This window comes from Shewanella sp. VK101 (genome assembly GCF_056497865.1).
Genome location: NZ_CM151402.1, coordinates 1 through 57671, shown reverse-complemented (window position 1 = coordinate 57671; position 57671 = coordinate 1). Strand labels below are relative to the sequence as shown.

The 57671-nt window shown below is 51.8% G+C and carries 48 protein-coding genes, 1 tRNA gene and 3 rRNA genes (1 of these 52 running past the window's edge); 22 read left to right on the top strand and 30 right to left on the bottom strand.

The genetic code is table 11. The features are described from left to right. Positions 1-1187 carry the 3' portion of an efflux RND transporter permease subunit gene (locus tag ACSHSR_RS00260; protein WP_479631155.1) on the top strand. 1957 nt of this gene lie to the left of the window's left edge, so the window shows 1187 of its 3144 coding nt (coding positions 1958-3144); its start codon lies off the left edge, out of view; the stop codon is at positions 1185-1187. A 67-nt stretch (positions 1188-1254) separates the two neighbouring features. Here the strand turns inward: ACSHSR_RS00260 and ACSHSR_RS00255 are convergent, their stop codons facing one another. From ACSHSR_RS00255 to ACSHSR_RS00240, 4 genes are all read right to left on the bottom strand, one after another. Beyond that, positions 1255-2445, bottom strand: coding sequence for a BaiN/RdsA family NAD(P)/FAD-dependent oxidoreductase (locus ACSHSR_RS00255; protein WP_107111771.1), 1191 nt, complete (start codon positions 2443-2445; stop codon positions 1255-1257). A 78-nt stretch (positions 2446-2523) separates the two neighbouring features. Continuing rightward, positions 2524-3540, bottom strand: coding sequence for an NAD(P)H-dependent glycerol-3-phosphate dehydrogenase (gene gpsA / locus ACSHSR_RS00250; RefSeq protein ID WP_071237641.1), 1017 nt, complete (start codon positions 3538-3540; stop codon positions 2524-2526). Between the two features lie 7 nt (positions 3541-3547). Further along, on the bottom strand, positions 3548-4033 hold the full coding sequence (gene secB, locus ACSHSR_RS00245; protein ID WP_025010842.1) for a protein-export chaperone SecB: 486 nt from the start codon (positions 4031-4033) through the stop codon (positions 3548-3550). A 206-nt stretch (positions 4034-4239) separates the two neighbouring features. Further along, positions 4240-4674, bottom strand: a complete 435-nt coding sequence (locus tag ACSHSR_RS00240) for a rhodanese-like domain-containing protein (protein ID WP_025888165.1) — start codon at positions 4672-4674, stop codon at positions 4240-4242. A gap of 228 nt (positions 4675-4902) precedes the next feature. Between ACSHSR_RS00240 and gpmM the strand changes: the two genes are divergently transcribed. From gpmM to ACSHSR_RS00220, 4 genes are read left to right on the top strand one after another with little or no spacing between them, the layout of a single operon-like run. Beyond that, the gene (gene gpmM / locus ACSHSR_RS00235) at positions 4903-6444 is read left to right on the top strand and encodes a 2,3-bisphosphoglycerate-independent phosphoglycerate mutase (protein ID WP_101058651.1); all 1542 of its coding nucleotides are present in this window, start codon (positions 4903-4905) and stop codon (positions 6442-6444) included. Positions 6445-6454: 10 nt separating this feature from the next. Next, positions 6455-7591 (top strand): murein hydrolase activator EnvC family protein, encoded by a 1137-nt coding sequence (locus ACSHSR_RS00230; protein WP_028780822.1) that lies wholly within the window; start codon positions 6455-6457, stop codon positions 7589-7591. Between the two features lie 32 nt (positions 7592-7623). Continuing rightward, positions 7624-8829, top strand: coding sequence for a S41 family peptidase (locus ACSHSR_RS00225; protein ID WP_144225346.1), 1206 nt, complete (start codon positions 7624-7626; stop codon positions 8827-8829). 14 nt (positions 8830-8843) lie between these two features. Further along, entirely contained in the window at positions 8844-9593 is a 750-nt protein-coding gene (locus ACSHSR_RS00220) for a divergent polysaccharide deacetylase family protein (protein WP_144225345.1), read from the top strand. Here the strand turns inward: ACSHSR_RS00220 and ACSHSR_RS00215 are convergent, their stop codons facing one another. The 6 genes from ACSHSR_RS00215 to ACSHSR_RS00190 all read right to left on the bottom strand — a co-directional run bounded on the left by ACSHSR_RS00215 (position 9594) and on the right by ACSHSR_RS00190 (position 15882). Then, the gene (locus tag ACSHSR_RS00215; RefSeq protein WP_025010845.1) at positions 9594-10046 is read right to left on the bottom strand and encodes an Rrf2 family transcriptional regulator; all 453 of its coding nucleotides are present in this window, start codon (positions 10044-10046) and stop codon (positions 9594-9596) included. 9 nt (positions 10047-10055) lie between these two features. Beyond that, positions 10056-10310, bottom strand: coding sequence for a YkgJ family cysteine cluster protein (locus tag ACSHSR_RS00210; protein ID WP_025010846.1), 255 nt, complete (start codon positions 10308-10310; stop codon positions 10056-10058). Between the two features lie 241 nt (positions 10311-10551). Continuing rightward, positions 10552-10628 (bottom strand) — tRNA-Asp (locus tag ACSHSR_RS00205). A 37-nt stretch (positions 10629-10665) separates the two neighbouring features. Next, positions 10666-10781 (bottom strand): 5S ribosomal RNA (gene rrf / locus ACSHSR_RS00200). Positions 10782-11011: 230 nt separating this feature from the next. After that, a 23S ribosomal RNA gene (locus tag ACSHSR_RS00195) occupies positions 11012-13904 on the bottom strand. Between the two features lie 433 nt (positions 13905-14337). Beyond that, positions 14338-15882, bottom strand: a 16S ribosomal RNA gene (locus tag ACSHSR_RS00190). The 16S, 23S and 5S rRNA genes sit together here with 1 tRNA gene alongside, the layout of an rRNA operon. A 452-nt stretch (positions 15883-16334) precedes the next feature. Between ACSHSR_RS00190 and ACSHSR_RS00185 the strand changes: the two genes are divergently transcribed. Then, positions 16335-16886, top strand: coding sequence for a gamma carbonic anhydrase family protein (locus tag ACSHSR_RS00185; RefSeq protein WP_025011812.1), 552 nt, complete (start codon positions 16335-16337; stop codon positions 16884-16886). Here the strand turns inward: ACSHSR_RS00185 and ACSHSR_RS00180 are convergent. Beyond that, on the bottom strand, positions 16883-17146 hold the full coding sequence (locus ACSHSR_RS00180; protein ID WP_208184311.1) for a DUF1488 family protein: 264 nt from the start codon (positions 17144-17146) through the stop codon (positions 16883-16885). The genes ACSHSR_RS00185 and ACSHSR_RS00180 overlap by 4 nt on opposite strands. Further along, the gene (gene aroE, locus ACSHSR_RS00175) at positions 17143-17964 is read right to left on the bottom strand and encodes a shikimate dehydrogenase (RefSeq protein WP_208184310.1); all 822 of its coding nucleotides are present in this window, start codon (positions 17962-17964) and stop codon (positions 17143-17145) included. Before aroE ends, ACSHSR_RS00180 begins: the two co-directional genes overlap by 4 nt. Positions 17965-18089: 125 nt before the next feature. On the opposite strand from aroE, the gene ACSHSR_RS00170 reads away from it, so the two are divergent. Continuing rightward, positions 18090-18521, top strand: a complete 432-nt coding sequence (locus tag ACSHSR_RS00170; RefSeq protein WP_025011814.1) for a group II truncated hemoglobin — start codon at positions 18090-18092, stop codon at positions 18519-18521. 33 nt (positions 18522-18554) lie between these two features. Here ACSHSR_RS00170 and hemF read toward each other — a convergent pair whose 3' ends face one another. The 3 genes from hemF to ACSHSR_RS00155 form a co-directional block, all read right to left on the bottom strand. Next, complete coding sequence (gene hemF / locus ACSHSR_RS00165; RefSeq protein ID WP_107006258.1) at positions 18555-19469, bottom strand: oxygen-dependent coproporphyrinogen oxidase; 915 nt, start codon at positions 19467-19469, stop codon at positions 18555-18557. Positions 19470-19494: 25 nt separating this feature from the next. Beyond that, complete coding sequence (gene tsaC, locus ACSHSR_RS00160; RefSeq protein WP_107006259.1) at positions 19495-20058, bottom strand: L-threonylcarbamoyladenylate synthase type 1 TsaC; 564 nt, start codon at positions 20056-20058, stop codon at positions 19495-19497. Positions 20059-20140: 82 nt separating this feature from the next. Then, on the bottom strand, positions 20141-20704 hold the full coding sequence (locus tag ACSHSR_RS00155; RefSeq protein ID WP_025889805.1) for a DNA topoisomerase family protein: 564 nt from the start codon (positions 20702-20704) through the stop codon (positions 20141-20143). Between the two features lie 162 nt (positions 20705-20866). On the opposite strand from ACSHSR_RS00155, the gene ACSHSR_RS00150 reads away from it, so the two are divergent. Next, the gene (locus ACSHSR_RS00150; protein WP_208184309.1) at positions 20867-22624 is read left to right on the top strand and encodes a collagenase; all 1758 of its coding nucleotides are present in this window, start codon (positions 20867-20869) and stop codon (positions 22622-22624) included. 205 nt (positions 22625-22829) lie between these two features. Here ACSHSR_RS00150 and ACSHSR_RS00145 read toward each other — a convergent pair whose 3' ends face one another. From ACSHSR_RS00145 to ACSHSR_RS00135, 3 genes are all read right to left on the bottom strand, one after another. Then, positions 22830-23306 carry a DUF494 family protein gene (locus tag ACSHSR_RS00145; RefSeq protein WP_208184308.1) on the bottom strand — a complete coding sequence of 159 codons (477 nt, stop codon included), beginning with the start codon at positions 23304-23306 and terminating at the stop codon, positions 22830-22832. Positions 23307-23308: 2 nt separating this feature from the next. Next, complete coding sequence (gene dprA, locus ACSHSR_RS00140; RefSeq protein ID WP_025889801.1) at positions 23309-24325, bottom strand: DNA-processing protein DprA; 1017 nt, start codon at positions 24323-24325, stop codon at positions 23309-23311. 83 nt (positions 24326-24408) lie between these two features. Next, positions 24409-25509: a LysM peptidoglycan-binding domain-containing protein gene (locus ACSHSR_RS00135; protein ID WP_025889800.1), complete on the bottom strand. Its 1101-nt coding sequence runs from the start codon at positions 25507-25509 to the stop codon at positions 24409-24411. 126 nt (positions 25510-25635) lie between these two features. Between ACSHSR_RS00135 and def the strand changes: the two genes are divergently transcribed. From def to ACSHSR_RS00110, 5 genes are read left to right on the top strand one after another with little or no spacing between them, the layout of a single operon-like run. After that, positions 25636-26145, top strand: coding sequence for a peptide deformylase (def, locus tag ACSHSR_RS00130; RefSeq protein WP_025011820.1), 510 nt, complete (start codon positions 25636-25638; stop codon positions 26143-26145). Between the two features lie 27 nt (positions 26146-26172). Then, entirely contained in the window at positions 26173-27126 is a 954-nt protein-coding gene (fmt, locus tag ACSHSR_RS00125) for a methionyl-tRNA formyltransferase (protein WP_107353448.1), read from the top strand. Further along, complete coding sequence (gene rsmB / locus ACSHSR_RS00120) at positions 27123-28421, top strand: 16S rRNA (cytosine(967)-C(5))-methyltransferase RsmB (protein ID WP_479631154.1); 1299 nt, start codon at positions 27123-27125, stop codon at positions 28419-28421. The genes fmt and rsmB overlap by 4 nt, the downstream gene beginning before the upstream one ends. 9 nt (positions 28422-28430) lie before the next feature. Continuing rightward, complete coding sequence (gene trkA / locus ACSHSR_RS00115) at positions 28431-29840, top strand: Trk system potassium transporter TrkA (RefSeq protein ID WP_025011823.1); 1410 nt, start codon at positions 28431-28433, stop codon at positions 29838-29840. A gap of 10 nt (positions 29841-29850) precedes the next feature. Beyond that, entirely contained in the window at positions 29851-31293 is a 1443-nt protein-coding gene (locus tag ACSHSR_RS00110; RefSeq protein ID WP_123115433.1) for a TrkH family potassium uptake protein, read from the top strand. 6 nt (positions 31294-31299) lie between these two features. Here the strand turns inward: ACSHSR_RS00110 and speG are convergent, their stop codons facing one another. Together speG and hemG (ACSHSR_RS00100) are read right to left on the bottom strand one after the other, a co-directional pair. Next, entirely contained in the window at positions 31300-31833 is a 534-nt protein-coding gene (speG, locus tag ACSHSR_RS00105) for a spermidine N1-acetyltransferase (RefSeq protein WP_025889793.1), read from the bottom strand. Between the two features lie 148 nt (positions 31834-31981). Continuing rightward, a complete protein-coding gene (gene hemG, locus ACSHSR_RS00100) occupies positions 31982-32521 on the bottom strand; it encodes a menaquinone-dependent protoporphyrinogen IX dehydrogenase (protein WP_054745270.1) in 540 nt (179 codons plus the stop codon). A gap of 228 nt (positions 32522-32749) precedes the next feature. On the opposite strand from hemG (ACSHSR_RS00100), the gene ACSHSR_RS00095 reads away from it, so the two are divergent. After that, positions 32750-33055 carry an ArsR/SmtB family transcription factor gene (locus ACSHSR_RS00095; RefSeq protein WP_025011827.1) on the top strand — a complete coding sequence of 102 codons (306 nt, stop codon included), beginning with the start codon at positions 32750-32752 and terminating at the stop codon, positions 33053-33055. A 267-nt stretch (positions 33056-33322) separates the two neighbouring features. Here the strand turns inward: ACSHSR_RS00095 and hemG (ACSHSR_RS00090) are convergent, their stop codons facing one another. The 4 genes from hemG (ACSHSR_RS00090) to pepQ all read right to left on the bottom strand — a co-directional run bounded on the left by hemG (ACSHSR_RS00090) (position 33323) and on the right by pepQ (position 37301). Continuing rightward, a complete protein-coding gene (hemG, locus tag ACSHSR_RS00090; RefSeq protein WP_208184307.1) occupies positions 33323-33850 on the bottom strand; it encodes a menaquinone-dependent protoporphyrinogen IX dehydrogenase in 528 nt (175 codons plus the stop codon). Further along, positions 33850-35307 (bottom strand): TrkH family potassium uptake protein, encoded by a 1458-nt coding sequence (locus ACSHSR_RS00085; protein WP_025011829.1) that lies wholly within the window; start codon positions 35305-35307, stop codon positions 33850-33852. The genes hemG (ACSHSR_RS00090) and ACSHSR_RS00085 overlap by 1 nt, the downstream gene beginning before the upstream one ends. A 64-nt stretch (positions 35308-35371) precedes the next feature. Further along, positions 35372-35986 (bottom strand): YigZ family protein, encoded by a 615-nt coding sequence (locus ACSHSR_RS00080; protein ID WP_107006263.1) that lies wholly within the window; start codon positions 35984-35986, stop codon positions 35372-35374. Continuing rightward, positions 35979-37301 carry a Xaa-Pro dipeptidase gene (gene pepQ / locus ACSHSR_RS00075; RefSeq protein WP_208184312.1) on the bottom strand — a complete coding sequence of 441 codons (1323 nt, stop codon included), beginning with the start codon at positions 37299-37301 and terminating at the stop codon, positions 35979-35981. The genes ACSHSR_RS00080 and pepQ overlap by 8 nt, the downstream gene beginning before the upstream one ends. 236 nt (positions 37302-37537) lie before the next feature. Here pepQ and fadB point away from each other — a divergent pair, with 236 nt between their 5' ends. The 6 genes from fadB (at position 37538) to ACSHSR_RS00045 (ending at position 46337) form a co-directional block, all read left to right on the top strand. Beyond that, a complete protein-coding gene (gene fadB / locus ACSHSR_RS00070; protein WP_208184306.1) occupies positions 37538-39688 on the top strand; it encodes a fatty acid oxidation complex subunit alpha FadB in 2151 nt (716 codons plus the stop codon). A gap of 21 nt (positions 39689-39709) precedes the next feature. After that, a complete protein-coding gene (gene fadA, locus ACSHSR_RS00065) occupies positions 39710-40873 on the top strand; it encodes an acetyl-CoA C-acyltransferase FadA (RefSeq protein ID WP_044735608.1) in 1164 nt (387 codons plus the stop codon). 197 nt (positions 40874-41070) lie between these two features. Next, a complete protein-coding gene (locus tag ACSHSR_RS00060; RefSeq protein ID WP_025011831.1) occupies positions 41071-42198 on the top strand; it encodes a diguanylate cyclase domain-containing protein in 1128 nt (375 codons plus the stop codon). A 122-nt stretch (positions 42199-42320) separates the two neighbouring features. Further along, a complete protein-coding gene (gene tusA / locus ACSHSR_RS00055; protein ID WP_054745266.1) occupies positions 42321-42566 on the top strand; it encodes a sulfurtransferase TusA in 246 nt (81 codons plus the stop codon). A gap of 23 nt (positions 42567-42589) precedes the next feature. Next, positions 42590-43060, top strand: coding sequence for an MOSC domain-containing protein (locus tag ACSHSR_RS00050; protein ID WP_144221316.1), 471 nt, complete (start codon positions 42590-42592; stop codon positions 43058-43060). A 100-nt stretch (positions 43061-43160) separates the two neighbouring features. Continuing rightward, on the top strand, positions 43161-46337 hold the full coding sequence (locus tag ACSHSR_RS00045) for an amidohydrolase family protein (protein WP_479631153.1): 3177 nt from the start codon (positions 43161-43163) through the stop codon (positions 46335-46337). A gap of 403 nt (positions 46338-46740) precedes the next feature. Here ACSHSR_RS00045 and ACSHSR_RS00040 read toward each other — a convergent pair whose 3' ends face one another. Beyond that, positions 46741-47304 (bottom strand): DNA-3-methyladenine glycosylase I, encoded by a 564-nt coding sequence (locus ACSHSR_RS00040; RefSeq protein ID WP_044735603.1) that lies wholly within the window; start codon positions 47302-47304, stop codon positions 46741-46743. 109 nt (positions 47305-47413) lie between these two features. Between ACSHSR_RS00040 and glyQ the strand changes: the two genes are divergently transcribed. Next, positions 47414-48319 carry a glycine--tRNA ligase subunit alpha gene (gene glyQ / locus ACSHSR_RS00035; protein WP_208192635.1) on the top strand — a complete coding sequence of 302 codons (906 nt, stop codon included), beginning with the start codon at positions 47414-47416 and terminating at the stop codon, positions 48317-48319. A gap of 10 nt (positions 48320-48329) precedes the next feature. Then, positions 48330-50399 (top strand): glycine--tRNA ligase subunit beta, encoded by a 2070-nt coding sequence (gene glyS / locus ACSHSR_RS00030; protein ID WP_117200133.1) that lies wholly within the window; start codon positions 48330-48332, stop codon positions 50397-50399. 54 nt (positions 50400-50453) lie between these two features. On the opposite strand, the gene ACSHSR_RS00025 is transcribed toward glyS, so the two are convergent. The 5 genes from ACSHSR_RS00025 to dnaA form a co-directional block, all read right to left on the bottom strand. Beyond that, the gene (locus tag ACSHSR_RS00025) at positions 50454-51500 is read right to left on the bottom strand and encodes an HDOD domain-containing protein (RefSeq protein WP_372584257.1); all 1047 of its coding nucleotides are present in this window, start codon (positions 51498-51500) and stop codon (positions 50454-50456) included. 130 nt (positions 51501-51630) lie between these two features. Beyond that, positions 51631-54048 (bottom strand): DNA topoisomerase (ATP-hydrolyzing) subunit B, encoded by a 2418-nt coding sequence (gene gyrB / locus ACSHSR_RS00020; RefSeq protein ID WP_025011716.1) that lies wholly within the window; start codon positions 54046-54048, stop codon positions 51631-51633. 16 nt (positions 54049-54064) lie between these two features. Then, positions 54065-55147, bottom strand: a complete 1083-nt coding sequence (gene recF, locus ACSHSR_RS00015; protein ID WP_144133286.1) for a DNA replication/repair protein RecF — start codon at positions 55145-55147, stop codon at positions 54065-54067. A 19-nt stretch (positions 55148-55166) separates the two neighbouring features. Further along, on the bottom strand, positions 55167-56267 hold the full coding sequence (gene dnaN / locus ACSHSR_RS00010) for a DNA polymerase III subunit beta (protein WP_025011717.1): 1101 nt from the start codon (positions 56265-56267) through the stop codon (positions 55167-55169). 15 nt (positions 56268-56282) lie between these two features. Next, on the bottom strand, positions 56283-57671 hold the full coding sequence (gene dnaA / locus ACSHSR_RS00005; RefSeq protein WP_025011718.1) for a chromosomal replication initiator protein DnaA: 1389 nt from the start codon (positions 57669-57671) through the stop codon (positions 56283-56285).

Sequence of the window (57671 nt, the reverse complement as noted above, 5' to 3'; positions counted from 1 at the left end):
TAAAAGTGCCCGGTCTTACCAACGCCTGGGTGCAGCCGATCAAGACCCGTATCGACATGCTGTCTACCGGTATCAAGACACCTGTGGGGATTAAGATCACCGGCGCCGATGTCAATCAACTGCAGGAGATAGGGGCCCAGATAGAAGCAATTCTATCGGCGCAGCCTCATACCAAGTCGGCCTATGCCGAGCGGGTGGGTGGCGGCCGCTACATAGACATCACGCCGAAACTCGAGGTGACCTCCAGATATGGCATGACCCTGAGCGATATTCAGGACGTAGTACGTTACGCAATAGGCGGCATGAATATCGGTGAGTCGGTTCAAGGTGCCGAGCGCTATCCCATCAACCTGCGCTATCCAAGAGAGTTGCGTGACAATATAGAAAAGCTCAGAGAGCTGCCGGTGATCACCAAGAGTGGCCACTATCTGCCGCTGCGCAATCTGGCCGACATCGAAATCACGGATGGCGCGCCTATGCTCAAGAGTGAGAATGGTCGTTTGATCTCCTGGGTATTTGTCGATATCGGCGGCACGTCCATCGGTGAGTATATCGAAGCCGTCAAGCCGGTATTGGAGCAGGAGCTCAAGCTGCCGGCCAGGTACAGCTACAGCTTTGCCGGCCAGTATGAGTATATGCAGCGGGTCGATGCCAAACTGCAGCAAGTGATCCCCATGGCACTGGCGGTGATCTTCATACTGCTGCTGATGACCTTCGGCTCATCCATGCAGGCCAGCATCATTATGCTGTCGCTGCCGTTTGCCTTGGTGGGCAGTACCTGGTTGCTGTATCTGCTGGACTACAACATGTCGGTCGCTGTCGCGGTGGGCATGATAGCCCTCGCCGGGGTCGCGGCCGAGTTTGGTGTGGTCATGCTGGTGTATCTCAACAATGCCATCAAGCACAAGCAGGACAGAGGCGAATACCACAGAGTGGAAGACCTTAAGGACGCCCTGATTGAAGGTGCGGTGATGCGGATCCGCCCCAAGGCGATGACAGTGGCGACCATCTTCTTCGGTCTGCTCCCGATTATGTGGGGCGCAGGTTCGGGCAACGATGTGATGCAGAAGATTGCCGCGCCCATGGTCGGTGGCATGGTTACCGCCCCCGTGCTGTCGCTCTTTGTACTGCCGGCGCTCTATCTGCTTATCTACCGTCGTCACTTGAGCAAGCCTAAGGCTGAATAAGCCAGTAGATGATTGCAAGAGCAAAAACGGCTGCCAATGCAGCCGTTTTTTATTGGATTGAGCTCAGTTACACCACTTCACCAGCGGCGTAGCCGGAACTCCAGGCCCACTGGAAATTATAGCCGCCGAGCCAGCCACTGACATCCACCACTTCACCGATAAAATAGAGTCCGGGATGACGCTTGGCCTCCATGGTCTTGGAGGATAACTCATTGGTGTCCACTCCGCCCAGAGTCACCTCGGCGGTACGATAACCCTCGGTGCCGCCGGGTTGGATGTGCCAGCAGTGGAAATAACTGTCCAGTGCTGCCACATCTGCCTTGGACAGTTGGTTAAGGTTCTTGTTGGGTAATTCGCCCAGCTCCAGCAGCCTCTCAACCAAGCGCTTAGGTAGCAGCCGAGATAGTCCATTTTTAAGCGACAATTTTGGTGATTCAGCAGTAATTGTTTTGCACCAATCGACAAAATCCAGGTCCGGTAGTAAATCAAAAAGCACACTCTGGCCTGGCTGCCAGTAGGAGGAGATCTGCAGCACAGCCGGCCCGGACAAACCTCTGTGGGTGAATAACATGGCTTCTCTAAACTGCCTGCCGCACTCGGCTTTGGCGATAACCGGCAAGCTGATACCGGACAGGCCTTCAAACCTGGCCTTGTCTTCAGGTTGCAAGGTAAAGGGAACCAGCCCGGCAGTGGTCGGCAGCACCTTGATGGCAAACTGCTCAGCAATGCGGAATCCAAACGGCGTAGCCCCGAGCTTGGGCATGGACAAGCCACCAGTGGCTATCACCAGTGATTCACAACCGTATTCCCCTTCACTGGTTTGTAGGCTGTAACCGTCATCTGTGGCTGCCACAGACAGAATTTCGGTACGCAGCTGAATTTTGACTCCGGCCCAATCGCACTCTGTGGTCAGCATATCAACAATGTCTTTAGCCGAGTCATCACAAAACAGCTGTCCGAGAGTCTTCTCGTGATAATCGATGCCGTGCCGCTCGACCATGGCGATAAAGTCCCACTGGCTGAAACGAGCCAGCGCCGATTTGACGAAGTGTGGGTTACTGCAGAGATAGGCGCCCGGTTCAATGTTCTGATTGGTGAAGTTGCAGCGACCGCCGCCACTGATCAGAATTTTGCGCCCCAGTTGTTTGGCGTTATCCAGCAAGAGGACATCCCGGCCCCGATATCCGGCAGTGAGGGCACACATTAACCCTGCGGCGCCAGCGCCGATAATGATCACCTGATGCTGTTTAACTGACATAACGCTCACTCTCGGGCCCAACAAGGGGCAATAAAAAAGGACGCTATTCTAGCATCCTTTTCCGGGATTGGAGATGGCTCAGTCTGCCGAGGTTTCCGACTTCTTCTCTCTGGCCAGCAGTTCTTTGGCCGCATCAATAGGCGATTTGCCCTGATACAACACCTGATAGATCTGCTCGGTGATCGGCATCTCAACCCCCAAGCGCTTGGCCAGGGTGTAGACCTCTTTGGTGTTGCGGTACCCTTCAACCACCTGACCGATTTCAGCCTGGGCAGTATCGACATCACAACCCTTACCCAATGCCAAACCAAAGCGACGGTTTCGCGATTGGTTATCGGTACAGGTCAGCACCAGGTCCCCAAGACCCGCCATTCCCATAAAGGTAGAAGCATGGGCGCCCAGGGCTTCCCCCAGACGGCTCAACTCCACCAAACCTCGGGTGATCAGGGCAGTACGGGCATTGGCACCAAAGCCAATACCATCGGACATGCCGGCGCCTATGGCGATGACATTCTTGACCGCGCCACCGAGTTGCAGGCCGATAAAATCGTCATTGGCATAGACTCTCAGACGTTTGGGGCTGTGCAACAGCTCCACCAGATCCTGGGTAAACTCGGCATCGGTACCAGCCACTGAGATGGCGGTTGGTAAACCTGCCGCCAGCTCTTTGGCAAAAGTCGGTCCGGACAATACCGCCAGCGGATACTTCTCCCCCAGCACATCGCGGGCAACATCCTGCAACAGGCGACCACTTTCCGGCTCCAGCCCCTTGGTGGCCCAAATGATGCGGGCATCATCACGCAGCAGAGGCTTGGCCTGAGCCAGCACATCAGCAAAAACGTGACTTGGTACCACCACCAGAATATTCCGCGACGCCGCCAATGCTTTGGCCAGATCGGCTTCCATCACCAGGGAGTCGGGAAAGGCTATCCCGGGAAGAAAGGCTTGGTTGCTGCGCTCGGCAGCGAGTTTGGCCACATGCTCGGGCTCATGCCCCCACAACAGGGTGCTGTGTCCATTGCTGGCCAAAGAAATGGCAAGGGCGGTGCCATAAGAGCCCGCCCCCAATACCGTTATTTCGGCAGTGTCTTTCATCGGCTGATTACGCGTTCGCTTCTTCGGCCGGAGCTTGCTCTGCGGCGGCTTGACGCTGCTGCACATACTGAGCGAACAGGGCGTCGAAGTTCACAGGAGCCAGGTTCAGCTGTGGGAAAGTACCACGGGATACTAGGCTTGCCACAGTTTCACGGGCATAAGGGAACAGGATGTTAGGGCAGTAAGCACCCAGAGAATGAGCCAGTTGAGGATCACTCAGACCTGAGATAGAGAAGATACCGGCTTGTTGTACTTCACACAGGAACGCAGTTTCTTCACCGTTTTTGGCAGTCACAGTCAGTGACAGTACCACTTCAAATACATCATCGGCCAACTTGGCGCTGCGGGTATCCAGATCCAGCTTAACTTCAGGATTCCACTCTTTCTGGAATACCGCTGGGCTGTTAGGTGTTTCGAAAGAAACGTCCTTGATATACACACGTTGAATGTTGAACTGTGGGGCTTGTTGTTCGTTGTTTGCTACTTCAGCCATAATTCCTACCTATCCATTTAGTCTCGGCTTGCAATGAGCCGGTGTTTGGGGCGTATGTTACTCGGGTCGGTTGCGACTCCCAGTCATCATCCCTGCTATTCATCTGTTCAGCGCCGGAACAGAACTCAGGATGCCGGTTGCCACTTCAGCATGGCCCACTCTACTAATAGAAGGGCGCAGGATGCAATGACAACCGCCGACACTCATTATCTTTTGCTTTTGGACACAGGCATATTTGCTGCCTGCCAATCACCCATACCACCTTTGAGGTTAAAGACTTTTTCAAAGCCTTGCTTAACCAAAATCTGAGCCGCTTGAGATGAGGTCATGCCAGCGTTGCATACCAGTATAATGGGTGTGGTTTTGTACTTTTCAAGGTTAGCGATTTGATTATTTTTGATGTCGGCCATAGGTACATTCTGGGCATTGATAATATGCGCCTTACGGAAGTCGGCATTGGCACGCACATCTATCACCTTGGCATCTTCTTTATTCATCAGGAAAATCGCCTGCTGATGATCAACGGTTTTAACCTTGGAGAAGCCGGATTTGAACAGGGTTACCACCACGGCTATAAACAAACCTACCCAGGCCAGGCTCAGCATGGGGTGGGCTTTAAGAAACTCTACATATTCCTGCATTTTTAACTGCCTGTTATCTATTGGGCCATTTAGGACAAGCGCAGAGTATACCCAGAGGCCAGGCAGATTGCAGCTGTTTCACAGCAGTTTTGCCCCTTGAGTCGGCGTTAAGGCGCGGTCCGCCCTATTATCACAATCGGGGCAAATGGCTTTTGCCCTCAGGACAGACGTAGTAATATTTAACCAATTTCAGATTTGACCGATTCTTTCAACTTTACAGGTATCAACATGAAGACAAGCAAACGTCCTTTGGCACTGCTTATTCTGGACGGCTGGGGTTATCGTGAGGGCACGCATATGAATGCCGTCCATCATGCCAATACTCCAGTTCTCGACAGACTCAACGCCGAATACGCCCACAGTTTGATTTCCGGCTCAGGTAAAGATGTAGGTTTGCCTGACGGGCAGATGGGCAACTCTGAAGTGGGCCATATCAATATTGGTTCCGGCCGTATCGTTTATCAGGAACTGACCCGCATCAGCAAGGCCATTGAAGATGGCGAATTTGAGCAAACCCAAGCACTTATCGAGGCGGTCGACGCTGCCATCAAGGCAGACGGCGCAGTACACATCATGGGACTGCTGTCACCCGGCGGTGTTCACAGCCATGAAGATCATCTTGAAGCCATGTGCCGCATGGCCGTCAAGCGGGGTGCCAAGCAGGTTTACCTGCACGCCTTCCTCGATGGGCGTGACACCCCACCACGCAGCGCCAAAGCCAGCCTGGAACGCTTCGACAAGCTGTTTGCCGAATTGGGCCGAGGTCGCATAGCCTCGATCGTTGGCCGCTACTACGCCATGGACAGGGACAACCGTTGGGACCGAGTCTCCCAAGCCTACGATCTGATCACTCAAGGTCAGGGGAAATACAGTGCCGACTCTGCCGTAGCCGCGCTGGAAGCTGCCTATGACCGCGATGAAAACGATGAGTTTGTTGCCGCAACTGCGATTCTGGATCAAGGTAAGGCCACAACACTGCACGATGGCGATGCGCTGATTTTCATGAACTTCCGTGCCGACCGCGCCAGACAGATCACCCGCGCCTTCGTCAATCCGGATTTCGATGGTTTTGAACGCGCAGTGACGCCCAAGGTTAACTTTGTCATGCTCACCGAGTATGCCGCCGATATCAAAGCCCCGGTAGCCTTCCCATCGGAAGACCTGGTCAACACTCTGGGCGAAGTACTGCAGAATCGCGGCCTGACCCAGCTGCGTATTTCAGAAACCGAGAAATACGCCCACGTAACCTTCTTCTTCAATGGCGGTAAAGAACAACCATTCGAGGGTGAAGACCGTATTCTGATCAATTCACCCAAAGTAGCTACCTATGACTTGCAACCTGAGATGAGTTCGACAGAGCTGACAGATAAGTTGGTTGAAGCTATTGAATCAACTAAATATGATGTCATTATCTGTAACTACCCCAACGGTGACATGGTAGGTCATACCGGCAAGTTTGATGCTGCGGTCAAGGCTTGCGAAGCTGTAGATGCCTGCATAGGCCGAGTAGTGGACGCACTGGCCAAGGTAGATGGTGAGTGCATTATCACTGCCGACCACGGCAACGCCGAGCAGATGGTGGACGAAACCACAGGCCAGGCTCATACCGCCCACACCAGTGAGCTGGTGCCCTTTATCTATGTCGGTCGCAAGGCCACAATCGATGAAGGTGGCCGCCTGAGTGATATCGCACCAACCATGCTGACACTGATGGGACAGAGCATTCCTGACGAAATGACAGGGCGTCCGTTAATCCATACAAAAGAGTAACACTGACCCGGTGCAGAAGCGTATTTTAGCCAAAGCCAGCATACTTGCTGGCTTTCTCGTGTTTTCCTCTCAGCTGCAGGCATCCGATCTGGAGCGGCGTCAGTCCGAGTTAAAGGCACTGCAATCCCAGATCACCGCCCAGCAAAACGCTCTGAGAGACACAGGCAAACAGCGGGAAAAACTGCTGCAACTGCTGAAAAAAGACGAGCAGGCTATCGCAGATGCCGCCCGTAAGGTCAATCAAACTGAAAATGCTCTCAGCGACGCCGAAAAGCGTCTCTCCGAGCTGAAGCAAAGAGCCGCACAGCTGGACAAGCTCAAAGAAAGCCAACAGCAAACCCTGGCCAAACAGCTAACCAGTGCTTATCTCGCCGGGAATCATGATTACAGTAAGATGCTGCTCAACCAGCAAGACCCGGCCACCATAGAACGGATGCTGGCCTACTATGACTTTCTCAACAAGGCCAGAATGCAGGCCATAGAACAACTGAAACAAACCCGCCAGGAATTGTCGGCGGTACAGCAGAGCGAGCAGCAGGAACGCAATCGACTCAACAAGCTGGTACTGGATCAAAAGGCTCAATCCAAGCGCCTCAATCAAGAACAGGATCAGCGACAACAGACATTGAAAGAACTGCAACGCACCATCAGCAGTAAGGCCTCAGAACTGGAGCAACTGCAGATAGAAGAAGCCTCGCTGAAACGGGTTGTCGAGCAAGCCCTGGCTGCCATGCGTGATAGCCCAAGCATGGATGGATTGGCCAAGTCTCGCGGCTCACTCAATTGGCCCACCAAGGGCAGGATCAAAAACAGCTTTGGCAGTCAGCGCTCCGGCAATGTGCGCTGGAAAGGTGTCATGTTATCGGCTCCGGAGGGCCAGTCTATCAGTGCCATAGCCGCCGGCAAGGTGATCTATGCCGACTGGCTGCGCGGTTTTGGTATGGTGTTGGTTGTCGACCATGGCAAAGGCTTTATGAGCCTTTATGGCCATGCCCAGGCATTGCTGAAAGATGCAGGAGATACGGTCAAGGCCGGCGAAGCTGTGGCACTGGTAGGACGTTCCGGAGGACAAACCGAGCCTGGCCTATACTTTGAGATAAGGCATAAGGGGCAAGCTGTCGATCCGGCAAATTACTGTCGGCGTTAATCATCAGCCCCCTGCACTTCAAAGGGGGCAACATGGGCAACTCTATTCGCAACCTGCTGTATATCGGTCTTGGTATAGTCATGGGAATCTCTCTCAGCCTGGCTAGCCACGAAAACTTTCCCAAACCCAGTCACACCCATGAGCTTTCATTGCTGCTGGATGTGATGGATACAGTGGAAACCTACTACGTCAGGGACATCAGCCGCAGGGAACTTGTCGACGCCGCCATTGAAGGCATATTTCAACGTCTCGACCCTTATTCCAGTTTTCTGAAACCCGAACAGATGAACAGCCTCAGGGACAGCAACCGAGGGGAATACTTCGGCTACGGCTTTGAAGTGTCCACCGAAGGGGAAAAACTCAGAATTATCGCGCCCTTCCCTGGCTCTCCGGCCGAACAAGCCGGGATCATGGCCGGCGATATTGTTACTGCCGTCAATGGAGAGAGTATTGCCAAGCAGTCTCTGGAAGAAGTGCTTAGCCAAATAAAGCACTTCAGCAGCAGCAACCGTGAGTTATCGCTGCAGCTGCATCATGCTCACTCGGATGTCAGCTTTGAAGTCAGCCTCAAACCGGCCACTATCAGCGTCCACTCTGTGCTTGGGAAAATGCTGACCAACGACATTGGCTATATTCGCCTGGCAAGTTTTCAGGAAGATTCGACCCGCGACATAGTCCATCTGTTGAGCGAGTGGCAACAGCAGCCACTAAATGGTTTGATTCTGGATTTGCGCAACAATCCCGGAGGCTTGCTGGATCAAGCGATTCGAATTGCTGATCTGTTTCTGGATAAGGGCCGTATAGTCGCCACCGAAGGGCGCTTCTTCGATGCCAACTCAGATTACTATGCATCTCCGCAAACCATGCTGACCGGCGTGCCCATATTAGTGCTGATCAATCGCGGTTCAGCTTCAGCATCCGAAGTGCTGGCGGCGGCGCTGCAGGAGAACAACCGTGCCAAGGTGATAGGTGAAACCAGCTTCGGTAAAGGTACAGTACAAAGCCTGATCCCAACACTTGTCGATGGTAATGCCATCAAGCTGACCATAGCCCGCTATACCACACCCAAGGGTCAGGATATCAACGCCAAAGGGGTGGAACCCGATATAAAAATCGCACCCAATACTGTTTCCGATAACAAAACTGTGCCTATAATCGACCTCATATCTCCCCATGCAGATACTGCCAGCGATAGAGCCATCAACTCGGCGGTGGCATGGATACAATCAAATAAATAAAATTAATATAAAACGTGCGCTATTGTTTCTACTTACTACTGCTGGTCGTAAGTTGCTCTCCCGCGTGGGGAGCCAGACTGGCAATCGTTATCGATGATATAGGTTACCGCCATACAGATGAGGCCGCCCTGTCCTTGCCTTCAGCTGTGACCTTGTCTGTATTGCCACATACCCCTCTCGGGCAACAACTGGCTCGCCAGGCTCACAGCAAAGGCCACGAAATCATGGTGCACCTCCCCATGCAGGCGCTTAACGGCAAGGCCATGGGGCCTGGTGGGCTCAACAACCAGATGTCAGAAACCGAGTTCAAAGCAACCCTCAAGAGAGCTTTGCAGAGCGTGCCCTTTGCCAGGGGAAGTAACAACCATATGGGGAGTTTGTTGACTCAACTTGAGCAACCTATGGTCTGGTTAATGGAAGTATTGCATCAGGAAGAGCACTTCTTTATCGACAGCGTTACCACACGCTACACCAAGGCGGGAGATAAGGCCGATGCCCTCGGCGTTCCGCTGCTGAGACGTCAGGTGTTTCTGGATAATCAGCTAACCGAGCAGGCTTTCGAAAGACAATTGGACTTGGCAATAGCCAAGGCCCAAAGCGAAGGTGAAGCCTTGATGATAGCTCACCCTTACCCAGAGAGTATGCAATTCCTCAAGAAGAGACTGCCAGAGCTGGCAAAGATAGGGGTCACTCTGGTGCCGGCTTCCAACTTACTGCCAATCTCATGGGCCAAGAAGCAGAATACAAGCGGTGAAAAACTCTGACTAGAGTTGCAGTACAGGGATATCCAGATCCGGCAGCAAGGCTCGCAACTCCTGTTGGTTACTGACAATATCTGCCAGCGTATAACGGTCGAGCACAGCCAGATAGGCATTCACAGCTTGAGCCAGAACCCCTTTCAGCTGACAAGCAGGAGTCAATCGACAATAAGGCTTGCTGCAATCAATAGGCGCCAGTGAGTTTTCCAGTGCCCTCACCAGTTCGCCGACATTGATCTTCTCTGGAGCCATCCCCAAACGAAAACCACCACTCTTTCCACGTATAGTTTGCAGATAACCCAGCTTACCCAGGTGATGTACTATCTTGGAGACATGATTAGGTGAAAGATCAAAAACCTCTGTGATCTCTGCGATTCGAAACAAAGTCTCACGCTCCGGTTGAATCGCCAGGTACATAAGAGTTCTTATTCCAAAATCTGTATAACGCGTTAACTGCATCTTTCACCTTCAGGAAGAGGTTTCCACCTCTAAAGAGCCTATCAGCCAGAGCGCCTCTTCGTTGCTGTTACCACATACATCGACCGATGCCGAGAATTCGCTGCACACATCGGGACGTTCAGAGGAACCAAAGAGGCGACATAGATTGTTGTCATCCAGTTGCACACAGCGAACCCCTGCGGGTTTACCTCCCGGCATCCCGGGTATGGCACTACTGATGGAGGGTGCAATGCAACAGGCCCCGCAACCGATACGACAATCCACAATCATCACCTGTAATAGAATATGACTATTATAACGACAAAAAATTTTCGGGTAAGTACTCAAGTCACAGACTCAAGCGAATCCTACAGCCAAAGCGAATATAACAATAGCGCTTATGCATTCTCTATAGTCAACCTTAAGGACCTGGGTTTTCCAGGTCGCAGGGATGATTCCCAGTAAATTTGCAGAAAAGAATCAAACGAAAAAAGCCTCATCTTTCGATGAGGCTTTCTCTTTAAGTTGGCGGAGCGGACGGGACTCGAACCCGCGACCCCCGGCGTGACAGGCCGGTATTCTAACCAACTGAACTACCGCTCCTTTAGTATCACGCCTTGGCGCACTACTAAAATTGGGCGTCTGGCGATGACCTACTCTCACATGGGGAGACCCCACACTACCATCGGCGCGATTGCGTTTCACTTCTGAGTTCGGGATGGGATCAGGTGGGACCACAATGCTATTGTCACCAGACATATTCTTACTGGTTAATTGTCCGTCTGACGGTATTGTTTCCTCGCTACGCTGCTCATGTACTTCAGTACACTGCGCGGTTCGCTCGTCACGGCTTTGTCAGCCAAACAATTACCTGCGTCATTAACCTTTATTCTTCAATTCAGAAAGCTGTGCTCTTCTTCAGAGCCTGAGTTCAAACTTCAATCAAGTATCGACTTCTTCAAGTCCGTAAAACCCATCTGGGTTGTATGGTTAAGCCTCTCGAGTCATTAGTACAGGTTAGCTCAACGCCTCGCAACGCTTACACACCCTGCCTATCAACGTCCTGGTCTCGAACGGCTCTTCAGAGGGCTCCAGGCCCTAGGGATGACTCATCTTGGGGCTCGCTTCCCGCTTAGATGCTTTCAGCGGTTATCGATTCCGAACGTAGCTACCGGGCAATGCCATTGGCATGACAACCCGAACACCAGCGGTTCGTCCACTCCGGTCCTCTCGTACTAGGAGCAGCTCCCCTCAATCATCCAACGCCCACGGCAGATAGGGACCGAACTGTCTCACGACGTTCTGAACCCAGCTCGCGTACCACTTTAAATGGCGAACAGCCATACCCTTGGGACCGACTTCAGCCCCAGGATGTGATGAGCCGACATCGAGGTGCCAAACACCGCCGTCGATATGAACTCTTGGGCGGTATCAGCCTGTTATCCCCGGAGTACCTTTTATCCGTTGAGCGATGGCCCTTCCATTCAGAACCACCGGATCACTATGACCTGCTTTCGCACCTGCTCGACGTGTCTGTCTCGCAGTTAAGCTGGCTTATGCCATTACACTAACCGTACGATGTCCGACCGTACTTAGCCAACCTTCGTGCTCCTCCGTTACTCTTTGGGAGGAGACCGCCCCAGTCAAACTACCCACCAGGCACTGTCCCTAACCCCGATTAGGGGCCCAGGTTAGAACATCAACACTACAAGGGTGGTATTTCAAGGTTGACTCCAACAAGACTGGCGTCTCATCTTCATAGTCTCCCACCTATCCTACACATGTAGGGTCAATGTTCAGTGCCAAGCTATAGTAAAGGTTCACGGGGTCTTTCCGTCTAGCCGCGGGTATACGGCATCTTCACCGCAATTTCAACTTCACTGAGTCTCGGCTGGAGACAGCGTGGCCATCATTACGCCATTCGTGCAGGTCGGAACTTACCCGACAAGGAATTTCGCTACCTTAGGACCGTTATAGTTACGGCCGCCGTTTACCGGGGCTTCGATCATGAGCTTCTCCGAAGATAACCCAATCAATTAACCTTCCGGCACCGGGCAGGCGTCACACCGTATACGTCATCTTGCGATTTTGCACAGTGCTGTGTTTTTGATAAACAGTTGCAGCCACCTGGTATCTGCGACTCCCGTCAGCTCAGAGAGCAAGTCTCATCACCAACAGGAGCGTACCTTCTCCCGAAGTTACGGTACCATTTTGCCTAGTTCCTTCAGCCGAGTTCTCTCAAGCGCCTTGGTATTCTCTACCCGACCACCTGTGTCGGTTTGGGGTACGATTCCTGCTAACCTGAAGCTTAGAAGATTTTCCTGGAAGCATGGCATCAACCACTTCATCCCCTTAGGGACTCGTCGTCAGCTCTCAGTGTATGTGTGCCCGGATTTGCCTAAGCACACCACCTACTACCTTAAACGCGGACTACCAACGCCGCGCCGGCCTAGCCTTCTCCGTCTCTCCATCGCAGTTAGCAGAAGTACGGGAATATTAACCCGTTTCCCATCGACTACGCCTTTCAGCCTCGCCTTAGGGGTCGACTCACCCTGCCCCGATTAACGTTGGACAGGAACCCTTGGTCTTTCGGCGAGGGGGTTTTTCACCCCCTTTATCGTTACTCATGTCAGCATTCGCACTTCTGATACCTCCAGCGTGGGTTACCCCTTCGCCTTCAACGGCTTACAGAACGCTCCTCTACCGCACTGATGCAAGCATCAGTACCCGTAGCTTCGGTGAATTGCTTAGCCCCGTTACATCTTCCGCGCAGGCCGACTCGACTAGTGAGCTATTACGCTTTCTTTAAATGATGGCTGCTTCTAAGCCAACATCCTAGCTGTCTAAGCCTTCCCACATCGTTTCCCACTTAGCAATTACTTTGGGACCTTAGCTGACGGTCTGGGTTGTTTCCCTTTTGACGACGGACGTTAGCACCCGCCGTCTGTCTCCCGGATAGCACTCTTTGGTATTCGGAGTTTGCAAAGGGTTGGTAAGTCGGGATGACCCCCTAGCCTTAACAGTGCTCTACCCCCAAAGGTGTTCGTCCGAGGCGCTACCTAAATAGCTTTCGAGGAGAACCAGATATCTCCCGGTTTGATTGGCCTTTCACCCCCAGCCACAAGTCATCCGCTAATTTTTCAACATTAGTCGGTTCGGTCCTCCAGTTGATGTTACTCAACCTTCAACCTGCCCATGGCTAGATCACCGGGTTTCGGGTCTACACCTAGCAACTATACGCGCAGTTAACACTCGGTTTCCCTACGGCTCCGCTATTCGCTTAACCTCGCTACTAAATGTAAGTCGCTGACCCATTATACAAAAGGTACGCAGTCACGGTCTCAAGAACCGCTTCCACTGCTTGTACGTATACGGTTTCAGGTTCTATTTCACTCCCCTCACAGGGGTTCTTTTCGCCTTTCCCTCACGGTACTGGTTCACTATCGGTCAGTCAGGAGTATTTAGCCTTGGAGGATGGTCCCCCCATATTCAGACAACATATCACGTGTGCCGCCTTACTCGATTTCATCTCTGGTTAGTTTACGTGTACGGGGCTATCACCCTGTGCCGCTGTGCTTTCCAACACATTCCACTAACACCCCAAAGACTTAAGGGCTAATCCCCGTTCGCTCGCCGCTACTTGGGGAATCTCGGTTGATTTCTTTTCCTAAGGGTACTTAGATGTTTCAGTTCCCCTCGTTCGCCTCACTAAGCTATGTATTCACTTAGTGATGACAGCTTATGCTGCCGGGTTTCCCCATTCGGACATCGCTGGCTCAAATGCTTGTTACTAGCTCACCAACGCTTTTCGCAAGTTACTACGTCCTTCATCGCCTCTGACTGCCAAGGCATCCACCGTATACGCTTGGTCGCTTAACCATACAACCCGGATGAGTTTTCATCTCGCTTGTCAGTACTCATGTTGTCGTTATTGTGCTTTTCATTCGTCAGTCATGTAGCGCTGCTACACTCCTTCCTCACTCAAATCACCGCTTAGACACCATGTCGCCTGACTGCGCTACCTTATCGGTAACATAGCGGAAAACACGGGTTGTATTGCAACTAGCTTAGGTTTACTTGTCTCACCTCCGGGTTAAGGAAGTGGACTCGCCTTGAAGAATTTCCAAAACACTTGATTGAAGTGTTTGAGAACTCAATTTGTATGCATCAAATCCACTCCGAAGAGTTGGTTTTGATGTCTACTATCAGCTTTCCAAATTGTTAAAGAACTCATTGACCTACCAGGGTCAACGGCCTGCTCTATGAACAAGCAATCTGTGTGAACACTCAAAAGCACCAATTATCGCTTAGGTAAGGAGGTGATCCAGCCCCAGGTTCCCCTAGGGCTACCTTGTTACGACTTCACCCCAGTCATGAACCACACCGTGGTAAACGCCCTCCCGAAGGTTAAGCTATCTACTTCTGGTGCAGCCCACTCCCATGGTGTGACGGGCGGTGTGTACAAGGCCCGGGAACGTATTCACCGTGGCATTCTGATCCACGATTACTAGCGATTCCGACTTCATGGAGTCGAGTTGCAGACTCCAATCCGGACTACGACCAGCTTTATGGGATTAGCTCCACCTCGCGGCTTCGCAACCCTCTGTACTGACCATTGTAGCACGTGTGTAGCCCTACTCGTAAGGGCCATGATGACTTGACGTCGTCCCCACCTTCCTCCGGTTTATCACCGGCAGTCTCCCTAAAGTTCCCGGCATTACCCGCTGGCAAGTAAGGATAGGGGTTGCGCTCGTTGCGGGACTTAACCCAACATTTCACAACACGAGCTGACGACAGCCATGCAGCACCTGTCTCACAGTTCCCGAAGGCACTGAGGTATCTCTACCAGATTCTGTGGATGTCAAGAGTAGGTAAGGTTCTTCGCGTTGCATCGAATTAAACCACATGCTCCACCGCTTGTGCGGGCCCCCGTCAATTCATTTGAGTTTTAACCTTGCGGCCGTACTCCCCAGGCGGTCTACTTAATGCGTTAGCTTGAGAGCCCAGTGTTCAAGACACCAAACTCCGAGTAGACATCGTTTACGGCGTGGACTACCAGGGTATCTAATCCTGTTTGCTCCCCACGCTTTCGTGCCTGAGCGTCAGTCTTTGTCCAGGGGGCCGCCTTCGCCACCGGTATTCCTCCAGATCTCTACGCATTTCACCGCTACACCTGGAATTCTACCCCCCTCTACAAGACTCTAGTTTGCCAGTTCGAAATGCGGTTCCCAGGTTGAGCCCGGGGCTTTCACATCTCGCTTAACAAACCGCCTGCGCACGCTTTACGCCCAGTAATTCCGATTAACGCTCGCACCCTCCGTATTACCGCGGCTGCTGGCACGGAGTTAGCCGGTGCTTCTTCTGCGAGTAACGTCACAGATGTAAGGTATTAACTTACACCCTTTCCTCCTCGCTGAAAGTGCTTTACAACCCGAAGGCCTTCTTCACACACGCGGCATGGCTGCATCAGGGTTTCCCCCATTGTGCAATATTCCCCACTGCTGCCTCCCGTAGGAGTCTGGGCCGTGTCTCAGTCCCAGTGTGGCTGATCATCCTCTCAGACCAGCTAGGGATCGTCGCCTAGGTGAGCCTTTACCTCACCTACTAGCTAATCCCACCTGGGCTTATCCATCAGCGCAAGGCCCGAAGGTCCCCTGCTTTCCCCCGTAGGGCGTATGCGGTATTAGCAGTCGTTTCCAACTGTTATCCCCCACAAATGGGCAAATTCCCAGGCATTACTCACCCGTCCGCCGCTCGTCATCTTCAAAAGCAAGCTTTTGAAATGTTACCGCTCGACTTGCATGTGTTAGGCCTGCCGCCAGCGTTCAATCTGAGCCATGATCAAACTCTTCAATTAAAGTTTTGGTTGAACCCGAAGGTTCTGCTCAATGAATTCTGTTCGTATGAACACTCTTCATCGAGTTAAATCGTTTTGTCGATTTCTCAATGCCTGTGAGTGTCCACACAGATTTGCTTGTTTATCTTGTTAAAGAGCAATCCCTTAGGCGCTGTGGCCATCGGGTCAGGGCTGCGTATTCTACGCTTTCCTGCTGCGGCGTCAAGAGGTAATTACCATCTTTTTTCGCCTGTCGTTGAAAGGACTCGAGAGCCGTTTTTCTTCGACCCTGTCACGTCTTTCGCGTTGCCGCTGTGCCGTGTCAGTGGGAGCGCATTATAGGGAGCCTGAACTTTTGTGCAAGGGCTTTTTATAAGAAAACTGCTGTTTTTGGCTTATTTGCCGAGAATTTGTCCTGACCTGCCACTTTTTAATCTTTATAATGGCGAAAACCATTCATATAAGGACTTTTTATGGCCAATTCTCTCAGATCTTACCAAGGTACCAAGCCAAAGTTGGCCGAAGGCGTCTATGTTGATGAAGCTGCGGTTCTGGTAGGTGACATCTTTTTGGATCAGGACGCCAGCGTTTGGCCTATGGTGGCTGCCCGGGGTGACGTCAATCATATTCGCATAGGCAAACGCAGCAGTGTTCAGGATGGCACTGTCCTGCATGTTACCCGTAAGTCGCCGGCCAACCCAGAGGGACACCCGCTGCTCATCGGCGATGATGTCACCATAGGGCACAAAGCCATGCTTCATGGTTGCAAGGTAGGTAATCGTGTATTGGTTGGCATGGGAGCCATTATTTTGGATGGCGTCATCATCGAAGACGATGTGATTTTAGGTGCAGGTTCGTTGGTGCCTCCCGGCAAGGTGCTAAAGAGTGGCTTTCTCTATATAGGCAGCCCGGCCAAGCAGGCGCGCCCCTTGACCGAGGCTGAACGCCAATTTCTGCCACAATCGGCAGACAACTATGTCCGCCTTAAAGATGAGTACCTGGCCGAGCAAAGTAGTACTGACTAAGGTAACTCTATCTCACCGGCTCCATTGAAGCACTCCTGCTCAATCAGCGCCTCGGCTTCATCTTCGAAGTCGAAGCGCCACTGTTCAAACATGCTCAGGATCTCTTGCTCTTCAAGAACAACCTTGCCACTTAGTTGCTGCATACGTTGTAAGCCAACATAACAAGGAATATTGACCCCTTGCTGCTGTGCCATAAACATGAGCCTGTTTGATTCGGCTTGCCACTGACACAAGTCGCTGAAGATGATCCCCTGATTCATGAGGCCTCTCCTTTTAATTCTTGTCGCAAACTCTCGAGTACAGGCTCAACTTTGGGCATGACACCTCGCCATAAATAGAAACTTCTAGCCGCCTGCCCCACTAACATTCCTAAGCCATCCAGTGTTTTTGCCGCCCCTTGCTCGGCAGCCCAGCGATTGAACGCAGTTGTATGTGCCGAATACATCATGTCGTAGCAATAGCTATGATTGGCAACCACGGTTACGGGAATATCCGGTAGCTCACCATGCAAACTGGCAGAGGTGGAATTGATAATGAGATCATAACCCTCATAGAGCTCATTTCGCCTCAACGCCTGCAATTGCTGTGGCGCAATAGCCGCCAACACTTCGGCCTTACTGTATGTTCTGTTGTAGATATCAATATGGCCGACACCGGCCGCCAGCAGAGAAAGCAGCCCCCCCCTGGCAGCCCCACCAGCGCCGAGCAGCAAGACCTTTTTATCTTGCAGCGCCAGGTAACGACTGAGATCGGCCACCAAGCCGTAGCCATCGGTATTGTCGCCCCGAATTCTGCCATCATCCAGTTTAATCAGGGTATTCACCGCGGCGGCGGTTTCGGCTTCCTGGCTCAACTCATCACAGAGTTTAAAGGCTTGTTCCTTGAAAGGCACAGTGACATTGGCGCCCTTCCCCCCGGCAGCAAAAAAAGCCGTGACACTGCCGCTGAAGTCATCGATTGGTGCCAGAATCGCTTGATAGCTTAGGGCTTGCCCAGTCTGAGCGGCAAAGGCTGCATGGATAGCGGGTGATTTACTGTGATGAATGGGATTGCCAAAGACGGCATAGCGGTCGGTCATCTGTGCTCCAGAGCAATGGAAGAGATATCAGTCTACTCAGCGGCCCAAGGCCAGGCAAGGCTGCCGACCTATGGGGCTTTCAGTGTATACTGACACCAAAATCGACAACAAGATTCAACACAAAAATGAACTGGCTAAAGAAAATTATCAATCGCAAACCCGAGGCCGAACGGGACCCCACCCAGTCCAACGCCTATGATCTGATTGGTGGCGACGAGACGATACGCGCCATAGCCAAGAGCTTTTATCAGCAAATGCAAACGCGGCCGGATACTCAGGAACTCCTGTCCATACATCAGGCTCCGCTGGCACAATCGGAACAGAAACTATATGAATTTCTCAGCGGTTGGTTGGGAGGGCCTCAGCTGTATCAAGCCAAATATGGCCACCCGGCGCTGAGAGCCAGACACATGCCGTTTGCCGTTGATGAAAGAATGCGCGATCAGTGGCTGTTATGCATGAGGGCCTCGCTGGAGGCCAATCTGAAGGATCCTGAACACAGGAAGGTGATTTTCAATGCTATCGCTCAGTTAGCTGACCATATGCGTAACCAATAAGCCAAAGAAAGGCTTATTGGTTACGCTCACTAACTATTCAGTGAGCCAATCCCTGGGGTGCAAAAAGTCACTGTATAGCTTGGCTTCGGCAGAGCCGGCTTCAGGTTCATAGGCATATTGCCAGCGAACCAAGGGCGGCATCGACATGAGTATTGACTCGGTTCGGCCGCCGGTTTGCAGCCCAAACAGCGTTCCTCTGTCATAGACCAGGTTGAACTCTACATAGCGACCTCGGCGATACAGTTGGAACTCGCGCTCACGCTCGCCATATTCGGTATCCTTACGCCGCTCAACAATGGGGGCATAGGCAGGTAAGAAGCCATTTCCGACAGCTTGCATGAAAGCAAAGCAGTGCTCAAAGCCACCTTCATTGAGGTCATCGAAGAAAAGGCCGCCGACACCTCGGGTTTCGTTTCTGTGTGGCAGGAAGAAATACTCATCGCACCATTTTTTGTACTCGGGATAAACCGCTTCGCCGAAGGGCTCACAAATCGCTTTGGCTTGCTGATGCCATTCGCGCACATCCTCGAGGAAAGGGTAATAGGGGGTCAGGTCGAAGCCACCACCAAACCACCAGACGGGATCGGCACCTTCTTTACGGGCGATAAAGAAGCGCACATTGGCATGGGTGGTTGGGATATAGGGATTAAGCGGGTGGATAACCAGTGAAACCCCCATAGCTTCAAAGCTTCGTCCGGCCAGCTCAGGCCTGTGTGCCGTAGCCGAGGCCGGCATGGCTGCGCCTTCTACATGGGAGAAGTTCACCCCGGCCTGTTCAAACACGCCACCGCCGTTAAGTACCTTACTGATCCCGCCACCGCCCTCGGCCCGTTTCCAGGAATCGGTAGCAAACTCAGCTTTGCCATCCAGTCGTTCCAGTCCTTCACAAATCTGTTGTTGCAGTTGCATCAAGAATGCTTTTACCTGGTGGGAATCAGGTGCCGTCATGCTCGCTCCTTCTTGCTTGGAATTATTAGCCATTACGCAGGATCTGGCCGCTGCGAATATCTATGATGGTGGAAGGCTGGCGCTGCTGCCCCAACTCCCCTTCGATAAGGGCATCTATCTGCCCGGCAAAAGTTGTTTCAATATCATTCACAGTCAGTGCCGGCGGCTCACCCGCCAAATTGGCACTGGTGGATACCAACGGCTTACCCAAGGTATCACACAATTCCCTGACAACCGGATGGGCCGACACCCTGACGGCTATAGAGTCAAAATGGCCACAAAGCAGTTGGCTCATTCCCTGACGCACCGGCATGACAAAGGTAAAAGGTCCGGGCCATTTGGCAAAAGCCTGCTGCAGTTGCTCATCACTCAGTTGAGACTCGTCCAGATAGGGTTGCAACTGCCGATAGTCACTGGCGACCATGATAAGCCCCTTGTGCCAGGGGCGCTGTTTGATGTCGAGAATTCGGGAAACGGCGGCTTCATTATCGGGATCGCATCCCAAACCATAAACAGCTTCGGTGGGATACGCTATGACCCCTCCATCCAGAAGCAGTTGCTTACTCCCGGCGGCGAGCAAGTGCAGCATTGAGTGTACCTTTTATAGAGACAAAGACGGCTGGGCGCCCTCGGCGACAGCGGAGGTGATTATAGTCACATATTGAGCCGGATCACAGAGTTCGCTTGTACTTACATTCCTTACGGGGACATTCCAGTCTGTCGCCTGCAGCGCCCTTACGTTCTACCAGAATACCGAAACCGCATTCAGGACAAGCCTCTGCCCGAGGAGGAAAATTCACCAGAAACTTGCACTTGGGGTAGTTGCTGCAAGCATAAAAGCTCTTGCCGAACTTGCTGGTCCTATGCTCAAGCACTCCGCTATTACACTGAGGACAAGGCACTTTTTCAGCCTCTTCCTGCTGATCGTGTCGCTCGATATGAGTGCATTGTGGATACTGGGTACAACCAATAAAAATACCAAAGCGCCCCGACTTGACCGCTAACTCGTGGCCGCACTGGGGACACTCGGAGCCGGGAATAGGCTGAGAGTCGATGGATTCGTGCTGCACCAAAGGCCGGGTGTAATCGCACGCTGGATAATTATTACAGCCAATGAAGCCACCATGCTTACTGTGGCGTACGGAGAGCTCACTGCCGCACTTGGGACAAAGTTCATATTCTTTTTCGAGCGCGTGCGCCCGAGCATTGAACAACTGCTGGTCTATCTTGGCCATGACACATCTCGCTATTAAAAGAGTTAGGCGAACATTTTACCAGCGCCACACGGATAAAGGGAGCCTGCAACTGGAGTCATCAAACAGCAAAGGCAAATGGGGCTGGGATCTCAGCACGGATGAAGATATATTGTATCCAAAATAACAAAAAGGACCCTCTCTATGCCTCTGCTCACAACTCCAGGAAAATCTCTCGCTTCCATACTGATGACGCTAATGATCAGCGCCTGCGCTGGCCACACACAGACCACGAATCTGTCCCCCGCCATAGCGACAGCTTCCCATGAACAATTACTGCAACACTCGGATGCCCTCTATAACCCAGTGCAATTGCAGCATGTGCTCGCGTCACTACAAAACACAACGGATATGACACAGTGGCAGCAAGGGCTGTTTTATTTGAGGGGATACAGTTATTTCGGTCCCTTCGATAAATTGACCGATACAGATTTTCAGGCCATAGCCGACGCGTTGGCAAGGTTGCCGCAACAGGCAAACTTTTCTATGGATGAGCAGTTTGCCGTAACCCTCTATCTCTATTTCACCAGCGACCAGCAAGCCGGAAAACTTGCACCACTACTGCCGAGGCTCGCCCGCCAGCTGTCTCGATTGGGTAAACAAACTGCCAGTGACGCCAGAGACTATGCATTATGGGAGACAATTCGAGCCTATGGATTTCTACTTAATCAGAGCCGACAGCGGCTCGATGGCCAGTTGAACAAGCTGCTGTTGCAACAGCGCCTCGACGCAGATCTTTTGGGTTTTGTAGCTGGCGACAGATCACCATGGGAGCGGGAAAACGCATATTGGGCCCTGGCCATGTATCGCCTGGCACTGACCCCCAGCAAAGGCAAACAAGCTGACGATGCCCCGACTCCAGAACAACTGGCTCTGGATAAACAGCTCGAAGTCCTGGCACTCAAAGATATTGCCACCAGAGGTGATGCCGGTAAAGACAGCTACACCTTGGGATACCATGTAAACCACTTTGGTGGTCAACTGAGTTGCCAAGAGAAGACTCAGCTTTGCCGCATACCGGACTTACTCTCTGTACTACCGCAAAGACATAAATGTTCAGAGTCTCTATTTATCGTCGCCCAGGATCTCAGCACCGCTGAATTTGCCGAGAGCTGCCAGCGACTAACGTCCCAGGAAAGCCATTTCCACTCTTTGCTCAAAACAGAGCAACAACCTACAACCAACGATCACAACCAGGCGCTGCAAGTCGTAGCTTTCAAAAACTGGAGCCAGTACAACGCCTATGGGCAGTTGCTGTTTGATATAGGTACAGACAACGGCGGCATGTATATAGAAGGTACACCACAGCAACCGGGCAACCAAGCCAGCTTCTTTGCCTTTCGCCAATTCTGGATCGCTCCCGAGTTCGCCATTTGGAACCTGAACCATGAGTACGTCCACTATCTGGACGGACGTTTCGTCAAATATGGTGGCTTTGGCCATTTTCCAGGCAAAATGGTGTGGTGGGCCGAAGGCTTGGCGGAATATATCTCCAAGGGAGAAACCAACCCCAAGGCTATTGATTTGGCCACTGAAGCCCTGGAACAGAAAAAGGCTTTGGACTTGGCGAGTATTTTTGCCACCGAGTACCAGGACGGCCAAGATCGTACTTACCGCTGGAGCTACTTGGCTATCCGCTTCCTGGCTGAGCAAGAACCTCAGGCGCTCGTTCGCCTGAGCCAAGCCTTGAAAATGGATTATTTTGCCGGTTATGAGCAGGAATTGACGGCCTTAACATCAAAGGAGCCTGCTTTCCAGCAATGGCTGCAACAACTGGCCCAAACAGCCAAAAACAATGACGCGGATACTACCCCATCAATACGCAAGCTCAATAGGTACAGCTATCGTGACTACCTGCAGCCGGCACACTTGAGCAGCAGCGGCCGTCATCAACACTACTGACAATGTCGTAATCGGATGCTTGATTCAGATAAGAAAGTGTTTGGGAAGGTGCCGGCAAGTCTGGCGCCTGTATTGCCAAAACATAAGAATATGAACAAAAACCGGCTTAGTTGCGGAATGGTAGAAATAAAAAGGGTCGCTTAATGAAAGCCAAACCGGGCAGCTAAATCCGGAAATTAAGCTGCTGCGGCATAGCTAAAACAAATCAGGAGTGTAATCGACCTTCTTCGGGTTGCTCGAAGATAAGATCTTCCATCTGCTCATAGGCAGACTCATTACCGGGAGCATTGAACAATACCATCAGAATCACCCACTTGAGGTCTTCCAACACCATGGCTGGCTCGTCCAATTCCATCACCCTATCAATAACCATCTCCCGGGTTTGCACATTCAGCACCCGAATCTGCTCCAGGAACAACAGGAAACCACGGCACTCGACGTCCAGTTTGTCCATTTCATCTTTGGTGTAGATGCGGAAGGAATGTTGAGTATGCCCTCTAAGGTAAGGAGTATCACTCTCTTGCAGTTCGGCCAACCGCTCAAGCCAGGAAAGCGCCTTGATGATTTCGGACTGATGGAAACCGGCACGGGTGAGTTCTTTGGTCAACTCATCTTCGTCGACCAGCATTTCAACTTCACTATGAACATAGTTTTCAAACAGATACATGAGGATATCAAACATGGCTATTTCCTCTTAAGTCTAACGTAACCACCGGGTACTGCGGCAACCCAACCTTGCAACTCAAGTTCAAGCAATTGTTCCAACACCAGATCCAACGTTATTCCACTATGCTCAACCACAACATCCAAAGGTGTGGTCTCATAATCTACACTAGCTAACAGCGTTTTAAATGGCAACTCAGAGTTATCACTTGGTTTTATATGGTGACTCTTGTGCAAGTCTTCAAGGTGGCAGCTACATAAAGGCGCCAACTCTTCCACTATATCGGCCACAGACTCCACAAGTTTTGCCCCATTGCGAATTAAATCGTGGCATCCCTGGTGTTCATCGCCCATAACGGAACCCGGAACCGCAAAGACTTCTCTGCCTTGTTCTGCCGCCAAACGAGCGCTGATCAGTGAACCACTGCGCCGACGAGCTTCTACCACCAAGGTTCCCATTGCAAGGCCGCTGATTATACGGTTTCGTTTGGGGAAATTCCCGGAAAATACACCGACAGAAGGCCAAAGTTCACTGATAACAGCGCCATGTACTTGAATATCATCATAAAGGGCTCTATGCCTTCGAGGGTAAATTTCGTCAATTCCGGTTCCCAGTACTGCGATAGTCTTGCCGGTTGACGATAAGGCTCCCCGGTGAGCAGCGCCATCTATGCCGGCAGCCATACCACTGCATACGCTGATGTTCAAGGCATCCAGTTCGGCGCCCCACTGCCAGGCGAGCGACAAACCGGCGCGGCTGGCATCGCGGCTGCCGACCATGGCCAGCGCGGGTTGCAGCAGGGTTTCAACCTGTCCTTTGACGAACAAAATCGGAGGAAAATCTGGGATATGTTTCAACAATGGCGGGTAAAAGGGATCATCGGGGCAGATTAGATATCTGCCCTCTGCACCCTGCTGCCATTGCAAGGCTTGGTCAACTTTTTCAGGAGCCAACTCCAAGCGTTGGAGCTGTGTCTGGTTTATTGGCAAAGACTGGGGTTCATGTTCCAGCCTCTGTCTCAACTCAGCCACATCCATGTGCAAGAGTAATTGCCTTATCCGGAGGGGTCCCAGTCCAGATACCGCAGCGACAACCAGCCAATCAACCAGACTATTATGCGTCATTCACCTTTCAGTAATATGTCAGGCTTGACCAAAAGGTCATCAACCCTGACAGGGCTCTCGTTCACCATGATGAGCCCGAGAGCTGTCTTGTCGAATACCTTGAACACCATTACCTGACCGCGATAGAGGTCGGGCAGTTTAACGGCATTGTCTGAGCCCATCTTGGCCATCAGGTTGTCGTAAGCAGAGCGTTCGGTCGGCGGCACGGGGATACCATCGCCGTTGATCACCACTTCGGCACCGTCCTTGTAGATAGAGAACACATCGCCAGGCTCTACGCCTTCACGGCTGCCCCGATCCAGATAAAACACATCCAGTTTCCCCATGGCGCGAATTTTACGTTCAGATGCCAACACCTTGGCGCCCTCGGTATCGCTGGCCTTGGGAATAAAGTAGGCAGACAACAAGGAGTCATCTTCTATCGCCAACACTCTGAAACCGGCTTTGGTTTCGCGGAAATTGTTGAGCAGCTTCACCTTGGAAACCTCACCCGACTCCACCACTCGGCCGCTGGCACTGAGGATCACTTCCTGACCCAGCAACTCACCGGTTTCCTTATTGGTAAATTCGCGCCCGGGCTGATACATCCCGACTTTATCGCCTTGTGGCAGATTGGCCTGGATATAGATGATGTCGTCCATCACATGGTGACGGGAATCTCTTTCTCCCCCCAGCACCATAGGTTGTTCCTTGAACCACTCGGGGTCGACCACCCGGTTTTGCACCAGGTAGGGTTGAATCAAGGCCAAATCGACCGCGGGAATGGCACCGCCTTTGGGTTGAACCCTTCCGGCCGGGCTCTTGCGAACATGAGGTTTATTGACCAGCCGGGGTTCTCCGTCGATAAACACCAGTGTTAATCGATCGCCGGGATAAATAAGGTGTGGATTGGCTATCTGGGGATTGGCGCCCCAGAGTTTGGGCCAACGCCATGGGTCTTTGAGAAACAATGCTGATATATCCCAAAGGGTATCGCCTTTCTTGACCACATAAGTATCAGGATGACCGGGTTTTAATGTCAGGGTATCTGCTGCAACGAAGGCGCAATTAAATGTCAGTAACGCGAGTAAAATTAACCGTTTCATGGGGGCTTCCATGTTGTCTGGCTCATTAGTGAGAGCTTTTGCTGTTATTGATAGCCGCTAAGGATTAAAATTAACGCAATAGCACAAGTCAGTATAACCAACTGGCACGGATTTGACAGACTTGTTAAGAGTTTATCTATGGCCCTGTTAAAAGTATTACGATTCCCCGACGAGAGATTACGCACGATTGCCCAGCCCGTGACAGAATTTGATTCTGCACTGCAGACGCAAATCGATAATATGTTCGAGACCATGTACGAAGAAAAGGGTATTGGTCTGGCTGCAACTCAAGTCGATTTTCATAAACAATTGATTGTGATGGACTTGCAGGACGATGTCGAACGTCCAAAAGTCTTTATCAACCCCCAAATTATCAGCGCAAGTGGCGACTTCTGTAATGAAGAGGGTTGTCTGTCTGTACCCGGTATTTATGCCAAGGTGGATAGAGCCGAATTTATTACCGTGACGGCGCTCGACCGTGATGGCAATGAATTTACTATTGAAGCAGACGGTTTATTTGCCATCTGTATTCAGCACGAGATGGATCATCTAAAGGGCAAGCTTTTCGTTGATTATCTGTCACCACTGAAACGTCAGCGGATCAGACAAAAGCTGGAAAAAGCGGCACGTCAGGAAGCTAAAGCCTGAATTAATCCCGAATAATTAGGATCTATTTTGAAACCACTGAAGATCATTTTTGCCGGAACTCCGGACTTTGCAGCGCGCCACCTGCAGGCGCTGCTGGACTCAGAGCATCAAGTCATTGCCGTCTATACCCGAGTGGATAAGCCCGCCGGACGAGGCCACAAGCTAACCCCAAGCCCTGTCAAGGCGCTGGCGTTGGAACACGATATTCCCGTCTATCAACCCAAGTCGCTGCGCCACGAAGAAGCCCAGCAGGAGCTGGCAGCTCTTGGGGCCGATATCATGGTGGTGGTCGCCTATGGCCTGATCCTGCCATTGGCAGTGTTGCAGGCTCCCCGCCTGGGATGCATCAATGTTCACGGCTCTATTCTGCCGCGCTGGCGCGGTGCGGCGCCTATCCAAAGGGCATTGTGGGCCGGGGACAAAGAAACCGGGGTCACCATAATGCAGATGGATGTCGGTTTGGATACCGGAGACATGCTGCTCAAGACCTCGCTGCCGATAGCCGATGACGACACTTCAGCAACCCTGTATGAAAAACTGGCCCAACAGGGACCAGTGGCACTGATCCAAGCTCTGCAAGGTCTGTCCGAAGGCAAGCTAACCGCCGAGCCACAGGATGAATCACTGGCCAACTACGCCGAAAAACTCAGTAAAGAGGAAGCCCGTATCGACTGGCATAAGGCTGCCCGCAATCTGTGGCAGGAGATCCGCGCCTTTAACCCATGGCCGGTGAGCTACTTTGAATGCCAGGGGCAAAATATCAAGGTCTGGCAGGCCGAAGTGGAAGAGTCAGCCGAGCAGTTTGAGCCGGGCACAGTGGTGCGCGCCGACAAGCGAGGGTTAGCTATTGCCACTGCCGATGGCTTATTGGTGTTGAAAAAGGCGCAACTGCCAGGGAAAAAACCGCTGGATATCGCCGATATTCTCAACGCCAGGGGCGAATGGTTCCAGCCCGGAAAAAATTTGGCTCAAGCATCATGAGGCAGAATCTCAGAGCTCTTGCCGCCAAGGCCATCTTTCAGGTGCTGGAGCGGGGCATGTCCCTCTCGGTTGCCCTGCCCGAACAACAGCAGCAGCTTCACAGCGGCAAAGACAAGGCGCTTTTGGCCGAGCTTTGCTATGGCGTAATGCGCACCCTGCCACAACTGGACAAGAGAGTCAGCGACTGCCTCAGTAAACAATTCAAAGGGAAACAGCGTATCGTCCACCAACTGCTTCTTGTGGGTTGTTACCAATTGTATTTCACCCGGATACCGGCCCATGCAGCCATTTCGGAAACTGCCGAAGCCTGTCGTCAGCTGAAGTTTGAAAACCTGGTCAAGGTAGTCAACGGCGTTTTACGCAATATCCAGCGAGACAATAGCCCACTGGCCACAGATAACCCTGTGCTGGAACACAATACGCCCAACTGGATCCTCAAGGCGCTCACTTCAGCCTATCCGGAAAACTGGCAACAAGTGGTGCAGCAGAGTCACCAGCGGCCGCCACTGTGGCTGCGCAACAACCGTTTATCCCAAAGCCGTGAGCAATATCTGCAACACTTGGCAGAAGCCGAAATTGTCGCCACTCCAGGTCAGGGGGAAGACAGTATATTGCTCGAGCAAGCCTGCGATGTCACCACTCTGCCCGGCTTTGGCGAGGGCTCAGTGTCTGTGCAGGATGGTGCTGCTCAATGGGCCGCCGCCCTGCTGGCACCTCAAGCGGGCGAAACCATTCTCGATGCCTGCGCCGCTCCGGGAGGCAAGAGTTGCCATCTGCTGGAGCTGTGTCCGGACATGGAGCTGGTGGCGGTCGACAACGACAACAAACGGCTGCAGAGAGTTGCCGAGAACCTGCAAAGGTTGCAACTGAATGCCAAGTTGGTGCACGGCGATGCCGCAAATATTGCTTCATGGTGGCAGGGTGGCAAGTTTGATCGCATATTACTGGATGCTCCCTGCTCGGCTACCGGCGTTATTCGGCGCCATCCGGATATCATGTGGCTGCGTAAGCCGCAGGATATTGAGGAGTTGGCCAAGGTGCAGCAACAGATATTGGATCACTGCTGGCAATGGTTGAAGCCAGGCGGTGTACTGTTATACGCCACCTGCTCTATCCTGCCACAGGAAAACCGCGATCAAGTTGTCGCCTTCCTGGAGCGTACGCCAGATGCCCGGCTGGAAGCTATCACTCAGGCAGACCAGCCAGATGCGATAGGCTGGCAAATCTTGCCCGGACAGGACAATATGGACGGGTTTTATTACGCGCGAATCGTTAAGTCGAAACTTCAGGGATAAGACGAGGCCATGAAAATAATCATCTTGGGCGCAGGTCAGGTCGGTGGCACCCTTGCAGAAAACCTGGTGGGTGAAAACAACGATATCACCATAGTCGACAGTGACAGAAATCGCCTTAGGGCACTGCAAGACAAATATGACTTGCGGGTGGTTGTCGGTCACGGAGCCCACCCCGGCGTCTTAAAAGAAGCCGGCGCCGAAGATGCCGATATGCTGATCGCTGTAACCAACAGCGACGAATGCAACATGGCCGCCTGTCAAATTGCCTATACCCTGTTTGGCACACCAACCAAGATAGCCCGTATTCGCTCAGAGCAGTACTTGGGGATGCAGGATAAACTGTTTATCGACAGTGAAACCAAGAGTAATGAACCTCGTACCCGGGGTGGTTTCATCATAGATGAGCTGATTGCCCCCGAGCAGTTAGTAACCGCTTACATACAACGCTTGGTAGATTACCCTGGGGCTTTACAGGTTCTGGAGTTCGCTGAAGGAAAGCTGAGCCTGGTGGCTGTTCGCGCCTATTATGGCGGCCCCTTGGTGGGTAACGCGCTGGCCGCACTGCGCGAACACATGCCGAATATTGATACCCGGGTAGCGGCGATTTTCCGTCAGGGACGGCCGATTATGCCCAGGGGAACCACTATCATAGAAGCCGATGATGAAGTGTTCTTTGTCGCCGACAGTCGCCATGTGCGGGCAGTGATGAGTGAGATGCAGAAGCTGGACAACAGTTACCGCAATATCATGATCGCCGGTGGCGGTAACATAGGTTTGGGACTGGCCAAGAAGCTACAGCGTAATCACTCGGTCAAGTTGATAGAACATCGTCAGGACAGAGCCGAGGCGCTGTCGGAAAAGCTGGAAAATACCACGGTATTCTGCGGTGATGCTTCCGATCAGGAACTCCTGATGGAAGAGCACATAGATCAAACCGATGTGTTTATCGCCGTCACCAACGACGACGAGGCCAATATCATGTCGGCGCTGTTGGCCAAACGTATGGGTGCCAAGAAAGTGATGGTGCTTATTCAGCGTGAAGCCTATGTCGATATTGTTCAGGAAGCTAATATCGATATCGCCATTTCGCCGCAACAAGCCACCATCTCGGCCTTGTTGACCCATATCCGCCAGGGGGATATCTGCAACGTATATTCACTGCGCCGAGGCGCTGCCGAGGCGATTGAAGCCATTGCCCACGGTGATTCCAGCACCAGCAAAGTCGTCGGCAAACAGATAGGCGAAATCAAGCTACCACCGGGTACCACCATAGGCGCCATAGTCCGCGATGATGAAGTCTTGATGGCCCACGATAAGACAGTTATCGAACAGGGAGACCATGTCATTCTCTTCCTGGTGAACAAGAAGTTTATCGGCGAAGTGGAAAAACTGTTCCAGCCGAGCGCTTTCTTCTTCTAAGGCTCTGGCCATGCTGAATTTTCGCCCGCTACTATTCATCCTAGGCCTGTTTTTGTCCATGCTGACGGCCTTTATGTTTATTCCACTCTTCTTCGCCCTGTTTTACGGCGAAGAAACAGTGGCAGCCTTCATGGCATCGGCGCTGGTCACAGGTACTGTCTCCAGTATCTGTATGCACAGGGGCCAAGGGCAGCAGCTTAATCTGAATATCCGCGACATGTTCCTGCTGACCAGTCTCACCTGGTTTATTGTCAGCTTGTTCGCCGCCATGCCCTTTACCCTGTATCACGGTATTGGCTATACCGATGCCTTCTTTGAAACCATGTCGGGGATCACCACCACAGGCTCCACTGTACTATCCGGGCTGGACGGCATGGATCACAGCATTCTTGTCTGGCGTTCGCTGTTGCAGTGGCTCGGTGGCATAGGCTTTATTGTGATGGCGGTGGCCATTCTGCCGTTTCTCAACGTAGGGGGGATGCGGCTGTTCAGAACAGAATCCTCAGATTGGTCCGATAAGGCCATCCCCCGCACCCAGAGCCTGGCCAAATACCTGTTTCTGGTGTATCTGGGGCTGACAGTATGCTGCGGTTTGGCTTATCACCTGGCGGGGATGAACTGGTTCCAAGCGCTCAACCATGCCATGACCACGCTCTCCACTGGGGGCTACTCGACTTCGGACAGTTCCATGGCAGCCTTTCCCAAGGCGGCGCACTGGGTCGGGGTGGTATTTATGGCGGCCGGTGGCCTGCCGCTGCTGATGTTTGTTCAGAGTCTGCAGCAACGTAGTATCAAGGTCTGGAATGATGCCCAAGTGAAAGGCTTTATTCTTTTTCTGCTGCTGGTGTCTTTCTCTCTGGCTTATTGGCTCTACAGTTCGCGTGAAATAGCCTTTATTGACGCCCTGCGGCTCTCGAGTTTCAACGTGGTTTCCGTGGTCACTACCACAGGCTATGGCCTGACCGACTATGGCAGTTGGGGGGCGCTGGCAAATATCGCTTTTCTGTTCCTGATGTTTGTCGGCAGCTGTTCAGGTTCAACCTCCGGCGGCATCAAGATATTCCGCTTCCAGATCGCCGGCGCCATCATGCGCGAACAATTGAAGCAGCAGTTTCATCCCAACGGCATTTTCCGCGAACGCTACAACAACCGACCTATCAATGAAGAGATTGTGCGTTCCCTGGTGACCTTCGCACTGCTGTTTATGCTGGTTATCGTGATGCTGACGCTGGTGTTGGTGCTTTGTGGTCTTGACCCTGTCACCAGCCTGTCCGGCGCAGTCACGGCAGTGACCAACGTCGGCCCAGGGCTTGGCCCTGTTATCGGCCCAGCAGGCAACTTTTCCAGCCTGCCGGACTTGGCCAAATGGGCACTGTCGATAGGCATGTTACTGGGCCGCTTGGAGATCCTGACTGTCGCCGTCTTGTTCCATCCCAGCTTCTGGAAATACTGATATTATCTATGGGTGAATTTTATTCAGCTGTAGATAATCGGCCTGCAGGACATACATGCGTTTGACATCCGAGTATTGGCCGTTGATAAAGATCTCCTGCACCAGATGGCCTTCCTCTTTAAAGCCGCACTTCTGATAGAGTTGTAACGCCTTGTCATTCTCCAAGGCCACATGCAGATAAACCTTGTATAGGTTCAGTATGGTAAAGGCATAGTTTAGCGCCTTGTTAACCATGGCCCTGGCGTAGCCTCGCCCCTGAAACTCAGGCGCTATGATTATCTGAAACTCGGCATTGCGATGAATGTCATTGATCTCCACCAGCTCAACCAGACCTATGGTCTGCTGCTGAGCATTTTCTGCGATAAAGCGCCGCTCTGTCTTATCGTGGATATGCTTGTTGTAGAGCTCTTCAAGCTCATCGAACGATTCATAGGGCTCTTCAAACCAGTAAGCCATAATGATGCGGTTGTTATTCAGCTGATGAATAAACCTCAGGTCTGTTCTTTCCAGCGCCCGTAGGCGAATCTCACCGTCATTCATGACACCTCCTAAAGTCGTGCCAATGAAGCCAGCCATATTAAGCGGACAACAGGCACACAGATAGTGAAAGTTAGTTTACCTTGCAGCCCTTTTCCACACATACACAAAAGCGCAGTACCAGGACTGCGCTTTGAAAACATTGCCTCTATCAGGAAGCCAAGTCACTCAGGTACTCGGCATAGTGCTTTACGTCTTCCCAGTCCGTGTAGTCGATAACCGTCTTGGGATCGGTTGGCCCCCCCGTCATCTTCATGATCAGCCGGATCATAAAGCTGTCCAGCCAGCCCCAAGAGGGGTAATCCACCTTACCGGCGATAATCTTCACATCCTTGGGCTTCCAATCCGACAGGGCAATAAACTTCTGCAGATACTTGTTGTTTTCCGGGATCCGTTTCTCCGGCTTGCGAGCCACCACATTGACGGAAAAGAAACTGAGTCCTTTCTCTGCCAGCACCTGTTGGTGTTTGCTGCAAAAAGCGAACACGCTCTTGTCGTAGGTACCATAAAGCACACAAGCACCGAGGACCACGACATCATATTTTTGCCAGTCGATGTTTTCCGCCTCAGCCGCAGCCAAATCCATGCTGTCACACTCATGGCCCAACTGCTGTAGCCTTTCGGCAATACAGCGACTGATCTTGGCAGTGTGGCCACCACGGGAGAAGTAGAGCACAAGAATGGATTTCATAAGTTCGCCTATTGAGTGTCAGTAACTTAAATTGTGTGGCTTATCGCCCGGATTGAACAAGTTGAAAGATCACATAATCGGCTTCAACCCGTGAGAATATTGCCGCAAATTGCGCTGTATCGGTATTTTTCAGGCTAGAATTGCGATCCAGATAAAAGACTGATGATTGTGCTCATCTCCCCATTCAATTAGAATAACCTAATCAAAAGGCGAAGAGGTTCCAAGCTGATGCAAAAAGATATTGATGTCGCAGCCATGCTTTCCAATGCGGAAAACGCTGCCAAATGGCTCAAGGCCATCGCCAACCCTTACCGCCTGATGATCCTCTGCCTTCTGCTGGATCAAGAGCTGAGCGTCACTCAGCTGAATGAAACCGTGCCTCTGAGCCAGTCCGCTCTGTCACAACATCTGGCGGTACTGCGTGCCGAAGATCTGGTGGCGACCCGCAAGAGTTCGCAGGTTGTTTACTACTCGCTCAAGAACCAGCAGGTCACTGAGGTCATCTCTATTCTGCACCGCAAGTACTGCGCTTAGGGAAGGTGCGAATAAGTCCCATGTGTGCTCTGCGTCGGCTTACGGGCCTGGATGCAAGGCGTGGTTCGCAGCAAATGGCCCTAGTCCTTTGCAAGAAGCACAACACAGCAGGCAGGCTTGTAAGCCACGCCCTTAGGGGCTTGCACAGCAACCGGCTTTCTGCGTTATCCAACCTCGACAGGCCCCGGCATGCCTTCAGTCAGATGCCTTGAACGCCAATTGCTGTGCAAGCCAGAGTGCCACGAGGACTTATTCGCACCTTCCTTATTAAAGCTCGGCAAACTCGGCAGCAAATGTCTTCACCCGCTGCCAATCGGTGAATTCATAAGTACCGCTGGTATCTGTTGGCCCCTTGGTTATCCACATAATCAGCCGAATCATGCTACGGTCAAATAAACCGTAGTTGGGATAGGCTATCTTGCCGGCAAACACGCCTTGCAACTGTGGCTGCCACAGGGATAACTGCAAGAACTTCTGCATATAAGGGTTGGTTTCCGGTGTATTCTTTTCCGGCTTGCGGGCCACAACATTCACGGTAAAGAAGGCGTTCTTCTTGGCGTTCAGCAGCGCATGATGGTTATTGACGAAACGATACAGCTCAGGCCTGTGCTTACCATAACGTATGCTGGCACCCACCAAGATTTTATCGAATGTCGGTAACGTATCGGTTTCCACCTCAGCCAGCGATACCATAGAGACTATCTCACCCGCTTGGCTCAATTCATCGGCCATGATCTGGCATATTGTCTTGGTCTGGCCATCAACGGTCGAGTAAATAATCAGAGTCTTGCTCATCAGTTCTTCCAGAAAGTCGGGGTAAACAACACCAATAAGGTAAAGATTTCCAAGCGCCCAAACAACATGGCAACCACAAGCACGTATTTGGCTCCGTCACCTATGCTGGCGTAGTTGCTGGCAACTTCGCCAAGGCCTGGCCCCAGGTTGTTGAGGCAAGCTGCGGTGGCGCTGAAGGCCGTAATAGCATCCATCCCCATGGCCATCAGAACCAGCATACAGATGACAAACACCAGAGCATAGGCGGAGAAGAAGCCCCAAACAGCGTCTATCACCCTATCCGGCAACGCCTTGGAACCGATACGAATGGAGAACATGGCCCTGGGATGAATTAGACGCTTAAGCTCGCGCGAGCCCTGCAGTAACAGTAGCACCACGCGGATAACCTTGATCCCGCCGGCAGTAGAACCACCGCTGCCGCCAATAAAGCTGGAAAACATCAACAAAATAGGCAGAAACAGCGGCCAAACATGGAAGCTCTCGGTACCAAAACCGGCTGTGGTGGAAATGGATACCGCCTGAAACAGCGCATGATCCAGAGTTTGTTCCGGTGAGTCGTAGATACCCGAGTGATACAAGGTGGCGAAACAGATAGCGGTCAGCAGTAACTGAATACCGATAAGCGCCTTGAATTCGGCATCACGAAAGTAAACCTTGAAGTTGATCCCCCGGCGGGAAAACGCCGCAAAGTGCAGGCTGAAGTTCACGGCCGCAATCAGTAGAAATACCACACAAATTAAATTGATGGTCGGGCTTTGAAAGTAGCCCATGCTGGCATCATGGGTGGAGAAGCCGCCAATGGCGATAGTAGAAAATGAGTGGCTGATCGCATCGAAGGCACTCATACCGGCGAGCCAGTAAGCACCGGCACAGGCCAGGGTCAACATCAGATAGATATACCAGAGCGTCTTGGCAGTTTCAGCAATCCTGGGGGTCATCTTGGAATCTTTTACGGGCCCGGGGATCTCAGCCCGGTAAAGCTGCATCCCCCCGATCCCCAACACCGGCAGAATAGCCACCGCCAGCACAATGATTCCCATGCCACCAAGCCATTGCAGCAAGTGACGATAAAAGAGTATCGCCTTTGGCAGGTTATCCAGGCCGACAATCACAGTGGCCCCTGTGGTTGTCAGTGCCGAAAAAGATTCAAAAATACTGTCGGCCAGCGACAAGTCCGGCTGTTTCGATAGCAAAAAGGGCAAGGTACCTATGGCACCAAGTACGGTCCAGAACAGCACAACAATCAAAAAACCCTCTCGGGTCTTGAGTTCTGCCTTATGGTGGCGATTGGGATACCAGAGCCAGAAACCGATAAATAGACTGATAAAGAAGGCCTTGATAAAGGCTGTACCACCGCCGTCTTCATAGATAAGGGCCACCAATGCCGGAGGCAGCATAGTGATGGAGAAGAGCCCTATCAGTAACCCGGTAATACGGGTAATTGTTCGGTAATGCATGCCGTTTTTCAATCAGTCCATTGGCCAATAAAACCCAGCATTGTCGCACAAGTTATCAGAGTGTTCACTGTGAAAAATCTATCTTTAACTGGCCTTGGCTCATGGGAGCCAGCTCTTTATTGATGCTTCCGGTAACAGATAAGGGCACGGCCAGTGTCAGCCGAATCTGCTCTGAAAACTCCCGCTCCTCTATCAACACATCAAGCCTCTGCAGCAGATGTTCGACATCGGCCAATTGGTCGTAACGGCAAACCAGATAGCCTTTTTCCCTGAGCATTTTGGTCTTGGTCGCCAGCTTGGGCAACATCTGCTTGAGCCCACTACTGTAGGCACGAACCAGCCCACCCACACCCAACTTGGTGCCGCCATAGTAACGCACGACAACCGCGCCAATCTCGCCTATGCCAGCCCCCTGCAATACCGCCAACATGGGGCGACCGGCACTACCACCCGGCTCGCCATCATCACTCGAACCCATGGCCGACTGCCCCATGGGCGCACCACAAATAAATGCCTGGCAATAATGACTGGCACCGGGATAACGCTGCTTTATCTGTTGTAGTTGCTGTTTAAACTCTTCCGGCGAATGACAGGGAAATACCAGAGAGAGAAAGCGGCTGTGCTTTATCTCCTCTTCATATTCCAACTCCTCGGCCGCAATGGGATAACTTTCAATCAATGAGACCAGACTCTCGAGTCATATTTTCGTTGCCATGGGCGTGAATTATGACATTGTCTTCGATGCGGATCCCACCAAACGGGCGCAAACTGGCGACCATGTCCCAATCCACTAACGCCTTGCGGCCATCTTGTTTGAGTGGCGCCAACAGGCTGTCGATGAAGTAGAGCCCGGGTTCTATGGTTACTACATGCCCGGGCGCCATAGTCCTGGTGCAGCGCAGAAACGGGTGCTCTTCCGGAGGGGCCACATGAGTGCCGCGTTCGTCATTGAAGAAACCACCTACATCATGCACCTGCAATCCCAACATATGCCCCAGCCCGTGAGGGAAAAACGCCCGGGTAATGCCCTGCTCCAGCAGCGTCTCTTGTGAGCCTTTGGCCAGGCCGGCTTCAAGTAACAGAGTCGCCAGCTGTTGATGAGCCAGCAGATGCAGCTCGGTATAACGTTTGCCGGGTCGCAAGTGCTCAATCAGTTGAAGCTGCAGTTGATTCATCGCCTGGATAAGATCGTGGAACCGATTTTTTTCAAAAGCATAGGTACGGCTGATATCGGCGGCATAGCCGTGGAAAGAAGCACCTGCATCGATCAGAAAAGACAACCTCTGCTGTGGGCTTTCATGCTCCAACGCAGTGTAATGCAAAATGGCAGCATTTTGGTTGAGGGCTATGATGTTGCCATAAGGAACCTGATTCTCCCCTTGTGCTATGGCACTTAGATATTGCTGCTGGATTTCAAACTCACTGGCACCACTGTAGAAGGCGTTCTTGGCCGCGCGATGGCCCTTGACCGCAATGCGGTTAGCCTGACGCATACATTCCAACTCGTAATCGGTCTTACAGGCACGATAAAAGTGCATGTAACTCATTACGGCTTCGGGATTACAGTTGTTAAACCCGAGCACAGAAGCCACTTCCAGGTGTTCACCTACATAGGCCCAGCGACCTTCGGCCACAGGCAGGAGGTCCGCCACCTTATCGGCCTTGGTCAAAATACGGATATCAAAACTGTCACACCAAAAACTTTGCGGCAGATCTGTCACCTTATGCCAGAAGTCTTCGGGACGGTAGAAGATCAGTACAGGCTTGTCACGACCATTGACCAGCAGCCAACAGTGAGGTGTTTCCAGTAAAGGCACCCAGGCCTTGAAATGGGGATTCACCTTGAAGGGGTAATCGATATCGTCCAGAAACTGCCTGTGTGGTTGACCCGAATGAATTGCCAATCCAGACAGTCCCTCACGGGCACAAATCTCGGCAACCCTTTGATTAAGAGTGTTTATATGTGATTGATAATGCTGAGCCAGTTGCATAATAAGCCGTTCCTGTTATCTGAAATCAAGGTTCCCCTTGCTATTGGAAGCTGTTCACAGTTACAACAAAAGCCAGTGTGCAGTGTATCACAAAGCTGAAATTTGCAGCTAACCGGTAAGCAATTAAACGATCGTTTAAATTGGGTGTTGTATTTTTCCTTTTTTCGAAGCACACTGAGCAACAACTGGTCAAATGATGGCCTGAGCTGCCCTACTCCTAAGCAATAAGGATGCAAGCAATGATCTACCAAAATTCGATGATTCAGGTTGAGTTACTCGAGAATAATATCGCCCGCCTTTGCTTCAATGCCGAAGGATCGGTAAACAAATTCGACCGCGCCACCCTGACCTCTCTGGATGAGGCACTGGACGCCATCAAAGCAGAATCCAGCGTTAAGGCACTGCTGCTGACATCGGCCAAAGATGCCTTTATTGTCGGTGCCGACATTACTGAGTTCCTTGGGTTGTTCGCCCAGGAAGATGAAGTACTCGTGTCATGGTTGCAGCAAGCCAATGCGATATTCAACAAGCTGGAAGACATGCCTTTCCCAACTGCTTCTGCTATCAATGGTTTTGCCCTGGGCGGTGGTTGCGAAACCATTTTGGCCACAGACTTCCGCATTGCCGACACCAGTGCCCGAATCGGCCTGCCGGAAACCAAGCTGGGGATCATCCCGGGATTCGGTGGCACAGTGCGCCTACCCAGAGTGATAGGTGCAGACAATGCACTGGAGTGGATCACTACAGGCAAAGACCAACGCCCGGAAGCCGCTCTCAAAGTAGGCGCTGTAGACGCAGTAGTGGCTCCAGAGCAGCTCCAGGCCGCAGCACTACAGATGCTACAGGACGCGCTGGCTGGCAAACTTGACTGGCAGAGCCGCCGTCAACGTAAACAGTCGCCACTGACACTGCCCAAGCTGGAAGCCATGATGTCGTTCACCACAGCCAAGGGCATGGTGTTTTCCGTTGCCGGCAAGCACTATCCGGCACCAATGGCGGCGGTTAACGTTGTGGAAAAGGCAGCCGGTCTGGGGCGCGAAGAAGCCTTATTGGTAGAGCATCAAGCCTTTATTCAACTGGCCAAAACTGATGTGGCCAAGGCGCTGATCGGCATCTTCCTCAATGACCAACTGGTCAAAGGCAAAGCCAAGAAGGCCGCCAAACAAGCCAAAAACATTGAACAAGCTGCAGTATTGGGCGCAGGCATTATGGGCGGCGGTATCGCCTACCAAAGTGCCAGCAAGGGTACGCCGATTGTTATGAAGGACATAGCGCAGAAGGCGCTGGATCTCGGCCTTAACGAAGCAGCCAAGCTACTGACGGCCCAGGTAGAGCGTGGTCGCTCCACCCCGGCCAAGATGGCCAAAGTGCTCAACAACATCACCCCATCGCTCGACTACAGCGCCGTCAAAGACGCCAACATAGTAGTAGAAGCGGTAGTAGAACATCCCAAGGTTAAGGCGACTGTGCTGGCCGAAGTAGAGCAGCAGCTGGCTGCCGATGCCATCATAGCGTCCAACACCTCAACCATCTCGATTAACCTGCTTGCCAAGAGTCTGAAAGACCCTTCCCGCTTCTGCGGTATGCACTTCTTCAACCCCGTGCACAAGATGCCACTGGTGGAAGTGATCCGTGGCGAACATAGCTCGGAAGAAACCATCTCCTCTGTAGTGGCCTATGCCAGCAAGATGGGTAAGACGCCGATAGTGGTCAACGACTGCCCCGGCTTCTTCGTTAACCGGGTACTCTTCCCCTATTTCGCCGGTTTTAACGGCCTGCTGGCCGATGGTGCAGACTTTATCGCCGTCGACAAGGTGATGGAGAAACAGTTTGGTTGGCCTATGGGCCCGGCTTATCTGCTGGATGTAGTCGGTTTGGATACCGGCCATCACGCCCAGGCCGTCATGGCCGAAGGCTTCCCGGACCGTATGGGCAAAACAGGTAAAGACGCCATAGATATCATGTTTGGCCATGAGCGCCTGGGGCAGAAGAACGGTAAAGGTTTCTACCAGTATTCTGTGGATAAGCGTGGTAAGCCGAAGAAAGACAAGGATCCTGTCAGCTACGAATTACTGCAGACCGAATTCGGTGAACTCAAAGAGTTCAGCAGCGATGAAATCATCGCCCGCACCATGATCCCCATGATTATTGAAACCGTACGCTGCCTGGAAGAAGGCATAGTAGCCACCCCGGCCGAAGCCGACATGGGTCTGGTATATGGTCTTGGCTTCCCACCATTCAGAGGCGGTGTGTTCCGTTATCTGGATACCATGGGCGTTGCCAACTTTGTCGCCCTGGCTGACAAATACGCCCACTTGGGGGGACTCTACCAGGTGACCGATGGCATGCGTGAACTGGCAGCCAACAACGGTTCTTACTATCAGGCCTAATTTGCGGAAAGGATTTTAACCATGAAACAAGCAGTTATCGTAGATTGCATTCGTACACCCATGGGCCGTTCCAAGGCCGGTGTATTTAGAAATGTTCGTGCAGAGACACTCTCTGCCGAGTTGATGAAAGCCCTGCTGGTACGTAATCCCCAGTTGGATCCCGGCACCATAGAAGACGTTATCTGGGGCTGTGTGCAGCAGACTCTAGAGCAAGGTTTCAATATCGCCCGTAATGCCTCTCTGCTCGCGGGTATCCCCAAGCAGGTTGGTGCTGTTACCGTAAACCGTCTCTGCGGCTCCTCCATGGAAGCCATTCACCAGGCAGCCAGGGCCATCATGACTGGCATGGGTGACACCTTCATCATTGGTGGTGTTGAACATATGGGTCATGTTCCCATGAGTCATGGGGTCGACTTCCACCCTGGCCTGGCAACCCGGGTTGCCAAGGCAGCCGGTATGATGGGACTGACGGCGGAAATGCTCGGTCGCATGCACGGTATCAGCCGTGAAATGCAGGATGAGTTTGCCGTGCGCTCGCACAAACGTGCGCATGCAGCCACAGTTGAAGGCCGTTTTGCCAGAGAGATCCAGGCTATCGAAGGCCATGATGCCAATGGGGCCTTGATCAAAATCGATTATGACGAAGTGATCCGCCCTGAAACCAGTATGGAATCACTGGCGGGCCTGCGTCCCGTGTTTGACCCGGCCAACGGCACTGTTACCGCTGGTACCTCATCGGCCCTGTCCGATGGCGCATCTGCCATGCTGGTGATGGAAGAAGAGAAAGCCAAGGCGCTGGGACTGCCTATCCGAGCTCGTATCAAGTCGATGGCGGTTGCCGGTTGTGACCCATCAATCATGGGCTATGGCCCGGTTCCAGCCACACAAAAGGCGTTGACTCGCGCAGGCCTCAGCATAGCGGATATCGATCTGGTTGAGCTGAATGAAGCCTTTGCCGCGCAATCTCTGCCTTGTGTGAAAGACCTAGGTCTTATGGAGTTGGTCGATGAGAAGGTTAACCTCAATGGTGGAGCCATCGCTTTGGGTCACCCTCTGGGTTGCTCGGGAGCCCGAATCTCTACCACTTTGATCAATCTGATGGAGAGTAAAGACGCGACTTTGGGTCTGGCAACCATGTGTATTGGTCTCGGCCAAGGTATTGCCACTGTGTTTGAGCGTGTCTGAGTAAATATCGCCAAGGCTGAGGGCGTATAAAGCAGCCCCTTTCAAGCGAACTCAAACGAAAACCGCTGCCTGGTCAGTTAAAGCCAAGCGGCGGTTTTTTATTGCCGTCAAATACTCAAGATTCCCCTCGTGATAGTTTGCTCTTAGTCCATTCTTCATCTTTACTTTCAGTAACTAATAACGGTGAAGAGAACATCATGCTCCAGACTGAACAGACACTGTTCGAGCAGATGCGGATCACTGAGCTGGAAATTGACTTCCGCAAATCCCTTTTTAATCTCGGCAGTCAGGACATCAAGGCTCTGCTTTCCTGCAAACCCATTATCGAACACAACATAGACAGGGTCGTAGACAGTTTTTATCAATTACAGACCAGTGTTTCCGAAATAGCCCTTCTAATTGGCGACTCAGACACTCTCGCTCGGTTGCGTACGGCACAAAGAAGGTATGTTATTGATTTATTTAGTGGTGTTTATGACCTTGAGTATGTTAACAACCGTCTGCGTATTGGTTTGGTACATAAACGTATCGGTGTGGAGCCCAAACTCTACTTGTCGGCGGTTCATACTCTAAAGTCGCTGCTCTACGAAGTATTGGCTACATCCATGACTAAGGAGCAAGAGTTTCAGGAAGCGAGAGTCGCCCTGGACAAGTTAATGTTGTTTGATGTGACCCTGGTATTCGATACCTACATTCGCAGCCTGGTTTCCGAAATAGAGAATGCTAAGTACAAGGCGGAGCAATACGCTCTCAGCATGGAGACCAAGGTAAAGCAGAGAACACAACAGTTGGAGGAGCTTTCGCGAACCGATCCCCTAACTGGGCTACTGAACGTGCGCCATCTGCAGGAAATAGCCACCAGAATCCTCCGAGCGGCACAAAGGAGAGCCGAGCCGGTCTCCGCCATCTATATGGATATAGATGACTTCAAAAACTTCAATGACACCCAAGGCCATAGACTAGGGGATGAAGTTCTCTGCACCGTCGCCAATGCGATAAAAAATACAGCCAGATTGGAGGACTGCTGCTTCCGTTATGGCGGAGATGAGTTCTGTATCATACTGCCCAACTGCCGCGAAGATCAGGCCAGAGAAGTATTTATCGACCGACTCAGGCAGTATCTACAACAATCACTCAAAGAGGTTTCTCTTAGTGTCGGTATTGCCGAAACCGGTCCCTATGAATATATGGAGCCCATGGCATTAATCCATCTGGCCGACGAGCGCATGTATGCCTATAAGCGTTCCCGCAAGCAGAATACGACAGCAGAAACCGGCGGAGATCCGGAGACCGAAGATACAGTTAAGAGCTCAGAGTTGGATTAAGCACAGAACTATGTTCCACGTGGAACAATGCGGTAGAGCACAAAAAATAGCTGCCAACTTGGTTTGACCGCTGCCTTGGAGTAATATTAGCCACTTCTGTTGTTCTCGTTGTAAGAGGTTATATGAGTCAGGTCTTCGCCAGTGCCCAACATCAACTGGATGCTTTAGGTTTGAGGTGTCCGGAACCTGTCATGATGGTTCGTAAAAAAGTCCGTCATATGGCCGAAGGAGAAACGCTACTCATCATCGCCGATGATCCGGCTACCACTAGAGATATTCCCAGCTTTTGCCAGTTTATGGACCACACCTTGGTGGCCAGCCAAACGGATAGCCTGCCTTATCAATATTTGATTAAGAAGGGTCTCTAATTAACTCCATCAGGAAGGAACCTATGATTACCCTACTCGCTATCGCCCATAAAAAGCAAAGAAATGCCCCGATGGATTTATTGCCTTATGCCGAAGTCAGTTTGGCCCAGGGTGTAGAGGGCGACGTTTTCGGTAAACCGGGAAAGCGTCAGGTGACGCTGTTGTCTCAACAACAGTGGCAACAAGCCTGTGCTCAATTGCAGACAGAGCTTCCCTGGACGAGCCGCAGAGCCAACTTGCTGCTGGATGGTCTGGAGTTTGCACCTGAGTTGGTGGGTAAATACCTGAAGATTGGTGAGCAACTGGTACTTGAACTTACCGGAGAAACTGACCCTTGCGGCAAAATGGAGCAAGCACACCCTGGGTTGGAAGCAGCATTAATGCCTGGTTGGCGTGGTGGCTGTACCGCCAAAGTGATCAATCCGGGGAAAATCAGGCCTCAAGACCCGGCTCAGTTACTCGATAGCTGGCCAAATCGCAACTTAGACTTATAAAACATGGAAAACCAATTGATACAGTATTGAGGTTTTACTGTTAACAAATTTGTGAGATAACAGACAGTCGGTAACCGATAACTAAAATAAGGCCGCTGTCATGTTGAGACCTAAACTAACCCCTCTGTACACAGCTGTTTCATTGCTCTTTTCAGCTTCGGCATTCAGTGACGATCAAGCCCCCAAGTGGGATGTCAATGCCCCGCTGAACGCTCCTCTTGAACAAGCCAAAATTCAGGTATCTGAAGGTACCTGGATGAATCTGAGCCTGAGTCCGGATGGCAAATATCTGGTTTTTGATCTGCTGGGTGACATCTACAGAATTCCCGCTCAGGGCGGCGAAGCCAAACCTCTGGCACAAGGCATAGCCTGGCAGATGCAACCTGTCTATAGCCCAGATGGAAAATACATTGCCTTTACATCGGATCAAGATGGCGGCGACAACATCTGGGTAATGAATGCTGACGGCAGTAATCCGCGTCCGGTAACCAATGAAACATTCCGCCTACTCAACAGCCCGGCCTGGAGCCCAGACTCCCAGTATCTGGTGGCGCGAAAGCACTTCACAGCCAGTCGCAGTCTAGGAGCCGGGGAAGTCTGGCTTTATCATATTGCCGGTGGCGAAGGAGTTAAACTCACCGAGCGGCCAAATGATCAGAAAGATTTGGGTGAACCCGCCTATTCCCCTGACGGCCGATATATCTACTTCAGCCAAGATGCCACCCCAGGCAAGACCTTTCACTACTCCAAAGACTCGGTCAAAGGCATATACAAGATAAAGCGCTACGATACCCAAACCGGGGATATCGAAGTGCTTATCGAAGGCACAGGTGGTGCTATCAGGCCTACTCCGAGCCCGGATGGTAAACAGTTGGCCTATATCAAACGCGACGGTTTTCAGTCAACCTTATACCTGTTGGATCTGGCTTCCGGTAAAGAGCAAAAGCTCTATGGCAACCTTGACAGAGACATGCAGGAAACCTGGGCGATACACGGTGTCTATCCCACTATGGCCTGGAGTCCAGATAGTGCAGAGATCTATTTCTGGGCAAAAGGCAAAATCCACAAACTCGAATTGGCTTCCAAGCAAACGGCAGAGATCCCATTCAATGTCACCACAGAGCTTGCTGTGCAACCGGCGGTGCGCTTTAAGCAGGATATAGATCAGCAACAACTGGATGTCAAAATGCTGCGCATGGCTCAGGTGTCGCCAGATGGAACCAAAGTCATCTACGAAGCTCTAGGAAAAATCTGGATAAAACAGCTGCCGGACGGCAAACCGAAACGCCTGACCCGTTTGGATGAACAGTTGGAAGAGTTATTCCCTCAATGGTCCCGTGACGGTAAGCGAGTGGTGTTTACCACATGGAATGATCAGCAACAAGGCAGCGTTAGAACCATCAGTGCCCGAGGAGGAAAAACCACAACACTTACCCAAGAGCCGGGGAAATATATCGAGCCAACCTTCTCTCCCGATGGCAAACAGGTGGTGTTTCGTAAAATTGCCGGCGGCTATATTACCCCAAAAACCTGGAGTCAGGATCCCGGCCTCTACTTGGTTGACAGCAATGGTAAAGAACTAAAGAAACTCTCAGCTCAGGGCTTCCAACCACAGTTTGGTACCGACAATGACAGAGTCTACTTTATGGAGAGTGGTGAAACGCCGCAGCTAGCCTCGATATCACTTAGTGGTTTCGATAAACGGGTACACTACTCCGGCAAACACGCCACAGAATTCAGGGTATCTCCCGATGGTAAACAGCTCGCGTTTGCCGAGCGTTTCCGGGTTTGGGTCACCCCATTCGCCAAGCATGGTGAAACCGTTGATATCGGGCCTAAGGCGACTAATTTACCGGTAACACAGCTCAGTACCCGCGCCGGTGAGAGTATCAGTTGGGGCGCCAACAGCGATCAACTCTATTGGACCCTTGGCCCAGAACTCTATCAAGTGAGCCTGGATAACGACTATCGAGAGAAGAATGCTAAGGACAAGGTCCAAGTTACTGAGATTGGTTTTCAGACAGAGATGGATGTTCCACGTGGAACAATCGCTTTCGTCGGCGGTAAGATCATCACAATGGAGAATGATAGGGTCATAGATAAGGGTGTGGTGTTGGTGAAAGATAACCATATCCAAGCCGTGGGTGAAGCCGGCATGGCTATTCCGGATGATGCCATGCTAGTGGATATCTCAGGTAAGACACTGATGCCGGGTCTGTTTGACGCCCATGCCCATGGCGCTCAAGGAGAAAACGAAATCATCCCCCAGCAGAACTGGCAGCTATATGCCGGCTTGGCCTTGGGGGTTACCAGCATCCATGATCCCTCCAATGACACTACAGAAATTTTTGCTGCCAGCGAGCAACAAAAAGCCGGAAAGATTGTTGGTCCGCGGATCTTCTCTACCGGCACCATACTCTATGGTGCCAACTTACCTGGCTACACCAGCCACATAGACTCATTGGATGATGCCAAATTCCACCTCGAACGACTTAAAAAAGTCGGCGCTTTCAGCGTCAAGAGCTATAACCAACCCAGACGCAATCAGCGTCAACAAGTCATAGCCGCCGCCAGAGAACTGGAGATGATGGTGGTTCCAGAGGGAGGAAGCCTGCTGCAGCATAATCTCACCATGATTGCCGATGGCCACACCACAGTGGAACACTCCCTGCCGGCTGCAGCAATCTACGACGACATTAAGCAGTTCTGGAGCCAAACCCAAGTTGGTTACACCCCCACCCTGGTAGTGGCCTATGGTGGCATTTCGGGTGAAAACTATTGGTACGACAAGACTGATGTCTGGGCTCATCCACGATTGTCAAAATATGTTCCAGCCGATCTGTTGCGGGCTCGCTCCATGAGAAGGCCTACTGCACCGGATGAACATTACAACCACTTCAATGTAGCCAGAGTCGCCAATGAGGTGAATCAATTGGGGATTCATCCCAACATTGGTGCCCATGGTCAACGCGAAGGCTTGGCTGCTCATTGGGAGATGTGGATGTTTGCCCAGGGCGGTATGAGCAATATGGAAGTGCTGAAGACAGCAACGCTTTATCCCGCCAAGACCTTCGCTATGGACCATCAACTTGGTTCGATAACGCCGGGCAAATTAGCCGACCTTATTGTTATCGACGGTAACCCACTGGAGGATATTAGGGTCACAGACAGGGTCACTCATACTATGGTCAATGGCAAACTCTATGATGCCGAAACCATGAATCAACTCAATGGTGATAAGAAGCAGCGTCAGCCCTTCTTCTTTGAAGAGATTTAAAAAAAGATTAAGCCCGACGTAAATACGGAAGGATGTTCCACGTGGAACATCCTTTTATTTTATAAGCAGTAGCAGTACCAAAGATAACAGTAGGTAGCTAACAAGCGCCGGCAACAGGAAGCGGATGAGTGTAGGCATGATGGCTTGTTTGCCAAAGCTGAGTCGCAGTAAAGTATCACCCACCCGAACGGCCCACAAGTTCACCAGCGCCAGAGTTGGCAATGTAAATAGCGCTCCAATAAACACACTAACGCCATCACTAAGCGTCAATAATCGACCCAAGGCAAATGCGATAAACATCCAGAATAGCATGCACAATGGCAGATAGATTATCGTCGCAAAGGGCCCAGGCCCCGGACCAGAACTGAACAGTAGCAGCAAAAAACGGCGACGCCGGGAAAATTTAATCATGGGGATAACAACAGCAATCCAACAGATGATCGTTGACCATGCCTACAGCCTGCATAAAGGCATAGCAAATCGTCGGGCCACAGAAGTTAAACCCCAGTTTTTTCAGCGCCTTGGACATAGCCTCCGACTCGGGTGTCTGAGCAGGAACCTGAGTCAGGGTTTCAAAGCGATTCACTTTGGGTATCCCGCCGACGAAACCCCAAAGAAATTCTGAAAAATCATTACCTTGTTCCACAAATGCCAGATATGCCTTGGCGTTTCGAACTATGGAATTCACCTTGGCTCGATTGCGCACTATCCCTGGGTCTTGTAGCAATTCCTCTATCTTGGCTTGGTCGAACCCGGCAATGACTTGGGGATCAAACCCGGCAAAGGCGCGTTCATAGTTAGCCTGCTTTTTGAGTATGGTCAGCCAAGACAAACCAGCCTGCTGACCATCGAGACAGAGCTTGGCAAACAGTTCTTTGGCATCGTAAACCGGCCTTCCCCATACCTTATCGTGATATTCCTGATAGAGAGGATCATCAGTCACCCAGCCACAACGAACTATATCCATTACTCAAAATCCCTTAAATCGTTAAATCCGATAAAAAATAACCTACATAAGCCTATATCGACAAGGTATAATCGAAACCATTTTCTATTAATAGCTGACAGCAGTAGATATGACGACGAAACACGACGTGAAGACATTCCAGGGTTTTATCTTAACCCTGCAAGAATACTGGGCGCAGCAAGGTTGCGCCATAGTTCAACCCCTGGACATGGAGGTCGGTGCCGGCACCTTCCATCCACAAACCTTTTTGCGTTCATTGGGCCCAGAGCCGATGAGCAGCGCGTATGTCCAACCATCGCGCCGCCCTACCGACGGCCGCTATGGTGAAAACCCCAACCGTCTTCAGCACTACTATCAGTTTCAGGTCGTATTGAAACCTTCACCGGATAATATTCAGGAGCTGTACCTGGGCTCACTGCAGGCCCTGGGTGTAGACCCAAGTATCCATGATATCCGTTTCGTTGAAGACAACTGGGAATCACCTACCCTGGGTGCTTGGGGCCTGGGCTGGGAAGTTTGGCTCAACGGTATGGAAGTCAGCCAGTTCACCTATTTCCAACAGGTTGGTGGCCTCGAATGTAGCCCGGTAACCGGCGAAATCACCTATGGTCTAGAACGTCTTGCCATGTATATTCAAGGCGTAGACAGCGTCTATGATCTGGTGTGGACCGACGGCCCAATGGGAAGGATCACCTATGGTGACGTGTTCCACCAAAACGAAGTGGAGCAGTCGACCTACAACTTTGAACATGCCGATGTCAACTTCCTGTTCGGTCTGTTCGATCAGTGCGAAAAAACCTGTCAGCATCTGCTTTCACTGGAAAAACCTCTGCCTCTGCCCGCTTATGAGCAAGTGATGAAGGCCTCACACGCCTTCAACCTGCTCGATGCCCGTCACGCCATCTCTGTGACCGAGCGTCAGCGCTATATCCTGCGGGTGCGCACCATGGCCAAGGCGGTAGCCGAAGCTTATTACCAGGCGCGTGAAGCCCTGGGCTTCCCAATGTGCAAATGAGGTAGAACTAATGAATTTTGACAACTTACTCATAGAGATAGGTACCGAAGAGCTGCCACCAAAAGCTTTGCGCACTCTGGCAGAGTCTTTTGTAAACAACTTCTGCGAAGAGCTGGACAAGGCCGAACTCAGCTATAGCAAGGCACACTGGTATGCCGCTCCGCGCCGTTTAGCGCTCTACGTAGAGCAACTGGCCCTGGCACAACAGGATAAAGTGGTTGAGAAAAGAGGCCCAGCAGTCAGCTCGGCCTTTGATGCCGACGGCAAGCCAACCAAGGCCGCCGAAGGCTGGGCCCGCGGCAATGGTATCAGCGTTGCCGAAGCCGAGCGTCTGGTGACAGACAAGGGGGAATGGCTGCTGCACCGCGCCAAGGTTGAAGGTGTGACCACTGAAAGCCTGATCCCGGCCATGGCCCAGCGCGCCCTGGACAAGCTGCCTATCCCCAAGCCTATGCGCTGGGGCAGCAACAAGACTCAATTTATTCGCCCCGTGCATACAGTTACCATGTTGTTGGGTGACAAGCTGGTTGCCGGTGAGCTGTTGGGTGTCACCTCGGCACGTACCATTCGTGGTCACCGCTTTATGGGCGAAGCCAGCTTCGAGCTGGATCATGCCGACAACTACCTCAGCAGCTTGAAAGAGCGCGGCAAGGTGATTGCCGACTATCAGGCCAGAATGGATATCATCAAGACAGACGCCGAAAAAGCCGCTGCCGAGTTGGGTGGCCGTGCCGATATCGCCGACGAACTGCTTGAAGAAGTCGCCTCCTTGGTTGAATGGCCTGTGGTACTGACAGCGGCTTTCGAAGAGAAGTTTTTGCAGGTGCCCGCCGAGGCTCTGGTCTACACAATGAAAGGCGATCAGAAATACTTCCCGGTATTTGATGGCAACAATAAGCTGATGCCCAACTTCATCTTTGTGACCAATATTGAGTCCAAAGATCCGGCGCAAATCATTGCCGGAAATGAGAAAGTTGTCCGCCCTCGCCTTGCCGATGCCGAATTCTTCTTTAACACAGATAAAAAGCAATCACTCGAGTCACGCATTGCCAGCCTGGAAACCGTGGTATTCCAGAAGCAATTGGGCACCCTTAAAGACAGAGTGGAGCGCATCTCCTGTGTGGCCGAAGCCATTGCGGCCAAAATCGATGCCAACCAAGCCGATGCCAAGCGGGCCGGTCTGTTGTCCAAGGCCGATTTGATGACCAATATGGTTATGGAATTTACCGACACCCAAGGCACCATGGGTATGCATTACGCGCGCCTCGAAGGGGAAACCGAAGCCGTTGCACTGGCATTGGAAGAACAGTACAAGCCCAAGTTCTCCGGTGATACTGTGCCTACAGCGCCGGTATCCTGCGCCGTTGCACTGGCAGAGAAGCTGGATACCCTGACCGGGATATTCGGTATCGGCCAGGCTCCTAAAGGCGCTGCCGACCCCTTTGCCCTGCGCCGCGCGGCCATAGGTGTACTGAGGATCATTGTTGAGAACAAACTGCCACTGGATCTGGTCGAACTGATTGGCTGCGCCATCAAGGCTCACGGCAGCAACCTCAGCAATCAGCACTGCGCCGAAGAGGTGCTGGAATTCCTGATGGGCCGTTTCCGCGCCTGGTATCAGGATAAAGGCATCAGTACCGATGTGATTCTGGCGGTTCTGGCCCGTCGGCCGACTCGTCCGGCCGACTTTGACAGCCGTATCCAGGCCGTCAGCCATTTCCGCAGCCTGGAGCAAGCCGCCTCTCTGGCCGCAGCCAACAAGCGGGTTTCCAATATTCTCGCCAAGGTTGAAGGTGAATTACCAAGCGAAGTCGATACTGCCCTGCTGCAGGAAGATGCCGAGAAGGCCCTGAATCAAGTTCTGAGCTCACTTCAGCCACAACTTGAGCCCTTGTTTGCCAAAGGGGAATATCAACAAGGATTGACCCTGCTATCGACGCTGAAAGAGCCGGTAGATACCTTCTTTGAAGATGTGATGGTAATGGCCGACGATGAGGCGCTGCGCCGCAATCGTCTGGCACTGCTGAACCAGCTGCGGAATCAGTTCCTGCGAGTGGCCGATATATCACTGTTGCAGTGATGGCAGTTGCAGTGATGCCAAACAGCTAAAAAACGCGCCGAAAGGCGCGTTTTTTCATTTTATTTCAAGCAGTTTCTGATGCCACTGTTCAAACATTTCCCGGCTGACATTGGCTTCCTTCAACAAGGCATCCAGCAATTCCGGGGGCAACTTATCCTCTTCCACCAGCATAGAGCATTCACTGATCAGATTGGCTTGCCAAATCAGCTGGCTTAAACGATTTTCCGGCTTGGCACCGACATTGGCCAGAGGTTGCAGTACAATCTCAAATGCCTTGGGTAACTGCCAGCAACTCACCAGCAGGCTACTCAATGACAAGGAGCGCGCCGTCATCACCTGACGGAACAGCCAGGACTTGGGCTGCTCGCCAGGGTCGGCCTGATTGAAAGCATCGAGCAACAGCTTGAAGATAGCTATCTTGCCAACATCGTGCAGCAGCCCCACCATAAAAGCTGTATCCGGTTCTTCGGTTTCCAGTTCTCCGGCCAGGAAAGCCACCTGTAGTGAATGGCGCCACAAATGGGCCCCAAAACGGCGAAAGTAGATGGGTTTGATATCTATCATCTCTTTCATCATGCAGGTAGTCACTATCCGTCTTAGTCTGTTGCTGCCCAGTTGAACCAGAGCCTGCTGGAGACTGGTTATCTGCCGCTCGCTGCGGCGAAAAGCCGCCGAGTTACAGATGCGGATCACCTCGGCACTCAATACGGGATCTTGCTGAATCAGTACCACTATATCCTGACTATCAAATTCTGGATCGCTGAGTTTGTTGTCCAGCTCCAGTATACGACCAGGGATCTGCAGTACAGAATCGGCAATCTGCTGCGGTGAGGCCAGTGCCTGCTCAATGTCGCTCATGACTCGCTTTTCGAGTTTATTGGCAACGCCACCGCTATTCTGGCTGCTGACGGAGAACAGTAAACTGTAAAACAGTGCAGTAGCATCGACGGCAGCCACCAGCTCGTCAGCCTCAGTCTCCCGCGAGCGGCTCAATGCTTGCTGCTCATGCTGGATATTGGGCGGGGCTTCGTTGAAGCTTTTTGGTCGCTCTACTTCAACGTTTTCCCTGACATTAAACAGTTTCCTGAAGATTCCTATCACTTGATTTCCTGCGCAATTATTCCACCCCAGATGGTTCAGTATAATCGCTATTTCCTAAAGTTAACGCGGTAAACACCCAATAAAAAAGGAAGGCCTGAGGCCTTCCTTTTAAAGATAACAAGCTGTTTGATTAAACGTCGAGGTTAGCCACGTTGAGGGCGTTGGCTTCGATAAAGTCGCGTCTTGGCTCAACCTGATCGCCCATCAGAGTGGTAAACAGCTGATCGGCCGCTATCGCATCTTCAATAGTGACCTGCAACATGCGGCGGCTCTCGGGATCCATGGTGGTTTCCCATAGCTGCTCTGGGTTCATTTCACCCAGTCCTTTATAGCGCTGGATATAGAGACCGCGCTTGGACTCAGCAATCAGCCAGTCAAGTGCTTCAACAAAACTGCTGACCTCTTTGACCCGCTCACCGCGTTTAACATAGCCGCCGTCTTCAATCAGATCACAGATCTGCTCACCCAGCTTGGCGATACGCTCATAATCGCTGGAATGGAAGAAGTCATAACCAAACAGATAATGGGTATCTATACCGTGTTTGCGCACAATGAGCTGCGGCAGATACACCTTACGCTCTGGGTCCAGCACAGTTTCCATCTTGTAGATAACGCCGCCATTCTCTTCATCTTCAAGATCCTGCAGCAGGCCTTTGCACCAAGTGGTCATAGCGGCCTCATCGGCCAGCATTTCGGCGGTCACCCGTGGACGATACAGCATGCGGTTGGTCACATTGGTTGGGTAACGCTTTTCCAAGCGCTCAATGATGGCTTCCACTTCGCGATACTGATTAACCAGACGCTCCAAGCCTTCACCAGACATGGCCGGTGCATCCTTGGACGGATAGATGCAGCCGCCATCAAGAGCCTGAGTGGTCAAGTATTCAGTCAATGCCGGCTCATCTTTCAGATACTGCTCCTGCTTGCCTTTCTTCACTTTGAACAAAGGAGGCTGGGCAATATAAACAAAGCCACGCTCGATCAGCTCAGGCATCTGACGGAAGAAGAAGGTCAACAGCAGCGTACGAATGTGCGAGCCGTCGACGTCAGCATCCGTCATGATGATGATGTAGTGGTAACGGGTTTTTTCCGGATCATATTCATCACGGCCGATACCGCAGCCAAGGGCAGTGATAAGAGTCGCCACTTCCTGAGAAGACAGCATCTTGTCGAAGCGAGCCTTCTCTACGTTAAGAATTTTACCCTTGAGTGGCAAAATAGCCTGGTTCTTTCTGTTTCGGCCCTGTTTGGCACTACCGCCGGCCGAATCACCCTCCACTATGTAGATTTCAGAAAGACCTGGGTCTTTTTCCTGACAGTCAGCCAATTTACCCGGCAAACCACCCAAATCCAGAGCACCTTTACGACGGGTCATCTCGCGGGCCTTACGGGCCGCTTCACGGGCGCGGGCAGCGTCAATAATCTTGCCAACAATCATCTTGGCATCGGCTGGGTTTTCCAGCAGATAGTCATTCAGCTTCTCACCCATGGTCTGTTCCACGGCGCCTTTGACCTCACTGGAAACCAGCTTGTCTTTGGTTTGGGAGCTGAACTTGGGGTCAGGAACCTTCACAGAAACCACTGCGGTCAGGCCTTCACGGGCATCATCACCTGTGGCGTTGGTCTTGCCCTTCTTGTTGAAACCCTCATTCTCCATGTAGTTGTTCAGGTTACGGGTCAATGCCGCCCGGAAACCTGCCAGGTGAGTACCACCATCACGCTGGGGAATGTTGTTGGTAAAACAGAAAATGCTTTCCTGGAAACCGTCGTTCCACTGCATGGCCACTTCAACAGTGATGCCATCATCCCGCTCTTGGGAGAAGTGGAATACATCCTTATTCACCGGAGTCTTGTTACGGTTCAGGTACTCTACGAAGGCCTTGATACCGCCCTCATAGTGGAAAAACTCATCTTTGTTGTCGCGCTCGTCAATAAGACGGATACCCACGCCTGAGTTCAGGAATGAAAGCTCGCGAATACGTTTGGCCAACAGCTCATAATGAAACTCGGTATCAGTAAAGGTTTCATGGCTGGGCCAGAAACGAATTTCAGTACCTGTCTTGGTTGCTTCACCGATTTCCTTGATAGGCTCTTGCGGCTCACCATGCTTGTAGAACTGCTCATAAACCTTGCCATCGCGGCGAATGGTCAACTGCAGCTTTTCCGACAGGGCGTTAACCACTGACACACCCACACCGTGCAAACCACCGGAAACTTTATAGGAGTTGTCGTCGAACTTACCGCCGGCGTGCAGCACTGTCATAATAACCTGGGCAGCCGATACCCCTTCTTCAGGGTGAATGGCAACCGGAATACCACGACCATCATCTTTGACAGATACAGAGCCATCAACATGGATGGTGATCACTATGTCACTGCAGTGGCCCGCCAAAGCTTCATCGATAGAGTTATCGACGACTTCGAATACCATGTGATGCAGACCCGTGCCATCGTCGGTATCACCAATATACATCCCAGGTCTTTTACGTACCGCATCAAGGCCCTTAAGGACCTTGATACTCGAAGAATCGTAACTGTTCTCTGACATATTATTCTCTCATCGGTTATTCAATGACCGTTACCCGCCCCTGTTCCACCTGAAAAATCCGGCTTGGGGGCGTGCTTAATGAATCTGATATTGCTGCCGGGTCAATCGCAGTGACAAACACTTGCGCCCCGGTTTCGCTCAACTGCCGCAGCAATAACTTCCTGTGTTTCGCATCCAACTCTGACGGCAGATCGTCGACCAGATAGATACTATTCTTATCTATTTGTTGTTTAAGCAACTTTCCTTGTGCTATTCGCAGTGCACACACCAACAACTTCAGCTGACCACGGGACAAAGCATCCTGAGCGGGTAGATTACCCACTCTGAGTCTCAAGTCGGCTTTATGGGGGCCACTGACGGTGTGCCCCATGGATAGATCCCGGGAATAAGACGCCTGTAACAGGGTCGAAAACTCCGTTTTACTATCCCAACCACGGGTAAAGGAAACCTTGATATCAACCTGTGGTAAAAACTCCCCGATTATACCCTTAAGTAGCTCATTTAACGAGTCTACATATGCCTTTCGTATCTCGGTGACCAACTCGGTATAACGGATAAAATCCCGGTCCCAGTATGCGATTTGCTGGTAGGCTGCACCGTCCTTAAGTAATTGATTACGTTGCTTGAGGATCCGCCTTACATTGACCCAGGCCTGATAAAACTGGGGATCGCAATGAAACGCGCCCCAATCGATAAACTGGCGCCTGGCCTTGGGGCCTTCAAACAATAGCGAAAAGCTCTCTGGGGTGATTACCTGAATAGGCAGGGTGTCGGCCAGCACAGACAGGCGTTTTATTTTCTCGCCATCCATTCTGACCTCGGTTTCGCCGCTGCGAAACCGCCGTAGCCCCAACTTACTGTCACCGGATGGCAGGCTCAAATTGGCAAACAGGGTCAACTGTTCCTGTTGGTTATTGATCACCCTCTGAGACAGATGACTGCGAAACGAGCGCCCCATCCCCAGAAAGTAAATCGCCTCCAGGACACTGGTTTTGCCACTGCCATTTTGGCCGTAAATAAGATTCAGCCCAGTGCCGGGGAGCAGTTGGGCTGAATCGATATTACGAAAAGCTTGAATATTGAGACGAGTTAGACTCATTTATGGCCCAAAGTCGCCCCTAGAGGCGCATCGGCATCACCACGTACATGGAGTCTTCCTCGACGTGGTTTTCAATCAAGGCACTGGAGTTACCATCACTGAGGGTAATCCTGACTTCATCGGCCTTGAGACCATTGAGCACATCCAGCAGATAAGAGACGTTGAAGCCGATTTCGAGCGGCTGACCGGCGTAATCCACATCGATTATCTCTTCGGCTTCTTCCTGCTCCGGGTTATTGGCGGTGATCTTGAGCAGCGCATTTTCCAGCTGCACCCTGACACCACGGAATTTCTCATTGGACAGGATAGAAGCCCGCAATAGTGCTTGCTTAAGCTGATTGCGACTGGCCAGCACTATCTTGTCGCCGCCTTTGGGCAATACCCGGCGATAATCCGGGAAACGGCCATCCACCAGCTTACTGGTGAACACGGCGCTGGCGGTGGTAGCACGAATGGCGTTATCACCAATGGCAATATGGATATCCTGATCTTCACTGTCCAGTAGGCGAGCCAGCTCCATCACCCCTTTACGAGGCACGATCACCTGATTTTCCGGCAAAGAGGCTGCTATTTCTCTGTGACTCAGAGCCAAGCGGTGGCCGTCTGTTGCAATGGCGCGCAGTACATTACCCTCGGTTTCCAGCAGCAAACCGTTGAGATAGTAACGCACATCCTGGTTGGCCATGGAAAACTGAGTGGCGTCTATCAGTGACTTGAGTGTGCCCTGCTTGAGGTTAAATTCGATGGCGGGCTGGAAACTCTCGACATTGGGGTATTCTTCCGCCGGTAGCGTCGCCAACGAGAAACGGCTGCGACCGCTGCGAAGCAGCCACTTGTTTTCCTGCTGTTCGATTTTGATTTCGCTCTGCTCAGGCAGTGACTTGACGATATCGAGCAGTTTCTTGGCCGGCACTGTGGTGCGACCTTCCTGCACTTCGCCACTGACCTCGGCACTGCCGACCAGTTCCACCTCAAGATCTGTACCCGTCATCTTGAGTGAGTGATTACTTACTTCCACCAGGAGGTTTGCCAGAATAGGCAAGTTATGGCGTCTTTCCACCGCGCCACTGACCAACTGGAGCGGCTTTAATAGGGCATCCCTATCGATCGAAAATTTCATGGTCCTGTTCCCTGATTAAGAAGATAAGGTTCTAATCAAGTTGGCATAATCTTCTTTAATGTCGTGACTCTCTTCCCGCAGCTGTGCAATCTTGCGGCAGGCATGCAACACAGTTGTATGGTCACGACCACCAAAAGCATCCCCTATCTCAGGTAAGCTCTGATTGGTTAATTCTTTAGATAACGCCATGGCCATCTGCCTCGGTCTCGCCACACTGCGGGAACGGCGCTTGGACAGCATATCGGCCATCTTGATCTTGTAGTATTCAGCCACTGTTTTCTGAATGTTGTCTATAGTGACTAATTTTTCCTGCAGAGCCAAGAGGTCACGCAAGGCTTCGCGCACAAAATCAATGGTTATTGGCCGACCGGTAAAGTTGGCATTAGCGATAACCCGGTTCAATGCCCCTTCCAGTTCACGCACGTTGGAGCGTAAGCGCTTGGCGATGAAGAAGGCCACTTCATCCGGCAAGTTGATCCCACTCTCCTGCGCCTTGCGCATCAAAATGGCGACCCGGGTTTCCAGCTCAGGCGGCTCGATGGCCACGGTAAGACCCCAGCCAAAGCGCGACTTGAGCCGATCTTCCACACCGTCGATCTCTTTCGGATAACGATCCGATGTCAAAATGATCTGGTGATTGCCTTCCAGCAAGGCATTAAAGGTGTGGAAAAACTCTTCCTGGGATCTGTCTTTATTGGCAAAAAACTGAATGTCATCGATAAACAGAGCATCAACACTGCGATAGTAACGCTTGAAGTCTTCGATGGCATTGTTTTGCAACGCCTTGACCATGTCCTGCACAAAACGCTCTGAGTGCATATAAACCACTTTGGCGTTAGGATTATTCTTGATAATGCCGTTGCCTACGGCGTGCAGTAGGTGAGTCTTACCCAAACCGGTACCGCCATATAGAAACAGAGGGTTATAGGCACCACCCGGGTTTTCAGCCACCTGCAATGCGGCCGCCTTACCCAGTTGGTTGGACTTACCTTCAACAAAGTTGTCGAATTGGTAAGTGGGGTTAATATTGCTGCGATAGCTGTGGTTTACGGCCGGTTCAGCGGCAGTATTAAAGGTTGCACCTTTACCGGCCGCACTCTTGGGGGCACTGACAGAGGCCTTGGTCGCAGTTGGGGTCTGAACTTGGGGCTTGGCCGACGGACGACTACCGATATCAAACCTGAGTTTTGGCGCATCATTGCCCAAATGCTCAGTAAAAAACTGATTGATAATGTTGAGATATTTATCCCGAACCCAATCAAGCACGAACCGGTTTGGTGCATAGATCACCAGGGTATCCCCATCCATTTCGGCCTGTAACGGTCTGATCCACATACTGAATTGTTGAGCAGAAAGCTCATCTTGCAGTCGTCCGATACATTGTTGCCAAAGTGAAACCGCCAC

Bases quoted from the DNA above. Each gene is read 5' to 3' on its own strand.
- hemG (WP_208184307.1), bottom strand. From the start codon at position 33,850: ATGAGCAAGACTCTGATTATTTACTCGACCGTTGATGGCCAGACCAAG.
- ACSHSR_RS00040 (WP_044735603.1), bottom strand. From the start codon at position 47,304: ATGGATATAGTTCGTTGTGGCTGGGTGACTGATGATCCTCTCTATCAG.
- ACSHSR_RS00095 (WP_025011827.1), top strand. From the start codon at position 32,750: ATGCAAAAAGATATTGATGTCGCAGCCATGCTTTCCAATGCGGAAAAC.
- def (WP_025011820.1), top strand. From the start codon at position 25,636: ATGGCCCTGTTAAAAGTATTACGATTCCCCGACGAGAGATTACGCACG.
- speG (WP_025889793.1), bottom strand. From the start codon at position 31,833: ATGAATGACGGTGAGATTCGCCTACGGGCGCTGGAAAGAACAGACCTG.
- tusA (WP_054745266.1), top strand. From the start codon at position 42,321: ATGAGTCAGGTCTTCGCCAGTGCCCAACATCAACTGGATGCTTTAGGT.
- dnaN (WP_025011717.1), bottom strand. From the start codon at position 56,267: ATGAAATTTTCGATCGATAGGGATGCCCTATTAAAGCCGCTCCAGTTG.
- ACSHSR_RS00145 (WP_208184308.1), bottom strand. From the start codon at position 23,306: ATGTTTGATATCCTCATGTATCTGTTTGAAAACTATGTTCATAGTGAA.
- tsaC (WP_107006259.1), bottom strand. From the start codon at position 20,058: ATGCTGCACTTGCTCGCCGCCGGGAGTAAGCAACTGCTTCTGGATGGA.
- gpsA (WP_071237641.1), bottom strand. From the start codon at position 3,540: ATGAAAGACACTGCCGAAATAACGGTATTGGGGGCGGGCTCTTATGGC.
- ACSHSR_RS00155 (WP_025889805.1), bottom strand. From the start codon at position 20,704: ATGGCCAAGATAGACCAGCAGTTGTTCAATGCTCGGGCGCACGCGCTC.
- gpmM (WP_101058651.1), top strand. From the start codon at position 4,903: ATGAAGACAAGCAAACGTCCTTTGGCACTGCTTATTCTGGACGGCTGG.
- gyrB (WP_025011716.1), bottom strand. From the start codon at position 54,048: ATGTCAGAGAACAGTTACGATTCTTCGAGTATCAAGGTCCTTAAGGGC.
- ACSHSR_RS00110 (WP_123115433.1), top strand. From the start codon at position 29,851: ATGCTGAATTTTCGCCCGCTACTATTCATCCTAGGCCTGTTTTTGTCC.
- glyS (WP_117200133.1), top strand. From the start codon at position 48,330: ATGAATTTTGACAACTTACTCATAGAGATAGGTACCGAAGAGCTGCCA.
- hemF (WP_107006258.1), bottom strand. From the start codon at position 19,469: ATGACGGCACCTGATTCCCACCAGGTAAAAGCATTCTTGATGCAACTG.
- trkA (WP_025011823.1), top strand. From the start codon at position 28,431: ATGAAAATAATCATCTTGGGCGCAGGTCAGGTCGGTGGCACCCTTGCA.
- ACSHSR_RS00085 (WP_025011829.1), bottom strand. From the start codon at position 35,307: ATGCATTACCGAACAATTACCCGTATTACCGGGTTACTGATAGGGCTC.
- fadB (WP_208184306.1), top strand. From the start codon at position 37,538: ATGATCTACCAAAATTCGATGATTCAGGTTGAGTTACTCGAGAATAAT.
- ACSHSR_RS00050 (WP_144221316.1), top strand. From the start codon at position 42,590: ATGATTACCCTACTCGCTATCGCCCATAAAAAGCAAAGAAATGCCCCG.
- ACSHSR_RS00215 (WP_025010845.1), bottom strand. From the start codon at position 10,046: ATGCAGTTAACGCGTTATACAGATTTTGGAATAAGAACTCTTATGTAC.
- ACSHSR_RS00045 (WP_479631153.1), top strand. From the start codon at position 43,161: ATGTTGAGACCTAAACTAACCCCTCTGTACACAGCTGTTTCATTGCTC.
- ACSHSR_RS00185 (WP_025011812.1), top strand. From the start codon at position 16,335: ATGGCCAATTCTCTCAGATCTTACCAAGGTACCAAGCCAAAGTTGGCC.
- recF (WP_144133286.1), bottom strand. From the start codon at position 55,147: ATGAGTCTAACTCGTCTCAATATTCAAGCTTTTCGTAATATCGATTCA.
- ACSHSR_RS00225 (WP_144225346.1), top strand. From the start codon at position 7,624: ATGGGCAACTCTATTCGCAACCTGCTGTATATCGGTCTTGGTATAGTC.
- ACSHSR_RS00180 (WP_208184311.1), bottom strand. From the start codon at position 17,146: ATGAATCAGGGGATCATCTTCAGCGACTTGTGTCAGTGGCAAGCCGAA.
- ACSHSR_RS00135 (WP_025889800.1), bottom strand. From the start codon at position 25,509: ATGGAAGCCCCCATGAAACGGTTAATTTTACTCGCGTTACTGACATTT.
- glyQ (WP_208192635.1), top strand. From the start codon at position 47,414: ATGACGACGAAACACGACGTGAAGACATTCCAGGGTTTTATCTTAACC.
- ACSHSR_RS00150 (WP_208184309.1), top strand. From the start codon at position 20,867: ATGCCTCTGCTCACAACTCCAGGAAAATCTCTCGCTTCCATACTGATG.
- aroE (WP_208184310.1), bottom strand. From the start codon at position 17,964: ATGACCGACCGCTATGCCGTCTTTGGCAATCCCATTCATCACAGTAAA.
- secB (WP_025010842.1), bottom strand. From the start codon at position 4,033: ATGGCTGAAGTAGCAAACAACGAACAACAAGCCCCACAGTTCAACATT.
- rsmB (WP_479631154.1), top strand. From the start codon at position 27,123: ATGAGGCAGAATCTCAGAGCTCTTGCCGCCAAGGCCATCTTTCAGGTG.
- ACSHSR_RS00255 (WP_107111771.1), bottom strand. From the start codon at position 2,445: ATGTCAGTTAAACAGCATCAGGTGATCATTATCGGCGCTGGCGCCGCA.
- ACSHSR_RS00170 (WP_025011814.1), top strand. From the start codon at position 18,090: ATGAACTGGCTAAAGAAAATTATCAATCGCAAACCCGAGGCCGAACGG.
- fadA (WP_044735608.1), top strand. From the start codon at position 39,710: ATGAAACAAGCAGTTATCGTAGATTGCATTCGTACACCCATGGGCCGT.
- hemG (WP_054745270.1), bottom strand. From the start codon at position 32,521: ATGAAATCCATTCTTGTGCTCTACTTCTCCCGTGGTGGCCACACTGCC.
- ACSHSR_RS00060 (WP_025011831.1), top strand. From the start codon at position 41,071: ATGCTCCAGACTGAACAGACACTGTTCGAGCAGATGCGGATCACTGAG.
- ACSHSR_RS00240 (WP_025888165.1), bottom strand. From the start codon at position 4,674: ATGCAGGAATATGTAGAGTTTCTTAAAGCCCACCCCATGCTGAGCCTG.
- dprA (WP_025889801.1), bottom strand. From the start codon at position 24,325: ATGGATGTGGCTGAGTTGAGACAGAGGCTGGAACATGAACCCCAGTCT.